Annotated in this window: 48 protein-coding genes and 2 pseudogenes (1 of these 50 running past the window's edge); 22 read left to right on the forward strand and 28 right to left on the reverse strand. The window is 49.9% G+C overall.

The annotated features are described in order from the left end of the window. The coding region (locus ACO0LC_RS25165) for a hypothetical protein (RefSeq protein WP_423008350.1) at nucleotides 1-348 on the forward strand (348 nt) is incomplete at its 5' end. 40 nt (nucleotides 349-388) lie between these two features. Beyond that, on the forward strand, nucleotides 389-1996 hold the full coding sequence (locus tag ACO0LC_RS25170; protein ID WP_423008352.1) for an NAD(P)/FAD-dependent oxidoreductase: 1608 nt from the start codon (nucleotides 389-391) through the stop codon (nucleotides 1994-1996). A 67-nt stretch (nucleotides 1997-2063) separates the two neighbouring features. Here the strand turns inward: ACO0LC_RS25170 and ACO0LC_RS25175 are convergent, their stop codons facing one another. Then, complete coding sequence (locus ACO0LC_RS25175; protein WP_423008354.1) at nucleotides 2064-2891, reverse strand: HDOD domain-containing protein; 828 nt, start codon at nucleotides 2889-2891, stop codon at nucleotides 2064-2066. Between the two features lie 386 nt (nucleotides 2892-3277). On the opposite strand from ACO0LC_RS25175, the gene ACO0LC_RS25180 reads away from it, so the two are divergent. From ACO0LC_RS25180 to ACO0LC_RS25195, 4 genes are all read left to right on the forward strand, one after another. After that, nucleotides 3278-3763 (forward strand): CinA family protein, encoded by a 486-nt coding sequence (locus ACO0LC_RS25180; protein WP_423008356.1) that lies wholly within the window; start codon nucleotides 3278-3280, stop codon nucleotides 3761-3763. Between the two features lie 36 nt (nucleotides 3764-3799). Then, on the forward strand, nucleotides 3800-4549 hold the full coding sequence (locus tag ACO0LC_RS25185) for a response regulator (protein ID WP_423008358.1): 750 nt from the start codon (nucleotides 3800-3802) through the stop codon (nucleotides 4547-4549). Continuing rightward, nucleotides 4546-5571 carry an ATP-binding protein gene (locus ACO0LC_RS25190; protein ID WP_423008360.1) on the forward strand — a complete coding sequence of 342 codons (1026 nt, stop codon included), beginning with the start codon at nucleotides 4546-4548 and terminating at the stop codon, nucleotides 5569-5571. The genes ACO0LC_RS25185 and ACO0LC_RS25190 overlap by 4 nt, the downstream gene beginning before the upstream one ends. Nucleotides 5572-5673: 102 nt before the next feature. Further along, entirely contained in the window at nucleotides 5674-6507 is an 834-nt protein-coding gene (locus tag ACO0LC_RS25195; protein WP_423008362.1) for an EF-hand domain-containing protein, read from the forward strand. A 68-nt stretch (nucleotides 6508-6575) separates the two neighbouring features. On the opposite strand, the gene ACO0LC_RS25200 is transcribed toward ACO0LC_RS25195, so the two are convergent. Then, on the reverse strand, nucleotides 6576-7202 hold the full coding sequence (locus ACO0LC_RS25200; RefSeq protein WP_423008364.1) for a flagellar basal body-associated FliL family protein: 627 nt from the start codon (nucleotides 7200-7202) through the stop codon (nucleotides 6576-6578). Nucleotides 7203-7529: 327 nt separating this feature from the next. On the opposite strand from ACO0LC_RS25200, the gene ACO0LC_RS25205 reads away from it, so the two are divergent. Then, nucleotides 7530-8603, forward strand: coding sequence for an acyltransferase family protein (locus ACO0LC_RS25205; RefSeq protein ID WP_423008366.1), 1074 nt, complete (start codon nucleotides 7530-7532; stop codon nucleotides 8601-8603). Between the two features lie 27 nt (nucleotides 8604-8630). Here the strand turns inward: ACO0LC_RS25205 and ACO0LC_RS25210 are convergent, their stop codons facing one another. The 10 genes from ACO0LC_RS25210 to ACO0LC_RS25255 all read right to left on the reverse strand — a co-directional run bounded on the left by ACO0LC_RS25210 (nucleotide 8631) and on the right by ACO0LC_RS25255 (nucleotide 18266). Further along, the gene (locus ACO0LC_RS25210; protein ID WP_423008368.1) at nucleotides 8631-9239 is read right to left on the reverse strand and encodes a lysophospholipid acyltransferase family protein; all 609 of its coding nucleotides are present in this window, start codon (nucleotides 9237-9239) and stop codon (nucleotides 8631-8633) included. A gap of 137 nt (nucleotides 9240-9376) precedes the next feature. Next, on the reverse strand, nucleotides 9377-9991 hold the full coding sequence (locus tag ACO0LC_RS25215) for a ParA family protein (protein WP_423008370.1): 615 nt from the start codon (nucleotides 9989-9991) through the stop codon (nucleotides 9377-9379). A gap of 127 nt (nucleotides 9992-10118) precedes the next feature. Further along, complete coding sequence (locus tag ACO0LC_RS25220; RefSeq protein WP_423008372.1) at nucleotides 10119-10835, reverse strand: pseudouridine synthase; 717 nt, start codon at nucleotides 10833-10835, stop codon at nucleotides 10119-10121. 53 nt (nucleotides 10836-10888) lie between these two features. Beyond that, entirely contained in the window at nucleotides 10889-12883 is a 1995-nt protein-coding gene (locus ACO0LC_RS25225; protein WP_423008374.1) for an ATP-binding protein, read from the reverse strand. Nucleotides 12884-12907: 24 nt separating this feature from the next. Next, a complete protein-coding gene (locus ACO0LC_RS25230) occupies nucleotides 12908-13744 on the reverse strand; it encodes a substrate-binding periplasmic protein (RefSeq protein ID WP_423008376.1) in 837 nt (278 codons plus the stop codon). Between the two features lie 220 nt (nucleotides 13745-13964). Next, nucleotides 13965-14576 carry a glycine zipper 2TM domain-containing protein gene (locus ACO0LC_RS25235; protein ID WP_423008378.1) on the reverse strand — a complete coding sequence of 204 codons (612 nt, stop codon included), beginning with the start codon at nucleotides 14574-14576 and terminating at the stop codon, nucleotides 13965-13967. Nucleotides 14577-14766: 190 nt separating this feature from the next. Beyond that, nucleotides 14767-15960: a PLP-dependent aminotransferase family protein gene (locus ACO0LC_RS25240; protein WP_423008380.1), complete on the reverse strand. Its 1194-nt coding sequence runs from the start codon at nucleotides 15958-15960 to the stop codon at nucleotides 14767-14769. 62 nt (nucleotides 15961-16022) lie between these two features. Continuing rightward, nucleotides 16023-16481 carry a RidA family protein gene (locus ACO0LC_RS25245; protein WP_423008382.1) on the reverse strand — a complete coding sequence of 153 codons (459 nt, stop codon included), beginning with the start codon at nucleotides 16479-16481 and terminating at the stop codon, nucleotides 16023-16025. 254 nt (nucleotides 16482-16735) lie between these two features. Further along, nucleotides 16736-17608, reverse strand: a complete 873-nt coding sequence (locus ACO0LC_RS25250; protein ID WP_423008384.1) for a DMT family transporter — start codon at nucleotides 17606-17608, stop codon at nucleotides 16736-16738. A 34-nt stretch (nucleotides 17609-17642) separates the two neighbouring features. Beyond that, the gene (locus ACO0LC_RS25255) at nucleotides 17643-18266 is read right to left on the reverse strand and encodes a LysE family translocator (RefSeq protein WP_423008386.1); all 624 of its coding nucleotides are present in this window, start codon (nucleotides 18264-18266) and stop codon (nucleotides 17643-17645) included. 181 nt (nucleotides 18267-18447) lie between these two features. On the opposite strand from ACO0LC_RS25255, the gene ACO0LC_RS25260 reads away from it, so the two are divergent. Continuing rightward, the gene (locus ACO0LC_RS25260; RefSeq protein ID WP_423008388.1) at nucleotides 18448-19869 is read left to right on the forward strand and encodes a PLP-dependent aminotransferase family protein; all 1422 of its coding nucleotides are present in this window, start codon (nucleotides 18448-18450) and stop codon (nucleotides 19867-19869) included. 22 nt (nucleotides 19870-19891) lie between these two features. Here ACO0LC_RS25260 and leuE read toward each other — a convergent pair whose 3' ends face one another. Both leuE and ACO0LC_RS25270 read right to left on the reverse strand, forming a co-directional pair. Then, a complete protein-coding gene (leuE, locus tag ACO0LC_RS25265; protein WP_423008390.1) occupies nucleotides 19892-20548 on the reverse strand; it encodes a leucine efflux protein LeuE in 657 nt (218 codons plus the stop codon). 59 nt (nucleotides 20549-20607) lie between these two features. Further along, entirely contained in the window at nucleotides 20608-21699 is a 1092-nt protein-coding gene (locus ACO0LC_RS25270) for a GGDEF domain-containing protein (protein ID WP_423008392.1), read from the reverse strand. A gap of 397 nt (nucleotides 21700-22096) precedes the next feature. Between ACO0LC_RS25270 and cysS the strand changes: the two genes are divergently transcribed. Both cysS and ACO0LC_RS25280 read left to right on the forward strand, forming a co-directional pair. Next, nucleotides 22097-23470: a cysteine--tRNA ligase gene (gene cysS / locus ACO0LC_RS25275; protein WP_423008394.1), complete on the forward strand. Its 1374-nt coding sequence runs from the start codon at nucleotides 22097-22099 to the stop codon at nucleotides 23468-23470. A gap of 76 nt (nucleotides 23471-23546) precedes the next feature. Further along, a complete protein-coding gene (locus tag ACO0LC_RS25280) occupies nucleotides 23547-24173 on the forward strand; it encodes a hypothetical protein (protein WP_423008396.1) in 627 nt (208 codons plus the stop codon). A 34-nt stretch (nucleotides 24174-24207) separates the two neighbouring features. Here the strand turns inward: ACO0LC_RS25280 and ACO0LC_RS25285 are convergent, their stop codons facing one another. Further along, the gene (locus ACO0LC_RS25285; protein WP_423008398.1) at nucleotides 24208-26421 is read right to left on the reverse strand and encodes a TonB-dependent receptor plug domain-containing protein; all 2214 of its coding nucleotides are present in this window, start codon (nucleotides 26419-26421) and stop codon (nucleotides 24208-24210) included. Nucleotides 26422-26596: 175 nt separating this feature from the next. Then, nucleotides 26597-27358: a substrate-binding periplasmic protein gene (locus ACO0LC_RS25290; protein ID WP_423008400.1), complete on the reverse strand. Its 762-nt coding sequence runs from the start codon at nucleotides 27356-27358 to the stop codon at nucleotides 26597-26599. Between the two features lie 252 nt (nucleotides 27359-27610). On the opposite strand from ACO0LC_RS25290, the gene htpG reads away from it, so the two are divergent. Continuing rightward, nucleotides 27611-29518: a molecular chaperone HtpG gene (gene htpG / locus ACO0LC_RS25295; protein ID WP_423008402.1), complete on the forward strand. Its 1908-nt coding sequence runs from the start codon at nucleotides 27611-27613 to the stop codon at nucleotides 29516-29518. Between the two features lie 76 nt (nucleotides 29519-29594). Here the strand turns inward: htpG and ACO0LC_RS25300 are convergent, their stop codons facing one another. Both ACO0LC_RS25300 and ACO0LC_RS25305 read right to left on the reverse strand, forming a co-directional pair. Next, a complete protein-coding gene (locus tag ACO0LC_RS25300; RefSeq protein ID WP_423008404.1) occupies nucleotides 29595-30101 on the reverse strand; it encodes a DUF3016 domain-containing protein in 507 nt (168 codons plus the stop codon). Between the two features lie 206 nt (nucleotides 30102-30307). Then, entirely contained in the window at nucleotides 30308-30760 is a 453-nt protein-coding gene (locus ACO0LC_RS25305; protein ID WP_423008406.1) for a glycine zipper 2TM domain-containing protein, read from the reverse strand. A 138-nt stretch (nucleotides 30761-30898) separates the two neighbouring features. On the opposite strand from ACO0LC_RS25305, the gene ACO0LC_RS25310 reads away from it, so the two are divergent. Further along, complete coding sequence (locus tag ACO0LC_RS25310) at nucleotides 30899-31405, forward strand: DNA-deoxyinosine glycosylase (protein ID WP_423008408.1); 507 nt, start codon at nucleotides 30899-30901, stop codon at nucleotides 31403-31405. 41 nt (nucleotides 31406-31446) lie between these two features. Here ACO0LC_RS25310 and ACO0LC_RS25315 read toward each other — a convergent pair whose 3' ends face one another. Further along, entirely contained in the window at nucleotides 31447-32382 is a 936-nt protein-coding gene (locus ACO0LC_RS25315; RefSeq protein ID WP_423008410.1) for a hypothetical protein, read from the reverse strand. A 244-nt stretch (nucleotides 32383-32626) separates the two neighbouring features. Between ACO0LC_RS25315 and ACO0LC_RS25320 the strand changes: the two genes are divergently transcribed. From ACO0LC_RS25320 to ACO0LC_RS25340, 5 genes and pseudogenes are all read left to right on the forward strand, one after another. Further along, entirely contained in the window at nucleotides 32627-33445 is an 819-nt protein-coding gene (locus ACO0LC_RS25320) for a spermidine synthase (protein ID WP_423008412.1), read from the forward strand. A 22-nt stretch (nucleotides 33446-33467) separates the two neighbouring features. Continuing rightward, on the forward strand, nucleotides 33468-35249 hold the full coding sequence (locus ACO0LC_RS25325; RefSeq protein WP_423008414.1) for a GspE/PulE family protein: 1782 nt from the start codon (nucleotides 33468-33470) through the stop codon (nucleotides 35247-35249). 68 nt (nucleotides 35250-35317) lie between these two features. Beyond that, nucleotides 35318-36610 (forward strand): annotated as a pseudogene (locus ACO0LC_RS25330) (CHASE domain-containing protein); the annotation flags it as partial. Between the two features lie 168 nt (nucleotides 36611-36778). After that, nucleotides 36779-37468 (forward strand): annotated as a pseudogene (locus tag ACO0LC_RS25335) (PAS domain S-box protein); the annotation flags it as partial. Nucleotides 37469-37483: 15 nt separating this feature from the next. Continuing rightward, nucleotides 37484-37987 (forward strand): sensor histidine kinase, encoded by a 504-nt coding sequence (locus ACO0LC_RS25340; protein ID WP_423008475.1) that lies wholly within the window; start codon nucleotides 37484-37486, stop codon nucleotides 37985-37987. Here the strand turns inward: ACO0LC_RS25340 and ACO0LC_RS25345 are convergent. After that, a complete protein-coding gene (locus tag ACO0LC_RS25345) occupies nucleotides 37933-38829 on the reverse strand; it encodes an SDR family oxidoreductase (protein ID WP_423008416.1) in 897 nt (298 codons plus the stop codon). The genes ACO0LC_RS25340 and ACO0LC_RS25345 overlap by 55 nt on opposite strands. A gap of 12 nt (nucleotides 38830-38841) precedes the next feature. On the opposite strand from ACO0LC_RS25345, the gene ACO0LC_RS25350 reads away from it, so the two are divergent. The 3 genes from ACO0LC_RS25350 to ACO0LC_RS25360 all read left to right on the forward strand — a co-directional run bounded on the left by ACO0LC_RS25350 (nucleotide 38842) and on the right by ACO0LC_RS25360 (nucleotide 43610). Then, nucleotides 38842-39867: a CDP-6-deoxy-delta-3,4-glucoseen reductase gene (locus ACO0LC_RS25350; RefSeq protein WP_423008418.1), complete on the forward strand. Its 1026-nt coding sequence runs from the start codon at nucleotides 38842-38844 to the stop codon at nucleotides 39865-39867. A 378-nt stretch (nucleotides 39868-40245) separates the two neighbouring features. Next, nucleotides 40246-41436, forward strand: a complete 1191-nt coding sequence (locus ACO0LC_RS25355; protein WP_423008420.1) for an acetylornithine transaminase — start codon at nucleotides 40246-40248, stop codon at nucleotides 41434-41436. Between the two features lie 143 nt (nucleotides 41437-41579). Continuing rightward, nucleotides 41580-43610, forward strand: a complete 2031-nt coding sequence (locus ACO0LC_RS25360) for an alpha/beta hydrolase family protein (protein WP_423008422.1) — start codon at nucleotides 41580-41582, stop codon at nucleotides 43608-43610. Here ACO0LC_RS25360 and ACO0LC_RS25365 read toward each other — a convergent pair. Further along, nucleotides 43593-44486, reverse strand: a complete 894-nt coding sequence (locus ACO0LC_RS25365) for a LysR family transcriptional regulator (protein ID WP_423008423.1) — start codon at nucleotides 44484-44486, stop codon at nucleotides 43593-43595. The two genes, ACO0LC_RS25360 and ACO0LC_RS25365, sit on opposite strands and share 18 nt — an antisense overlap. A 157-nt stretch (nucleotides 44487-44643) precedes the next feature. Here ACO0LC_RS25365 and ACO0LC_RS25370 point away from each other — a divergent pair, with 157 nt between their 5' ends. Beyond that, nucleotides 44644-45657, forward strand: a complete 1014-nt coding sequence (locus ACO0LC_RS25370) for an NADP-dependent oxidoreductase (protein WP_423008425.1) — start codon at nucleotides 44644-44646, stop codon at nucleotides 45655-45657. A gap of 48 nt (nucleotides 45658-45705) precedes the next feature. Here ACO0LC_RS25370 and ACO0LC_RS25375 read toward each other — a convergent pair whose 3' ends face one another. Further along, nucleotides 45706-47487, reverse strand: coding sequence for a glycoside hydrolase family 44 protein (locus tag ACO0LC_RS25375; protein ID WP_423008427.1), 1782 nt, complete (start codon nucleotides 47485-47487; stop codon nucleotides 45706-45708). A gap of 316 nt (nucleotides 47488-47803) precedes the next feature. On the opposite strand from ACO0LC_RS25375, the gene ACO0LC_RS25380 reads away from it, so the two are divergent. After that, the gene (locus ACO0LC_RS25380) at nucleotides 47804-51142 is read left to right on the forward strand and encodes a S41 family peptidase (RefSeq protein ID WP_423008429.1); all 3339 of its coding nucleotides are present in this window, start codon (nucleotides 47804-47806) and stop codon (nucleotides 51140-51142) included. A 686-nt stretch (nucleotides 51143-51828) separates the two neighbouring features. On the opposite strand, the gene ACO0LC_RS25385 is transcribed toward ACO0LC_RS25380, so the two are convergent. The 6 genes from ACO0LC_RS25385 to ACO0LC_RS25410 all read right to left on the reverse strand — a co-directional run. Continuing rightward, nucleotides 51829-53619 (reverse strand): acyl-CoA dehydrogenase, encoded by a 1791-nt coding sequence (locus ACO0LC_RS25385; RefSeq protein ID WP_423008431.1) that lies wholly within the window; start codon nucleotides 53617-53619, stop codon nucleotides 51829-51831. A 103-nt stretch (nucleotides 53620-53722) separates the two neighbouring features. Beyond that, nucleotides 53723-54652, reverse strand: coding sequence for an electron transfer flavoprotein subunit alpha/FixB family protein (locus ACO0LC_RS25390; protein ID WP_423008433.1), 930 nt, complete (start codon nucleotides 54650-54652; stop codon nucleotides 53723-53725). A gap of 88 nt (nucleotides 54653-54740) precedes the next feature. Beyond that, a complete protein-coding gene (locus tag ACO0LC_RS25395) occupies nucleotides 54741-55493 on the reverse strand; it encodes an electron transfer flavoprotein subunit beta/FixA family protein (RefSeq protein WP_423003499.1) in 753 nt (250 codons plus the stop codon). 628 nt (nucleotides 55494-56121) lie between these two features. Then, entirely contained in the window at nucleotides 56122-56349 is a 228-nt protein-coding gene (locus ACO0LC_RS25400) for a sulfurtransferase TusA family protein (RefSeq protein WP_110257077.1), read from the reverse strand. A gap of 337 nt (nucleotides 56350-56686) precedes the next feature. Beyond that, on the reverse strand, nucleotides 56687-57205 hold the full coding sequence (locus ACO0LC_RS25405) for an NUDIX domain-containing protein (protein ID WP_423008435.1): 519 nt from the start codon (nucleotides 57203-57205) through the stop codon (nucleotides 56687-56689). A gap of 7 nt (nucleotides 57206-57212) precedes the next feature. Then, nucleotides 57213-57671 carry the 3' portion of a GNAT family N-acetyltransferase gene (locus ACO0LC_RS25410; RefSeq protein WP_423008437.1) on the reverse strand. It continues 60 nt past the right edge of the window, so the window shows 459 of its 519 coding nt (coding positions 61-519); the start codon falls outside the window, past its right edge; it ends in the stop codon at nucleotides 57213-57215.

The raw sequence follows: 57671 nt of genomic DNA on the forward strand, positions 1-57671 counted from the left end.
TTCATTCTCAACTACTTCAGGCTATTTACAGCTCCAGGTTTCCGCGGCATTGCTGCGCTCAAACCTAAGTATTACTCCCTTCTTCGCCCGCTCTTCAGCGGGAGGCGGACTATAGCAAATTTACGGCTCGCTTTGCAAGTTTTTCGTGAAATTATTTATTGGGTTCTTTTGGGCATATCAGATGCAGGGAACGGTGCGCACGGCGCGTCCTACTGCCCGCTATCAATAACGCAACTGATTTATTTAAGTATCAGCTTTCTATACAAGGAAATCTTTATATCAAAGCACATGCGGTTAAAATACCGGATTCATCAAACCACTAAGTCAAAGACTTGCTTATATAAATAAGTGAGTCATTTTTGCCATTAGTGTCATCCGGACCGAATTTATGTTGCGCATTAACGATTTACAACTCCCACTAGACCATGCTGAAGACGAGCTGAAAGCAGCCGTACTGAGGGAATTGGGTATCACTGAAAAAGAGCTGATCAACTTTACCGTATTCCGTCGCAGCTACGATGCGCGCAAGAAGACGGCGATCATACTGATCTATACGATAGATGTGGAAACCACGAATGAAGCTGCCTTGTTGGCCAGCCACAGGAACCGCACAAAATTATCGGAAACACCGGATACGTCCTATAAGTTTGTTACGCATGCGGACGATAAGTCATTCAAGCGCCCGGTTGTCATAGGCTTTGGGCCTTGTGGTTTGTTTGTGGCATTGCTGCTGGCGGAAATGGGCTTTCGCCCTATCGTGCTGGAGCGCGGCAAGACGGTACGTGAGCGCACCAAGGATACTTGGGGCCTATGGCGCAAGCGTGAGCTGAAACCAGAATCGAATGTGCAGTTTGGCGAAGGTGGTGCCGGTACTTTTTCTGATGGCAAGCTATATAGCCAGATCAAGGACCCCAAGCATTATGGCCGCAAGGTATTGACGGAGTTCGTCAAGGCAGGTGCACCAGAAGAGATTATGTATGTCAGCAAACCCCATATCGGCACCTTCCGTCTGGTGAAGATGATAGAAGAGATGCGCCATAATATAGAAGCGCTGGGTGGTGAAATCCGTTTTGAACAAAGAGTGACCGATATCAATATCGTCGATGGTCAGGTTCAGGGTGTAAAGCTGAATGACAACGAATATATAGAGACAACACATGTGGTGCTGGCGATAGGTCATAGCGCCCGCGATACTTTCAAGATGATTGCTGACCGCGGGGTGTATGTAGAAGCGAAGCCGTTTTCCATAGGTTTCAGGGTAGAGCATCCGCAGTCTGTTATCGACAAGGCGCGTTTTGGCCCGAACGCAGGCAACAAGATACTGGGGGCGGCAGATTACAAGCTGGTGCATCACGCAAGAAATGGCCGTTCCGTATACAGCTTCTGTATGTGCCCAGGTGGCACGGTGGTTGCGGCAACGTCCGAGCCAGGCCGTGTTGTGACGAACGGCATGAGCCAGTATTCACGCAATGAGCGCAACGCTAACTCAGCTATCGTGGTGGGCATTACGCCTGCCGACTACCCCGGCAACCCGCTGGCAGGTATAGATTTGCAAAGGGCACTGGAAGAAAAAGCTTATGAAATTGGCGGTCACAACTACAATGCACCTGGCCAGTTGGTGGGAGACTTTTTAGCCGCACGTCCATCGACGGTCCTGGGAACAGTGGAACCGTCTTATAAACCTGGCATTACTTTATGCGATCTGGCAGAGGTATTGCCAGAATTTGCCATCACGGCCATACGTGAAGCTTTGCCTGAGTTTGATAAAAAAATCAAAGGCTTTGCCATGAAGGATGCGATACTGACTGGAGTAGAAACACGCACATCATCCCCCATACGTATCAAGCGTAACGACGATGACTTGCAAAGCTTGAATACCCGCGGCCTTTTCCCGGCAGGTGAGGGTGCAGGCTATGCAGGCGGCATTTTGTCCGCAGCGGTCGATGGCATCAGGGTAGCCGAGGCGGTCGCCCTGGATATACAGGCCCAGGTATAAACAACCACACCCGGAATAAAAAAAATGGCAAAAACCTGAAACGTTTTTGCCATTTTTTTATCTGCATTTACCCTAACAGATCTTCCAGTCCCGCAGTCAGCTCGCTTAATGGCGGCATTTCTTCCAGTATGAGTTCTGGTTTAATGCCAAGTTTTTTCGCTACATCTATTGGAAATGTTGCTTCACGCTCTTCTTTTGAATAATGACTTTCCTCTCCGCGGGCACACCAGGCCGCCAAATGCACCACCGCGCCTATCTGGTCAAACTCTGAATGCTGTAGTGGCTCGGCACAGGCCTTGATAGCAGTAGAGAAAGTATCTGGGAAACGCCAGCGCTTCGCCAGCTCAGCACCTACATCAAAAAAGTCATAGCCAAACGAAGTATGCTCGACATCTGGTCTGCGTGCATCCAGTGGCCCTGCAGTCTTGTCTACTTGCAGCATTTGCTCAGGCATGCCGGCATGCATGACCAACTGGCCTATGGCATGCATCAAACCTACGGTAAAAGCAAAGTCTGAATTGCAATGGGTTTTTTTTGCCAGCCATTTTGAGACTACGGCAGTATGCAGGCTATAGCGCCAGAATTGCTTCAGGTCGACTCCGGGCATGGCCTTGAAACCGCTCGTCAAACCACTACTGACAACCAGAGTACGCACGGTCATGAAACCCAACATCAGAACTGCATCATCGACTGAACCTACAGTCCTGGAAGCATGATAATAAGAGGAGTTTGCCAGCCGCAGCAATTTTGCACTCAGGACTTGATCTGCAGACAGCTTGCGGGCAATTTCATCTATGGAGACATCGTCATTATTAAAACTGTCTATGACCTCCTGGACGACTTTGGGTATCGATGGCAAAGCATTTTGCTGCTGAAACAGAGTCTCGATTTTCATAGGGCATCTCCTTTGGGGATGTAGATACAAGGGGTCTGAGTCCCTTATTATTTCTGGAAATTGATACACCTTCAGCAAATTTTCCATACTCGCGGAAAGAATGCACATTGCTATCAAAAATCATACTCTGATATTGGTTTTTCAGAAATCCTTTTTTTGCTCCTTGTCTTGCTTTACATAATTTTTCCATTCGGAAGTGAGTATTTCTCAATTCCCTGACATGCAGCTTTTGCATGTGCAGGTGTAATTTGTTACTTTCTCGTCAGCAGGCTTTTTGACTTGTTTCTTTACTTCACTTCAGGGTGGACATGGTGGTAAAGTAGTTTTTAGTATCCATAGTTTTGAACAGGTTCATCAAGTCAGGGCAAGCAGACAGGAGACACATCATGCAAAATGCCATAGAACTCGCAACACAAGTCGGTGAAGAACTCAAATCCAAAAAACTCATCCTCAGCATCGCCGAGTCATGTACAGGCGGTGGCGTAGCGCATGCCATCACGGAAATCGCTGGCTCTTCAGAATGGTTTGATTGCGGCTTTGTCACTTATTCAAACTCTTCCAAGACTGAGTTGCTGGATATACCGGCAGCCTTAATAGCCCAACATGGTGCGGTCAGCGAAGAGATAGCCGCAGCCATGGCACAGGGGGCGCTGGCCAATTCTGAAGCGCATCTGTCCTTATCAACCACAGGTATCGCAGGACCTAGCGGAGCAGTACCCGGCAAACCTGTGGGCACCATTTGCTTTGGCTGGGTGGTTGGCGGCGTGACACATACGGAAAGGCTGGTATTTGCCGGTGACAGAAAAGCTGTGCGCGAGCAAACCGTGGTCCATGCCCTGGATAAATTGCTAAGATATATCAAGGAATTATAAATGCAGGCATCATTGTCCATGCCTGCCCGCAGCTGTATGCAAACATCTGCACAGACATCTGCAAACACAGGCCGCCTGCATGTCTTGCTGGTGGACGATGATACTGAAATTACAGCACTACTCAGTAATTACCTGGAAAAATTTGATATCAGTTGCAGCGCCGTCCATGACGGCACGGCCATGCGCTCAAGCTTACAGACAAGCAAATTTGATGTCATTTTGCTGGATTTGATGCTGCCAGACGAAGACGGATTAAGCCTGCTACGTCAGTTGCGCCGTCATACCAGCACACCTGTCATCATGTTGACTGCCCGGGGAGAATTCAGCGACAAGATACTGGGGCTGGAATCTGGCGCAGATGATTACCTGGTCAAACCCCTTGATACCCGTGAACTGGTGGCGCGCATACAAAGTGTCAACAGGCGGGCGCAGACCTCGGCCCAGCAAATGCAAGAACAAAAAGACAGTCAGCCGACTGAAATACGCTTTGACGCCTGGACACTGAATTTGCCATCGCGGCAACTCTGCAACCCGGAAAAACTGATTATCCCTTTATCAAACGCCGAGTTCCGGCTCTTACTGGCTTTTATCAAAAGGCCGGGGCAAATAATGAGCCGCGATCAATTGATCGATTTTGCACACCATAAATCCACTGAAGTCTTTGACCGAAGCATAGATTTGCTGGTGTCGCGCTTGCGTCAAAAATTAGGGGATGATCCTCGCCACCCCAACCTGTTAAAAACCATACGCGGGGAAGGTTATCTGTTCAATGCAAGCGTGCGATGAAAAAACTGCTACCTGATACTATTTTCAGCCGTCTGTTTGGCATGGCGATGGCGGCGGTGCTGCTGAGTCATATTGCCACTTTTATCCTGCTGTTTGTGTTTCTTGGCGATCATCGCCCACCGCCTCCGCCTGGGCCACCGCCACCACATCATGTCCACAGTCTGTTCAGCGGGCCCTTCCTTGGGTTTTGCCTGAGTATGTTGCTGCAATTATTATTGCTGGCCGTTGCCACCTGGATAGGGTCACGCAACCTGGCCCGCCCTATACAACAACTGGCTGCCGCCGCAAGCACGCTGAGCAACCATGAGCAGCCGAAAGCAATTCCAGAAATAGGCCCGGAAGAAACACGCCAGAGCGCCCAGGTATTCAATCAGATGCAAGAGCGGCTGTTTCAGCAAATGGAAGAGAGGGAACGTTTTCTGACAGCAATATCCCATGACTTGCGCACTCCCCTGACGCGCATGAAGCTGCGGGTAGAACAGATGCATCCAGAAACCATCAACGACAAGCTGCTCGATGATGTGGAAGAAATGCGTCTAATGCTGGACGCTACCCTTGATTATCTGCGCGGTAGTGAAGAGTCGCTGCAAATGCTGGACATCAATTCACTCGTGGCAGCCATCGTTGACAATATGCAGGATGAGGGCAAACCCGTCAGCATGCATGGCACAGCCCTGCCATTGCCAGCCTTGCCCAATGAACTGAGGCGCTGCATTAGCAATTTGCTGGGAAATGCCATTTTTTATGGCGCGGCAGCAAAAATCAGCCTGCATGACTCGCCCAATGAGGTGCTGATCTGCATAGCAGATCAGGGGCCCGGCATACCTGAGACCGCCCTGGAAAAAGTATTTGCCCCGTTTTTTCGTCTTGCAGCCTCCAGGCATAAGCATACTGGTGGAGTTGGACTGGGCTTAAGCATCGCCAGGGAAATTGCCCGGCGCCACCATGGCAGCCTGATATTGAAAAATCGCACTGACCAGCAAGGCCTATTGGCAGAACTGCGCTTGCCACGCCCGTTGTAGATAAACCGGCATTGTGTCAAAACCGATACAAAGCGGACACAAGCTGGCAACATCCTGATGCGATATTCTCAATCAAGACCGATTTGATTGAAGGAGAATACAATGAGCAGCATCACTGGCCTGATTGGCAGCAGCAATAGCTATTCCCAGCAAACTGGCAGCACGCAGCGACGTGAGCGTGACACCAGCAAAATAGCAGACAATGTTTTTTCCAAGCTCGATACCAAGAACCAGGGCTATCTTGAAGTACAAGACCTGGAAACGGCATTCAGTAATATCGCCGGAAATTCCACCAGCAGCACAAACACTGCCACTAGTAGCACGGCCAGTAACAGTCCCGCAAGCACTGATAGCAGCAATAACATTAATAGCAGTATTAATGACTTGTTCAAAAAACTCGATAGCAATGGTGATGGCAAACTGACTAAAAGCGAGTTTAGCGATGGCATTAAAAAACTAAGTGATGCTTTGGAAGGGCAATTTCATGCCCGACGTACCCGTGGCGCAGAGAGTTCGCGCCCGCCACCACCGCCAGAAGGAGGCGGACTAGATAAGGCGCAGTTGACTGATTTATCGGCCAAAGTTGCTCAAAGCAATAGCAGCGCAGGCGCAGCATTGAGCCAGGTAGCGCAAAATTTTGACGCGGCAGATACCAATCAGGATGGCAAGGTCAGCCTACAGGAGACCCTGGCTTACCTTGAAAAAAGCATACAGGCCAGCTCGACAGGCAGCACTTCTGGCGCAGCCAGCAGTTCGGCGGCGGACAGTGGCAATACCGGCACCACCAGCACGACAGGTACATCTGATACCAGCACTGCCTCATCAACAAGTAGCTCAAGTACGGACGCCGCTTTATTCAAAAAAGCCTTGCAATTATTACGCGCCTATCACTCACCTGCTACCGCCAGTGCACCAAGCATTGCCGTCAGCGCCTGACCTGACAAAGACCGGACAAAAAAATGGTCCATGTTTTTATACATGGGCTTTTTTTAGGGAAACTATTGCTACTCGCGGTTTTGCATGAGTAATTCATTAATCAATACGGACTCTATCTTGTCAGTCTGCAGGGCCTGATTAAGGCCGGACTTGAGCTGAGCCCTGACGGTATCGAAACCCTCCTCGCTATGCAAGTCGTCAGGATCTATCTTGGCAAACTCAATTTGAAATAAATTCGTCAACAATTTCTTGTTTTCAAATAACCAGTCACTATCTGCGGTGCGGACTTGTATAGTGACCTGCATGCGTACTACCTGTCCATTCAGGTTCGCTACCTGTTGTGGCAAGACAAAATAGCTAAGGCCGGCAGCATTACTGTTCACACTACGAATGTAAAAGAAAATCGCCAGCAAAATGGAAAAACCAACCAGGACGATCACCGCAGCATAAACACCGAAGCGGTCATTTCCAATATCCTTTTTTTTAACTGCCTTTCTTTCCAGTGCGGGGGTTTTTGGCGTATAGGCAGGTGGTGGATGGCGTACAGGGGTAGCCTTGGGGGCAGATGCTGCTGCCTCTGGCTCATCAGCCTCAAAGTCCAGCTCAGGCACAGGCTTTTGAGGCTCACTGCCATCTATCGCCTCAAAATCCAGTTGTGCACTGAGTATGCTGGCTTTTGACCTATCTTTAGACATGACTACCTCATAAGGCTCGGATATGGCTGCATAGCCACGACCTAGCGATTATATTACCAATGGGAAATTTTTTAAGCCAGGAAAACATCTGCCTTATTTTACTCAATTTCGCAAAACGTCAGCGCACACATATGATTTGAAAAGCTTGGCAATTCAACCCAATATTCTTATTATATTGACCATGATTATTTTATCAATATAAACTGCCTTATCTTGTCACAAGCCAGTGCAACCACCTTGCAGCCAACGCTTCGTTACAAACTAAGGGTGTAAAACAAGCGCCGATTTCGCTATCATGGCGACATTCCCCCGCAAGACATTACACGCATGACCACATCCCCTATTCCAAAAGTCAGAAACCTGAGCATAGATAATATCAAGGCCGTCTTGATATTTCTGGTTGTATTTGGTCATCTGATCGAAATTTATGTCGGGGAAGATCATGTCCTTCGTTCCATCTGGGTGTTTGTATATTCTTTTCACATGCCCATGTTCGCTCTGATGTCAGGCATGTTTTCCAAGGCACAATGGGATGATAAAAATGCTACACAATTAATTTCTACCGTGTTGGTGCCATTGATAGGCTTTGAAATTATTTATGAGGCAACTGAATTTTTCCTGAAGGGCAACGTCAGCGTTTATGCTGGCCTGGTAGCCCCTTACTGGATGCTATGGTATTTGCTGAGCTTGTTGTGCTGGCGTTTATTGCTGCCTCTGTTTTCACGTATGCAATTCGGCGTTATGCTGGCAGTGGCATTATCTTTGGCGGGCAGTTATTCAGAACATGCAGGCTACTTTCTGGGCGTATCGCGCACCCTGATCTTCTTCCCTTATTTTTTACTGGGCTGGAAACTTGGTGCCAATGTATTCAGCGTCAAGAAAAATGAAAGACTGGTGCTCAGTGCCGTCATCGTGGTGGCTGCTCTGATTGGCTCCTTCATGCTGAAGAATGATTTTGACTATCGCTGGCTGTATGGCAGTTATTCCTTGCACCGCCTGGAAATGGCGAATCTGACTGGCAGCATGTATCAGTTATTACAGTATGCGGCGTCGACCGTTATCGGGCTGTCTGTCCTGTACTTACTCGCGCAAAAAGAACTGGGGCTGGCCAACATAGGCAAACGCTCTATCTATGTCCTGGTATGGCACGGCATGGCGCTCATTATTTTGCAGGAGACTGGCGTATTACGCGCCATCTTCAAACATGAAAATACGATAGCCCTGGCGGTCTCAGCCCTGGTTTCCATGGTAATTACCTGGGTGTGCGCCCATGAAAAGACTGAATTGCTGACCAAGCGATTTATTCTCAATCCGCTGAGCTGGTTGTTAATACCCCAGGCAGCCCCTATATCCGCAGCGATTGCAGCTGAACAGGATAAGCCTGTACAACAGGAACCTTAAGAAACTCTTCAGAAAAGCTGGCTGGCTTTATTTCTCAGAGCCAGCTTGTGATTTGCCTTCATCAAACTGCTGCGGATGTTTGCCGGAGATACCGCAATAAAACTCGCGTATCTTGATCATGTCGGCAGCAATATCGCCGCTAACTGTAAACATCTTGCCTATACCACCAGCCTTACGTTTGAAGTCAAGATAACCAAGCGCAATCGGCACTCCAGCGCCCTGGGCAATATAGTAAAAACCTGTCTTCCAGTGCGTGACTTTACCGCGCGTACCTTCTGGTGGCACGATTACGGTCAGCCTCTGATTGGCGTGAAACGCATCTACCGTGCCCTGCACCAGGTTGCCGGACTTGCTTCTATCAACAGGAATGCCTCCCAACCAGCGCATGATATGCCCGAATACAGGGGGGAACAGGCTGGACTTACCCATCCAGTACACACGCAAACGCAGGGCAAAACAAATCATCAGGGTGAACGGAAAATCCCAGTTACTGGTATGCGGTGCAGCGATCAATACATATTTCTGTTCGGCAGGGACGATACCTTCGACTTTCCAACCAGCCAACTTCAGACACAGGATGGAAATCCAGCGCATGAGAGTGTTAATGATGGGAGTTTCAAAAATGGTAAGATGCATGCCGTAAGTCTTTGATAAGAAAAGAGAATTCTGCCTTCTCTTCAAGCAAGCGGCATTATAGTGAGCAGCAGCTAAATGGGAAATAAATATCTGCTTTTTTTAAGTTAATTAACGAAAGCAATATTAAAAACAATTCCTCAAGTCTTCACCCAATGCAGGATGTGATCCCATTGTGGCAAATCTTTTTCCACCCTGGAGGGGGCAACATCCCATAAGGTGGCTCCATGTGCAGCCAGTTGTATATAGTTTTGGGTATCGCGCAAGAAGCCAAGAACAGGCAAACCCAGTTGGCCTACATAATGCTCCAGCTGCTCGGCCGCCTTGCTACGGGTATTTACCCGCATGCCCAGAATTCCTATCTGATAGCCATTTTTTTTATGATGAGACAGGTTCTTCAGAAATTCTTCAGTTGCCAAAATATCAAAGATTGAAGCTTGCAGGGGGACGATGATTTTATCTGCAGATTTCAGCACCGCATCAAGCTTGCTGCCTGTGAGGCCAGCCGGCGTATCCAAAACCACATGAGTAGTGCCCTTGGGTGGTTTTAATACATTGCCATCGGCGATATCCCAGGGCTGGATTTGTGGCAGATTCTCGGGCCGCAGAGTGAGCCAGGTGCGTGAAGATTGCTGCACATCGGTGTCACCCAGCATGACTTTATGCCCACTTGAGGCAAAATAGCCTGCCAGGTTAGTGGCCACTGTGCTTTTTCCTACCCCGCCCTTGGGATTGACGATTGCTATGACTGGCATGTCCACTCCTTGCTAGAGTTCAAGAACTGCTACACCTGCTGTGATTAGGCATTCTAACCACAGCATGTATATATTTCATCCATAAAAACGAAAAACAGCCAAGCGCGCAACGAAAATCCGGAAAAAATCAGGCAGGCACCAATAAAGCCAATTGCTCAGGAGTCAGGTAACACCACTCCCCCTCTTCCAACTCCAGCGATTCCAGTGCCAACTTGCCTATGGCAGTACGTTGCAAGGCAGCACAATGATTGCCAGCCGCCGCCAACATGCGCTTGACCTGATGGTATTTGCCTTGCTCCAGCACGATTTCCAGGAGATTGTCGCCCAGCTTCTGACAATGCACGGCGGCCAGAGGTGCAGGTTCATCATGCAGTTTCACACCTTGCAACAATAAGCTGATCAATTCTTCAGTCACTGGCTCAGCTGTCCTGGCCTGGTACACTTTGGGAACGTGGCGCTTGGGTGAAGACTGTGCGTGGATGAATGGCCCATCATCCGACATCAGCAACATGCCGGTCGTATCATGATCCAGTCGCCCGACAGGCTGTACATCGCGCCAGCTGAATTGTTCAGGTAATAGTGTCAATACGCCAGGGTGATGGCTGGGCTTGCGTGAACACTCAAAGTTCGCCGGTTTATTGAGGACGATATACACACGTTCGCGATATTCCCAGTCTTCATCAAAGATATGAAACTGCAAACCCTCGGTTTCCAGGCTAGTCTTGACGTTGCGTATTATTTCACCATTGATGCTGACTTCGCCATCTTCTACCAGATCGCGGCAATATTTTCGGGTACCAAATCCTTGCGACTGCAAGATTTTATCTAAGCTTAATTTTGTCATGACGCGACTTTATCAGATGTGCACCTGTCAAGGCTAGTCGCTCCTGCCAGCTTTCACTCCAATACAGCAGTTTCATCCTCTGTCAACTTGGGTTCCAGGGGTAAATTAATTTTAAAGCAAGTTCCTTTGCCTAACTCGCTATCAACCACGATATTTCCCCCCAGTACACCGGTCACCAGGTTGTAGACGATATTCAAGCCCAGGCCACTGCCGCCTTGCCCAAGACGGGTAGTGAAAAAGGGATCGAAAATCCGGCTAAGGTTCATGTCTGGTATGCCCTTGCCATTGTCACGCACAGTGATTTCAACAAATTCCGCATCCATAATCCGGGCGACGATCGTGACCGTACCACGATAATCGCCCTCAAAAGCGTGGATAAATGCATTATTAATCAAGTTGGTCATGACTTGACCCAAAGGCCCTGGATAACTATCCATCATCAGCTTGGGCGGTACATGATAGACGATATCGTGGCGCGTCTTGCGTATGGTCGGCCCCATCGTGACGATGAGTTCAGACAGCATTTCATCGAGAGCGAATACCCGGCGATTGGCACTGGTCCTGTCCACTGCGACTTGCTTGAAGCTAATTACCAGTTCAGAAGCCTTGCTCAGATTGCGCAAGAGTAAATCAGCACCCGTCTTGGCATTTGTTAAATACTCTTCAAGTACAGAACGACGCAAGCCTTTTTTAAATTCGAGCAATACATCATTGGTATGCTGGGACAAGGTGCTGGCGACAGTAACGCTGGTGCCTATGGGTGTGTTGAGCTCATGCGCCACTCCCGCCACCAAAGAACCAAGGGCGGCCATTTTTTCTGTCCTGAGCAATTCCCGCTGCGCCCTCTGGAGGTTTTCCAGGACGACAGTCAATTCGCTATTGGCAGCTTCCAGTGCCTGGGTACGCTCCGACACCCGTCTTTCCAGTGTGGTGTTCATATTGCGGATTTCTTGCTCATTCTGGCGTTTTTCAGTAATGTCCTCTTGCACCAGAATAATCAGGGGTTCATTGCCAAGACGTATCATGCGTCCAGATACCTGACAGAGAATGATTTTCTCTTGCTGCCCACAAGTCAGCCAGGCTTCGTAGTCGTGAATTTCACCATCACGTTCGACGATGCGCAGGATTTCAAGAAAATCTTCCTCATTGCGCCAGAGCGCCTGCTGGGTTTCCTTATCACCGAGGATTTCGTCATGTGACCAATAGAATTGCCTGACCCAGGCATCATTCACATCGATCATGCTGTAATGCTGAGCTTTACGCAACACCGTCATGGCGACCGGAGATGCCTGGAAAATGCCAGTAAATTTTTCTTCAGTTACTTTCAAGGCCTGCTCTGCACGCAGGCGCTCATTGAGTTCTTGCTGCAAATTAATGTTTTGCGCTTCTCTTTCGGTAATCAGTCGCCCCAGATTCAGGCGCATTTTATCCAGACCCTGAGCCAGGTTACCGATTTCATCCTGGCGCCCCCATTCCAGCGTCTGGTCCAGCTTGCCACGTGCCAGCCTGGCTGTGGCCGATTGCAATTCCATGATGGGCCTGACGATGCGACGTTCAAACAAGAGCCAGATCAGAATAAAAGAAAACACCACTTGTACCAGCAAAGCCAAACCCAGTTTGAGAAAATCGGCCCACAATTCTTTTTCTATGTGTTCGGTGGTCAATTCCAGCATGACACTACCTATCACCTTGCTTTCCAACAAAATAGGGCGCTCTTCACGCAAGACTTTGGCGTCGGCTTTCTTGAATTTACTGCTATAGGCAAACACAGACTTGGATTCATCCAGCACTTCCACGCTGACCACTTCCGGGTTGCGCATGACAGCTTGTATGAATTGATTGGCGACCGCCTTATCGAGAGTCCAGACTGGAACGGCCATACCACGTGAGAGCATGTCAGCATATTGCGACATGGGATTGCGTACGCGTAGCTGCAGTTCCCGTTCGTATCTGTCCTGTACCAGGAAGCGCCCCAGAACTATCGCAGGCAATACGATGCCAACCACAACGCCGATAATAAGAATTTGTCGGAGAGAGAGTGTACGCAATGGATTACCTGTTGTTTGCAGCGACTACTTCGATTGTTGTTTACGCCACAATTGTATATTTGCTGTGATTAATTTGCTCATCACGTTTTGTTTGTCCAGTTTATAGACAGCTTTGGCAATACGCCCGCGCATTTCCGGTGTGTTGCACGCTGATTTATGAGACAAGGTCAAATATAAATTTTCGTTCGTAATCGGTGGCGTGACGGTTTTCAAGCCTGAAATATTGAGTTTGGCGACATAGGCCAAGCCCGGGTCTTCTTCATAAATCAAATAATCAGCACGCGATAAGCTTAGCATCTTCAAAGCCTGTTCCAGGCTCGGGACCATGGATATCTTCAATGATTCCTTGGCATAACGGTCAAACTCTTCACCAAAACTATTATTGATGACGGTTACACCTTGTTTGCCCGTCAGGTCAGACCACTTTTTATAAGGCAGGTTGAAGTTACTACGGGTCCAGATGACAGTGCGTGTCTCACGAAAAGCAGGATAGAAATAATCCATATACTCCAGCCGTGGTTGCGTGAAAAAAGCACCCGCCAGCAAATCTACCCGCCCCAGCTTTGCTTCTTCTTGCACCCGCCCCCAGGGGCCTACATATTTAATGTCTATCGGTATGCCAATTTCTTTGGATAATAACTGTATCCATTCTGCATTTGCCCCTATCAGGCGGTTTTCATCTTCAGGGTCACGCCAGAGATAAGGAGGATATTCAGGATTGCCGGTCGCCAGCAAAGTCTTGCATGTTTCATTGGCATACGCAGTTGAACTAAATGCGATCCCAAACAACAAGGCCGCCCCATACAGCAGCTGTAGCAAGGCAGAGTTTGAATGAATGGCTTTGTAGGATACCAGCTTCATAGCACAACCTTCTCAGCATTAAAGAGGGGGAATGGACACTTAAGTCTAACTGCTGGAATTAGGCTTGGCAAGGAAGTAGTTGTGAAGGAGGAACGCTTTCCAAAAAGAAAATAATTCCTTCAAATACTGACCATTAACGCAAGATTTTTATCACCTGACAATCAGCGGGAAAGACCGGATATTGCCCGGTCTTTCCCATTTTTTGTATATTCAAATACGATTAACGACGTACGATAGAATTACCATTGGCCCGGACAGCATCACCAGACATCAAGACCGGATCATGTTCAAAAACAAAGGTTTGCCTGTTGCCATTATCAAAGGCAACAGTCACATTCCACACCTTGGTCGATTTAACTTTTTGTTCTATCTTGTGTCCCGCCAGTGCTCCACCTGCGGCACCAGCGATGGTTGCCAGGTCACGTCCCGTGCCACCACCGACCTGATTACCCAACAGGGCACCTGCAACACCACCGGCAATCACGCCTAGTGCACCGCCCTCGCCTTCCTTGTCCTTGACTTCAATAGCAACGACTTTACCGCAATCGGGACAAGCAGGCTCCCCCCGGGCACTGACTGGTGCTGCCACGGGTTTGTTCATGGCTTGCCTGGCCACGGCGAGTGAATTATTGTATTCAGTCTTGGCATCACGCAAGCATTGCATTCTGGCCGCAGAACTCCCAGCATCTGCGCACAGTTTTTTATCCTCGTTGTAACGTTGCGTAGCGCGCTTGTTATCTGCTGCATATTGTTGTTTGGCAGTCATATTTTGCGCAAATGCACCAGTCACCGCAGATAACATCAGGCTGGCCAGCAGGATTTTTTTATTCATGTGAAACTCCTCAAATAATGGAAATATAGTATCGCCAGGCGAAACATATAGCAGTTAACGGCCATACATAAAAATTGATGACGTAAATCACAATAGTTGACAGTTACACATGCACTTAAGCAAGCGATGTCTGCGCGCATAAAAAAACCCGTCGCATGACGGGTTTTTTTATGCGCGCGCTACATGGCGATCAGATTTTTGCCTTAATCAGTTTACCCAGTTTTTCTATGCCTTCATTGATACGTTCAGGCGACACCGTCACAAAAGACAGGCGCAGGGTATTTTTTTCAGGATTGTTGGCGTAGAAAGGACCACCAGGAACAAAGGCCACATTTTGTTGTATCGCCTCATCCAGCAATTGCTTGCTATCCATATGCTCAGGCAGGGTCACCCAGATGAACATGCCGCCCTCAGGCTTGGTCCAGCGCACGCCCTCAGGGAAATGCCTGCTCATTGCTTCCAGCATGGCATTGCATTGTTTGGCATACAGAGTACGGATGGTAGGGATATGCTCACTCAGGAAACCATCCTTGATGACTTCATACACCACCATTTGTGTCAGTTGTGCTGTGTGCAAATCAGCAGCCTGCTTGGCTTGCTCGAGTTTGCGTATCAGCGGTGTTGGTCCAACGACATAACCCAGGCGTATACCTGGCGTCAGCACCTTGGAGAAAGAGCCCATGTAGATCACGCCACCCGGGTTCATATTCAACATTTTAGGCAAAGGCTCACCGCTATAGCACAGATCGCCATAGGGGTTATCTTCTACCAGCGGAATACCCATACGGGCACAAGTTTCCACCAGCTCGTAGCGACGCTCTACCGATAGGGTGCGCCCGGTTGGGTTCTGGAAATTAGGCAATGCATACATCAAGCGTGCGCCTGCGCCTTTGGCGGCGACTGAAGCTGGCACCAGACCATGCTCATCAGTATCCACCGATTCAAATGCTGGGCGATAAACGGAAAATGCCTGCAATGCACCCAGGTAACTAGGCGTTTCCACCAGGACCTTGCTGCCTTCATCGACCAGAACTTTACCGAGCAAGTCCAGACCCTGCTGGGAGCCAGACACCATCATGATTTGTTCAGGCAGGATTTTTGAATCACTGGTAGACAAAGAGTCTGCCAAAAATTCACGCAAAGGCGCATAACCGTCGGTAGGGCCATATTGCAACGCTGACTTGCCTTGTTGCGTCAGGACTTTATCAAAGGCGGCGCGCATGCGCTCTACCGGAAAAGTTTCTGGAGATGGCAAACCGCCAGCGAAAGAAATCACCTCAGGACGCATGGTCACTTTTAGAATTTCCCTGATGGCAGAGCTTTGCAACTGCTCGGCGCGGTCAGAAAATTTCCACTCTATGGGGCTGGGATTCTCAAGTTTCATGCTGGTCTCACTATCTCTCGTTTAGGATTGCCATCTCGGGCAAGTTTATTGTTTTATAAAAATCAGGCGATCTCGACGATCATTTCAATTTCTACGCAAGCACCCATAGGGATCTGGGCAACGCCAAAGGCTGAACGTGCATGCTTGCCTTGCTCACCAAAGATTTCACCGATGAGCTCAGAGGCACCATTCGTCACCAGATGTTGCTCGGTAAAATCAGGCGTGGAATTAACCAGGCTCATGAGCTTGACGATGCGTTTGACACGATTCAAATCACCGCCACAGGCTGCCTGCAAGGTAGCCATCAAATCAACCGCGACTGCACGTGCTGCCAGCTTGCCTTCTTCAGTAGAGATATTCTTACCCAATTGACCTACCCATGGCTTGCCCTCTTTTTTGGCAATATGGCCGGACAGGAATACGGTATTTCCGGTTTGTGCATACATGACGTAGGCAGCAGCAGGTGCTGCCACGGCAGGTAATTCGATATTTAATGCTTCAAGCTTTTCGTAAAATGACATGTCTATTTTCCAGAAAAAAGCGCAGCAGCCCTCACTGACGCACTAGGGGTAATTAAATTTTTATTATTATTTCCTGCAAACTTTAAGCGTTTGCAGAAGTCCAAATTTTATTCCGGCAAATGTTCTCTTGATACACAAGCAATTCAAGCACAAATACCAGTCCTCTATTGTAAGCCCGCACCCTGCCGATTAACACCCCCTAGTGTATGACTAATGGCAGATTAAATTTGGTCAGCAAGCGCTTTCCATGAAATTCACCGTTGAATATTCATGCGCCGTCCTAAGGCAACGACAATAATGACCGCCAGCGCAAAAAAAATTTCACGGCCAGTCAAGACTTCCCCCAATATCATGGCTGCGCCCAGCAAACTCATAAATGGTTGCAGCAATTGAATCTGACCGACTCGGGCAATACCACCGATAGCCAAAGCCTTGTACCAAAAGAAAAAGCCGATGAACATGGAAAATACCGAAACATAGGCAAATCCGGCCCAGGCGCGACCAGAAGCCTGCACACCATAATGCCAACCCAGCCAGGTCGTCACGGGGAGTATAACTGGCAAAGCCAACAGCAAAGCCCAGGAAATCACTTGCTGTCCGCCCATGCTTTGTGACAATCGCCCACCTTCGGCATAACCCATGGCAGCAGCGATCACGGCGACAAACAAGGCCAGGTCGGCAAGCTGAAATGAACCGCCGCCCTGCATCAGGGCAAACACGATCACCAGACCACTACCCAGTACCGCCATCACCCAAAAGCCAGTAGATGGCTTTTCATTAAAACGCAATGCTGCAAACAAGGCCGTGGCCAAGGGCAAGATACCCAGCACAATAGCGCCGTGTGTAGCAGGTACATAAGCCATGGCGACAGAACTGAACAAGGGAAAACCAACCACCACTCCCAGAGAGGTAATCAGCAGTGGTTTCATTTGTGCGCGCTGCGGCAATTTTGCTCCCTGCATCCACAACAGCAGACCAGAACAGCAGGCCGCCACCACCGCCCGCCCCAATGCGACAAAAACGGGATTAAGTTCTGCCACTGCCATACGGGTAAATGGCAGGGTCAGGCTGAAAATCATGACACCAGCCAGGCCCAGGGCCATGCCCTTGTTTTCTTGTATCAGCATGATGGACCTGCCGGCATATTCAGAGTACTAGTTATCATTGCGAACTCACTAACATAGGGTATAGCGACAAAACCAGTAGCAAGGCCATGCCATAATTGAAGATGCGCAGATTGCGCTCCTCCTTCAGCAAATGTCTGACCTTGGCGCCAAACAAGGCCCACATCCCTACACTGGGTAAATTGATGACAGCAAAAATGCCTGCAGCCAGAATGACGACGAGGAATCCACCTGTGGCCGGGATATAGGTACTGAAAGCCCCCAGTGCCATAACCCAGGCCTTGGGATTAACCCATTGAAAAGCAGCCGCACTCATGAAACTCATGGGACGAGCCTGCTCAGCTTTTTCAGCCTTGCCTGCAGCCTTGTCTTCCAAGGGCCCGGCATTGGCTATATTCCAGGCCAGGTAAAGCAAATACGCAGCGCCTGCCCATCTGAGCACTACGTATAACCATGGGAAAGTCGTCAACAATCCTGCCAGGCCAGTTCCGACTGCCAAAACCAGTATCATGAAACCTATACTGATCCCCAGCATGTGAGGCAAGGTGGCACGAAAACCAAAGTTCACACCAGAAGCCAACAGCATGAGGTTATTCGGCCCTGGGGTGATGGATGACACCAGGGCAAACAAGGCAAATGCCATCAATGTATCAATGGGCATCTTGTACCCCTTGCCTATAGAATTTACTTCGCTGTCTATGCATATGAATCTCCGGTTTTTGATGTAGTGTTTGTGCTATCCTAAACGCAAAAACCAATACAGTACCAATACACTACAAGCGATAATATTTATACTGTCATGGCCAACCTTCCATTACAGAAGATCAGTCTGGAGACTTGCAATGCTGACACCCACTTTTTTTATTTCACGCGACTCTGGCGGTTCTCTGGTTGAACAAATCGTCAATGCTGTGGCCAACCGCATCGACGACAAATTGCTACGCACCGGCGCGCGCATGCCCTCGATACGCCAGTTTGCCGATGAACAAGCAGTGTCGCGCTTTACTGTGGTGGAAGCCTATGACAGGCTGGTTGCCAAGGGCTATCTGGAGTCGCGCCGGGGAGCAGGCTTTTTTGTGCGTGAACGCGCTTCGATGTTGAACAATGTGTCGAGTACTGCACAAATCGCCCCAGTCACCCAAAATCTGGATGTGGTGTGGTTGGTACGTAATATGTTCCGCCAATTGCCGCCACAAAAAATGCCGGGCTCCGGTGTATTACCGCATGACTGGCTCGATGGTGAACTGGTGGCAAATGGCTTGCGCTCCATCAGCAGGCTGAACCAGAACCTCTTGCTGCATTACGGTACCCAGCAAGGTTTTTTGCCTTTGCGCCAGCAATTGCAATTGAAGATGGCTGAACTGGAAATCGCCGCCTCGCCCGAGCAAATCGTCATGACCAGTGGCGTCACTCAGGCACTGGATCTGGTGGCGCGTGAATTTACCCAGCCCGGCGACACCATCTTTGTCGATGACCCGGCCTGGTTCCTGATGTTTGGTTCTTTCGCCATCCTGGGCACCAAGGTGATAGGCATACCGCGCCTGCATGATGGGCCGGACGTGGCCAAGCTGGCAGAACTGGCCGCCCTGCACAAGCCCAAGCTGTATATCATCAACTCGGTCTTGCACAATCCAACTTCCACCTCGCTGTCAGCCGCCAAGGCTTTTCAGGTCTTGAAGGCAGCTGAAGAGCATGATTTCATGATCGTTGAAGATGATGTGTATTGCGACATGCATCCCGGCCCTGCGGTGCAGGCTGCCACCCGCATTGCTGCGCTGGATCAGTTGAACCGGGTAATTTACCTTGGTGGATTTTCCAAGTCGCTGGCCGCTAATCTGCGGGTAGGGTTTATTGCCACCTCACCTGAGTTGGCGATACGCCTGGCCGATCGCAAAATGCTATCTACCCTGACAACCACAGAAATTGGCGAGCGCGTCGTGTATAAAATTTTGTCAGAGGGACATTATCGCAAACATGTGGATCGCATACGCGTCAAGCTCGATGGCGTACGCGATGACATCACCAAACGTCTGGAACAGCAAGGCATGAAGGTCGATTACCGCACACCCGCTGGCATGTTCCTGTGGACCGAGACGGGCTGCGACACCAATAAGCTGACCGAGAAAGCCATGGAACAGGGTTATCTGCTGGCCCCCGGCAGTTTGTTCTCACCCAGCCAACTCCCTTCCACCAAGATGCGCATCAATATTGCAGCGATGTCTGATCCTGGTGTCTGGGAGTTTCTGAAGCGTGAGATTAACTAAAGAATTAAGGAAGTATTGTATATCAGTGCAGGCTGGCATTGGCCAGCTTGACACCGAACCAGAGAAACAGACTACCCACACCACTGGACAAGCTGGCCGACAAACGACGGCGCTGGCTAAAGTTGCGTGCCAGACGAGCGCCCAGGAAGATCAATACCGATAGATAAATGCTGCTGAATACCATGACTACGGCGCTCAGTATCAAAAAAGGAATCGCCGGTGTCGGATAAGTGGGATCAATGAATTGCACAAAGAAAGACAACAAAAACAAAATTGCCTTAGGATTCAAGAGACTGATCACCAGGGCGCGCTTGAAAGGGTTTTGCATATTGACAGCCGTCGCCTGTGTTTCTGCCATAGTTGCAGTTTTGTTACGCCATTTTTGTATCGCAGCCCAGATCAGATTTACTCCCACCCAGGCCAGATAGGCAGCACCCGCATATTTGACCACCATGAACAAAGCCGGATAAGTACGCAAGATGCCTGCTGCGCCCAGGGCCGTCAGCATGAGCAAAATACTATCACCAACAAAAATCCCTAATGCCCCCTTATACCCTTCACGTACGCCACGGGCAGTAGCGACCGCCAATACATACAGGGAATTAGGTCCTGGCAACAAGATAATGCCCAAGGCACCCAATACATAAGTCCACAAATCGGTCACGCCATAAAAATTCATTTCACTGCCCTCACATCTTGCTGATTAATCTATGCTGAGCCGGCGACATTTTTAACAAACTACACAGGCATGGGCATGAGATTAACATCTTGCTGCATTTCTTGCTGATGCCCACCCGAACCTTCTCCAGCCCTGCGTAACAGGCTCAATGCTGTATCACCTTCGCGCAAGGTCGCAGTACGTACGCTGGCACTCACCTTCATCTCCGTACCTGAGACAGAAATTGGCATGGCGACCACGGTAGCGCGGGTGCGATCAGCAATTTTTGTGGCATCTTCGGCCGATGCCTCGGGCAAGAGCACGCAAAATTCTTCGCCGCTATATCGGGCTATGCAGTCATAAGAACGCATGGCACGTTTCACACGACGACTGACTTCGACCAGGATAACATCACCCACTTGTGGCCCATGCAGGTCATTCAGATGTTTGAAATCATCCAGATCCAGCACCAGCATGGACAATTGTTTGCCCAGACGCAGATGGCGTTGCAACTCGCCGTCAGAAATGCGCATGAATTCTTTCCAGTTGGCGACACCCGTAACAGGGTCGATATTTGCCTGTCTTTCCAGCTCCTGCTCAGCACTCAAAAGCTTGCGCCTATACCTGTGTACATAGGCAGCGATGGCATGACCAGTGATGGCAACTGCGGGCAAAATCAGCAAGACACTGGCAGCCTGGGAAAAAGTACCCGATTGCTTGTACAAGAGCAGCAGACAAGATGCCGCAGTAAATAAATACAAAGGAATGCGCAACACGTTCAAGGCCAGTGGCAAGGAAATGAAAGCCATTAACACCAGCCAGGCATCGACCATATAGTGTCCCAGATAATCACGTGGCAAACAGGCATTGCTGATGAACTGCGTCGACAAGACCACGACTATCCAATACATGGCATAGCGATCCAGCTTGGGGACATTTTCTTCGGTCGCATATAGCCTTACCAGCCATAATGAATAAGCGAAGGCCGCCAGGCGTATCAACAACAAGAGCGCCAGGGGAAGGGCAAATTCATGGAATAGCACATCCACCAATGCCAAAGGTAAAAACGCCCACAACATGATGCGCACCACCCTGCGGACTTGTGCCCTGTCTTGTTTGGTGTATTGAGAGCGATAATTCTCTTCACTGACATCTTTATAATTCGTTTGCATTTTTGCACCGTTTTATTTTTCAGCTGCTCTTGGCCTGCTTACATCTATTCACGCCTGTCGACGATCAATGTGCTCAACTTTGGTCAAGAGCGCATATCTATGCTACATTCTCACTCTGAGCTTCTGGGTTTCAGATATAACGGATTTAGTCATCGAATTATTCATCATAATTATATGCCTCACTTGGACCACCAACATGTTAAAGATTGCATAGGCGACACGCCTGTAGCAGGCATGTCTGCGTCCGCGCAAACACAAGTTGCGAATACGACCTGTTGTTGTTGAGCCTGCAAATCCGTACGCAGCATGGCCTTAGCTTGCCAGCCTGTCTTGAGTAATACCCTAAGCACCCTCCTTCAATTTAGACCACATTCACACTTAGCTATTTTCACAACAAATGGACATACTTCTCTACGATAATTGGGAACGCCGCTTGCGCCCCTTCAGCCCTTTGAACAAAGACTGGGTGGGCCTGTATTGCTGCGGACCTACCGTGTATGACTATGCCCATATAGGCAACCTGCGCACTTATCTGTTTGAAGACTTGCTGCGCCGCGCCCTGGAATGGAATGGCTACACCGTACGCCATGTCATCAACATCACCGACGTCGGCCATCTGGTGTCCGATGGTGATGACGGAGAAGACAAGATGGAAAAAGGCAGCCGCAAAGCCGGTGAATCTGCCTGGCAGATTGCCGACCGTTTTACGGCTGCCTTCAAAGATGATTTGCAAAAACTGCATATCCTGGAACCAGCGATCTGGTGCAAGGCCACCGACCATATCGCTGAGCAAATCGACTTCATCGCTGCCATAGAAAAAAATGGCTATACCTATCGCACCAGCGATGGCATTTATTTTGACACCAGCAAGCAGGATGACTATGGCTTCCTGGCACGTATCAAACGCGATGCCATCAAGGCTGGCAGCCGTGTTGAACTTGGTGAAAAACTGCATGCGACCGACTTCGCCTTATGGAAATTCAGCCCAGCGGATGAACACCGTCAAATGGAATGGGATAGCCCCTGGGGTCGTGGCTTCCCTGGCTGGCATATAGAATGCTCTGCCATGTCGGCCAAATACCTGACACCCTGGTTTGATATCCATTGCGGTGGCGAAGACCATATCGCCATCCACCACAGCAATGAGATAGCACAAAACCAGGCTTGCCATGGCACCCGCCTGGCCAACTTCTGGATGCATGGTTATTTCCTGCAAATCGATTCTGGCAAGATGTCCAAGTCAACTGGTGAGTTCCTGCGCCTGCAAACCCTGCTCGATCAGAATATCGATCCGCTGGCCTATCGCTACCTGTGCCTGACGGCACATTATCGCAGCCAGATGCAGTTCAGTTTTGAAGCCCTGTTGTCAGCGCAAACTGCCCTGCAACGCCTGCGCGAGACTTACCATGCATGGCCACAGGGTGGCAGTGTCAGCGCAGAATACCGTGAGAAATTCACCGTCTTCATCAATGAAGACTTGAATGTGCCGCGTGCTCTGGCACTGGTCTGGGAAATGCTGAAAGCCGACTTGTCCGATGTCGATAAAAAAGCCACGCTGACAGAGTTCGACAAGGTATTTGGCCTGGGCCTGGCGCAATGGCAGCCTGCTGTACTGGCTATTTCGGCAGAAGTGCAAAGCCTGGCAGAGCAACGTCAGACAGCACGCAAAGCCAAGAACTGGGCAGAGGCAGACCGCCTGCGTGGTGAGCTACACGCACTGGGTTATGAAGTTGAAGATAAAGCCGATGGCATGCAAATCAAGGCACTATAATATGACGCTGTGAAGTATAAGACAGGGGAAACTATCGTTTCCCCTGTTTTTTTGGGTGAACGCTAAGGAAAGCAATATGTTTGAAAAATTTAATTTAATGCCCAGCAAATTTGCCGTCATTTTTAGTCTTGTGCTGGTCCCAGCAATCAGCATGGCGACAGATTATATAGAAGGCAAAGACATACCAGCAGAGTTACGCCCCTTCATCTTGCCCAACACTAAGTTGCTGTCTTATGAAGTGGCAGACTTGAATGGCGATGACAAGCCTGATTATGTTTTCATTCTGGAAAAACAAAAGAAACATCCTGATGATGATCCCATAGATCACGGACAACGGCCTTTGAATATCGCCATACGTCAGGCTGACGGTAAATTAAAGCTGGTCAAGACCAATGACAAAGTCGTTTTTTGCTCCGGCTGTGGCGGTGTATTTGGCGATCCGTTTTCTGATTTAACAGCAGGAAAAAAGACCTTTTCAGTCTCGCACTACGGTGGCAGCAACTGGCGCTGGGCCAATACCTATCAATTCAATTACTCGAAGAAAGACGATACCTGGCAATTGGTCAAAGTATCCGAATCGTCCTTTATGGCATTTGAACCAGACAAGGTGAAAGAAAAGATTTTCACCCCGCCTAAGCATTTCGGAAAAATTGATATCGCCGATTTTGATCCCGAGAAATTCAAAGGAGTGGGGGCCAGGTGAAGTGCAAGAAAATTGGGAGATGCCTCCCGATTTTTTACAGACTCTTTTCAAACTGCAAGCGTATCGTCGCACTTGCCGGTGTCACCATGCGACGCACGGTGCGCCCTGCAGGATCACTATATTCTGAAGCCTGCAACATATCCTGATGCAAGAGATTACTCATTGACAGGCGCAATTGCATTTTATTTTCAAGTTTCCACAAACCATACACGTCAAGATTACGACTAATGCCCGTATAGGTGCGCAAGCCAGATGTGGCCTGCACATGACCACCTGTCTGCAAATTGAAATTGAAGCCAAATGATTGCAGTTCACTGCGCTTGTAATCCATGCCCAGATTGACAGTCAAGGGCACCTGGTCGGTCAGGCGATTATCTGGCCCTGATATGGCATCCAGTGTCGACCAGTTACGTGCTGCATTCAGCCGTACTTCCAGCGGAGGTGCTGCAGCCAGAAAATTCTGTAGAGCGAACTTTGCATCCGCCTCTATCCCCATCACTTTGGCCGTGCCATGGTTATAGGGTGAAGTAATCCAGACCTTATTTTGCTCATAGAGATTTTGCATAGTCACATCCTGTACCCGCTTGGCATAGGCCGACAGACTCAACATACTATTCTTGTCGAAATAAGATTCATACGCCAGATCAGCGCCCCAGGCCAGTTCTGGCAAGAGTTGTGGGTTGCCCTGGTAATCTGGATTCGTCGGGCCATTGTCATTATTTGCCGTGTAACGCCGTGGCACCAGGCTGCGTGGCGTGGGTGCCTTATAAGTGCGGGACAAGGCAAAACGCAACTGATCTTTCTCTTGCTCAGGCAGTTTCCATAGAATTTGCATGACAGGACTCCAGACGCTGGACCGTGTCTGCACGGGTGCCATTAAACGCCCCGTAGTCTCAGTATTTAAACCTTCCCAGCGCAAACCCAGATAGGCTTGCAGACGGTTCGTCACATCCCATTCATCCTGGGCAAACATGGCTATGCGGCGTACATTGGCTTTGTAGTCTTCCACTAGCGGCTCATTGAGGGTATTTGAATTAGTCGGCCGGTCAAATTGCAAGCGAAGTTCACTGCGTTGTGTCAAAGTACCATCCCATCCAATGGCAAGGCTATGCTCTTCGCGAAAGCGGCTCAGGTATTTGCCGCTACTGCTGACACTGGTTTCTGCCGCATTCGATACGACATGCCGGTTGAAAGGCTGATCCTGAGGCGCAGGATAACCATAAAAATTAAAATCAGTCTCGCGCTTATTGTAATTCAGACCTAGCTTCGCATTCAGCTTGCTGTCCGCATCTATTCTGTGGGACCAGTTCAAATCAGTGCGCAACAAACCAGTATGCGTGGAAGTGCGGTAATTATTGTTAGGGTATTGCGTATCATTATCGCCAACTTCTCTGGTTTCATGGTCATACCCCCAGTTCACTGTGCGATAAAAATCAATCAGGCTTTGCCAGCCCAGTGTGTCGCCATTGTCCAGATTCCAATTCAATCGCGGACTCAGGCCCAGACGCCAACTGTCACCCTGATTCTTTTGCTGCATCAGGCGCAGGGTATTTAGTTTTCCCTCGACACCATAAATACTTTCTGTCACCTGGGGTCTGTTTTCATAGCCGGTTTTTGTCAAGTTACCAGTGACCGAGTAGGCGAAACCAGCGAGTTTGTCTGCCACTTCCAGAGCCAGGCTGGGATTCCAGTTATAGTCTGCATGGGCCAGGCCAAATTTGAATTCTCTCCTGGCCCGGCCCGCCGCTTTTTTCAGGATGATGTTGATGGTACCGGCCACAGCCTGTGCACTGAATTCTGCCGTCGTGGTGCGCAAGATTTCTACCCGCTCTATCAGCTCAGGCGCGATACTATCGATAGAAAATCCTGGCGCCACGGCATCGCCATTCAATAATATCTGGGTATAGCCTGACCCCAGGCCACGCATGCGCAACTCATTGCCGACAACAGAAACACCGGGCTGGCGTTTTAATACGGATGATAATTGTGTGTCGCCATACTGTAGCAACTCTGCCGCATTGATGACTATTTTGGCGGCTGTTTCATTTTTTCTTTGCATGGCGGCACCCGGCCCTGCCACTTCTACCGTTTGCACGACATCGTCTTTTTTTACAGGCACATCAGTTGCATGAAGCTGGCCGCTCCAGAACAAGAGCCAGCCCCCCACTCCAGCTACACCAGTCTTTAAACAGGATAGATATTGCAGCGACGATAAACGAGATTTATTACTTGAAACAAGCTTGGTCATGACAGTGGATAAGTTGAGCAGGAAAATAGCTGAGTACCAGGCGAGGTAGACAGAAGTAAAGGGTGGAGGAATTATGAAGTGGGCAAGACTATAGCAGAATAGCAATGTGATAAAACCCCGAAATCAGGTGACAGGGAATTTATTTCTGGATGTCAGGATAAACTACGGCAGCCTGCTATTTCGTGGTCTGCAAACCGGCCCTGGGGTCTTTCAAAAAATCATCCACTATGCGTGCTATGCTGCCGTCATTTTTCATGGCCAGCAAAGTTGAACTGATGGTTTTTGAAGTCGCACTGGAAGCAAACTCTGGCCTGACGCGCATCACATGCGAACCGTAAGAAATGACCAGGCCAGGGCCCAACAAATTTGCCGACGCATTTTTTTCAGCAGCAGCCAGAAGAGCTGGCTGGCTGCCGACAATGCCAGAAATGCGCCCGGCTTCCAACATGCGCATGCCATTTTCCAGGGTATTGATTTCGACTTTCCTGACGCGTTCATCCTGACCAAAAGAGCCGTAACTCAGCCTGCGCATCATACCTATACCCCGCTCCATAGAGAGGGCAATCAAATCATCATAATTCTTTAGCACGGCACCGCGTGGTGCAAGCACCATGATAGGGAATTGCGTTACTTCAGATAAAAAACTGCCTTCTTGTTCAGTGAAATTCTCAGCCTGAGAAATACTATAGGCTTCTTTATCTGCTGGAAACATCAAGAGATGGCGGGCGCTGGGCACTACCACCAGCTCCAGAGACACGCCTGAGCGCCTGCTCAACTCACGGGCTATGCGTACATTGATACCATCATAGCTACCCTTGCCATCCTTGACGAAAGCAAAGGGAGTCACTTCCGTCAGATAAAGATTGGCCGCCGTGAGTGTGGAAGCATAGCCGCACAACAGGCAAAAGCTGAGCAAACTCCATCCTTTTAGCAACATAAAGTCATTCCCTAAGCCTCAATATCAATTCCAGACACGCTGCCATGTCCTTGAGTCTAGTGATATTTTGCAAAAAACACAAATATCTATGTATCTCTTAGGCTGATCTTAATATCATTTAAGCAAGCATCTTGAAATCTGCCAAAGCGGCCTCACCTTCCCCAAGCTCAAACAATGTTGCTATAAAAAAGCAGCAGGCAAGCAATTGCCACCTATACCAATGAAACTCTATTGAAATCTTTGAGGGAAACCATGTCAGAAAAACAAACCCTGGGCTTTCAGGCCGAAGTCAAACAACTCTTGCAGTTGATGATCCACTCCTTGTATTCAAACAAGGAAATCTTTTTGCGCGAACTGATCTCGAATGCGTCTGATGCATCCGATAAACTACGCTTTGAAGCGATCAATGACGCCAGCCTGTTTGAAAACGATCCTGAACTGCAAATCCAGGTCAGTTTCAATAAAGAAGCACGTACCATTACCATCGCCGACAATGGCATAGGAATGAGCAAGGCTGATGCCATTGAGCATCTGGGTACGATCGCCAAATCCGGGACTAAAGAATTTTTCGGCAAATTGTCGGGCGACCAGCAAAAAGACGCCGCCATGATAGGTCAGTTTGGCGTTGGTTTTTACTCCGGCTTTATCGTTGCCGACCGCATCACTGTAGAAACCCGTCGCGCCGGCCTGCCAGCAGACCAGGCTGTACGCTGGGAATCTGAAGGCGCAGGTGACTTTAGCGTAGAAGATATCGTCAAAGAAGGCCGTGGCACCAGCATCACCCTGCATTTGCGTGAAGGTGAAGACGAGTTCTTGTCAGCATGGAAGCTCAAATCCGTCATCCGTACTTATTCCGACCATATCTCCCTGCCTATCAAGATGCAGAAAGAAGAATGGGATGAAGAGAAAAAAGAACAAGTCTTGAAAGATGAGCTGGAAACCATCAACCAGGCCAGTGCCTTGTGGGCACGCAGCAAGTCTGAGGTCACGCCTGAGCAATATGATGAGTTCTACAAGCATGTCTCGCATGATTACACTGCACCGCTGACGCATACCCATAACCGTGTAGAAGGTCGCAGCGAATATACCCAATTGCTGTATATCCCGGCACGCGCACCATTTGATATGTGGGACCGCAATAAACGTGGTGGCATCAAACTGTACGTCAAACGCGTATTCATCATGGATGATGCAGAACAACTGATGCCAGTCTATCTGCGCTTCGTCAAGGGTGTCATAGACTCCAATGACCTGCCTTTGAATGTCTCACGCGAAATCCTGCAGGAAAGCCGCGACATCAAAGCTATCCGCGAAGGCTCGACCAAGCGTGTACTGGGCATGCTGGAAGACCTGGCCAATGCCGATGGCGACGAAGCACAAGCCAAGAAAGACAAGTACGCAACTTTCTGGAAAGAATTTGGCCAGGTCCTGAAAGAAGGCGTGGGCGAAGACAGCGCCAACAAAGACCGCATTGCCAAGCTGCTGCGTTTTGCCTCTACCCACAATGACAGCGATGCACAAAATGTCTCGCTGGCAGATTACCTGAGCCGCGCCAAAGAAGGCCAGGACAAGATTTACTATGTAACAGCAGAAAGCTATGCAACTGCCAAGAACAGCCCACACCTGGAAATTTTCCGCAAGAAAGGTGTAGAAGTCCTGCTGCTGACTGACCGCGTCGATGAATGGATGTTGTCCTTCCTGAATGATTTCGAAGGCAAGGAACTGGCCTCCGTCGCCAAAGGTGGCCTGGACCTGGGCCAACTGGAAGATGAAGCAGAAAAGAAACAGCATGAAGAGACCCAGACCGAGTTCAAAGACCTGGTCGAGAAAATGAAAACCGCCCTGGCCGATAAAGCCAAGGATGTACGCGTGACTTTCCGCCTGACTGATTCACCAGCTTGTCTGGTCGCAGATGAGCATGATTTGTCAGGCAACCTGGCACGCATGCTCAAAGCGGCAGGCCAGGCGGCACCAGAATCCAAGCCTATACTGGAAGTTAATCCTGAGCATCCTTTGGTACAGAAACTCAAGTATGAAGTCAATAAGTTCGACGACTGGTCACACCTGCTGTTTGATCAAGCCTTGCTGGCTGAAGGTGGTAATTTGAGTGACCCTAGTGCTTTTGTAAAACGTCTCAATGAGATGTTGCTGAGCAAGTAAATTCAGCCTAATTTATACCTGATGAAAGAAAAAACGGACTCAGCAATGAGTCCGTTTTTTTCATGTCCGGGTCAATTCAGCGTGTAGGGAAAACCTTGTCCCTCTGCTGTTTTTTAAACCAGTCATACAGCATCTGTTCTTCATATTGAAAATTGGTGTGACCACTGGCAATACCCAGGCGCATAAGAAACCCCATATCCTTGATGTCTTCTTTACCCGAAGCTACGCTTTTCCCCTCCGCATCCTTTAAATCAAAATTAAAACTCATGCGTGGCCAGTACAAATCCTTGATGACACGGACATCATTCATCGTATGGTGAAAGAAAGGACGCACGTCACCAGCCAGATCGATATCTGTGACCGTCACATCCCATTGATAACCATCTGGCAGTTTTTTCGCCAGATCAGCAAACATCTGATCAAACTCCTTGATCACGCGCGCCTGGAAATCAGGTTTGGATTCATTGCTGGGACGGATATCCGTAAATTTTTCCGGTTCTTGCCAGGCGACTTTCACTTCACCGGCGTGTGCCAGGGGTGACATGGCAGCGGCCAGCAATACTAAGCTACAAATCTTTTTCATTGGGGCCTCCTGAGGCAAACAACAAAGCTGGATGAAGGAATAGATAAAAGAAGCCTCCCTTCTCACCCTAAACTGCGTAGCAGATACACACAGACCAGAGCATACTGATGTCATTAAAGAATAGTGCATATACGCAAAAACGACCAGACAAGCTGGTCGTTTTTGCTGCTGATTTTTGTCACATAGTTTATCAGACTTCATCCAACTTAATGCGTCACCCTGGTGGTCCTGCCATTTGACAGCAAACGTACCCGCTCCCCCAGTTGAAAAGCTTCATCAGCTTCCTGAGTGATGGCACGCAACTCACCATTATCAAGCCTGACGGTAATTTCCAATCCGCGCACATGGGTCGCATCTCTTTCTATGCTCTGACCGATGATACCACCCGCAACAGCACCAACGATGGCTGCAGCAACCGAGCCATTGCCCTTGCCTATGGCAGAGCCGGCTGCCAGGCCACCGAGAGCAGCGCCGGTTGCCGTACCAACGCCACTTTGTCCCCTGTCTATGATGACTTCCCGCACAGACTCAACATAAGCCATGCGCACACTCTGCTCGTTTTGCGCTTGTCTTGCGCTATACACACTGCCAGAATTATGTGAGGTGACTGCGCAGCCACTGAGACTTGCAATAGCAAGTAAAATAAGTAGGCGTTTCAAGATAGGCTCCTGGTCCGGCTCGATACCGGCAAAGATAATGATCCCTGCTTAACGCTTGGTCAGACAAAAGCGTTGACAGATTGCGCAAATTCTTGCCCGCCCGCAAACCGGCCAGACTTGGCATATACAGATTTATTCATGGATCAAACCTCTAATTTACTGCAAGGCTTTCCTCCCGTCATCAATGCCCAGACACATACCCTGATACTGGGTAGTTTCCCTGGCGTGGCCTCACTCGACGCCACGCAATATTATGCATATAAGCAAAACCAGTTCTGGCGCCTGGTTTCTGCCTCGCTGGGCAGCGATCTGGTCAAACTGGAGTATGAACAGCGCCTGCAAGCCCTGCTGGCGCATGGCATAGGTCTATGGGATGTATTCCACTCCTGTGCACGTACAGGTAGCCTGGATTCAGCAATCCGGGATGGTAAGCTGAATGATTTCAGCAGCCTGCAAGCCATGTATCCGAATTTGCGCAAACTTTGTTTCAATGGCCAGACTGCGGGCAAAATGGCCACCTACTTCAAGGAGCGTGGCTATATAACGGCCATACTCCCCTCTTCGTCGCCTGCTTATGCCATGCGCAGTTTTGCAGAAAAACTGCAGGATTGGCAACATGAATTACAAGCGGTAAATTCAGAATAATAATTCCTGCACTTCGGCGTTTGCCACTTTTATTTCTTGCCTTACTTTCTTTGCATATTCGGGATGGATACTGCCAGTTTTTGCGTTTCCCCCGCCTGCCTGACCACCGCCTCTGGCACTGGCCTGGCGGTCTTTTGGCCCTGGTTCTTGCTGGGCTTATACCCACTCGCAGTATGTACAAAATACTCGTCCTGCTTTTTCCCGGCAAGTTTGCCGCTGTCTTCATCAGGCTTATTGCTGGTAGTGCTTAATTTGAGAGTGAAGTATTCGTCTGTGCCATTCTGCAAGAAACTGAGTTTACTGGCACTTTCCCAGCATGCCTGCATCATTCCTTCCTGCTCTTCGACGACATCTGTACAAGTACCGCTATTGCTTTCACCCATGCTCAAGTCCAGCACCTTGAGCAGTTTGACATCACTTAAGGAAATGATAAAGGCATAGTCATTGGTGTAGCCCTGGTGCACATCCCCTCCCTCGAACAGCAGGCCATATTTGTCTTGTCCCAATCGTATCAGGCTGCCACCGGGCGCTTCACCATGTGCACCCGCTGCCGTCACTTCTTTTTTCCCTTTTTCAAATACCCATTGTTTGCCATCATAGGTAAATACATAGACCGAGATCATGGCACTGGTGGCATGGCTCACTTCAACTACACCATCCAGGATTTGCTGGCGCTGTATCACCAGCACTCCCTTGTTTTTGCCCGCTTCAGTATAGGTCGCTACCAGCAAGGGGGTCGCCAGGGTATCTGCCTGCTTGATATCCCATTGCATGGTGTTTTTTTCAGGCAACAGCACACCTTGTTGTTTTTGATTATAAGCACCAAAAATAGCCAGCATCGCTGTATCAGCATTGAAGACTTCAGGTTTGGCTGCATCCGCAGGTGTCCGGTTAAACAGGAAGTAAGCTGAGAATCCCAGCAAAGTCAGAAAAGCCAAGGACAGGCTCATTAAAATGACAGCTTTTTTATATTTCATTGATAGATAAAAAGTAAATAATTTAACAATAATATAATACCCACGGAATTTTACCCCAAGCCCTCCACTTTTACTCTTATGGCAAGCAAATGCTGAGTTTCTCCGACTCAATTCTCCATCAGCCCCGCACATGAAGATGATAAACCCTGTAATTTGTCAAAATTTCCCCAGGAAAACTTATTGCAGTAGTCATGGATGATGTAAATTTGCATGTTACAAGTACAATGAGGGTTAAAATAAGCGCATGCTAATCAAACGAAAATCCATAGAAGCCGAGGCTAACCACCGCTCCGGCCCTAAAGCGGCTGCCAGCAAGTCAGCTAATCGCAAACCCAAGTTCGCTCCTGTCACCCTGTCTGAAATGGATGGTGTGCGCTTTTTGCATTTCGGCACTGAATGGGTACAAGGTGCCATGCGCCTGCGCAAACCCGACGCCATAGAGCTGGAATACGCTCAACAGATGATGGCATGGATGTTGTTCATCGATACACCTGTCCATCTGGTGCAACTGGGCCTGGGCACCGGTGCGTTGAGCAAATTCTGCTATCGCCAGTTTGCCGAGGCGCAAGTGACTGCGGTAGAACTCAATCCCTCGGTCATCGCCATTTGCGAGAGCATGTTTAAACTGCCTGCCAATGATGAGCGTCTACATGTGCTGGAAATGGATGCCATGGATTTCGTCCTCGATACCAATAATCACGGCCATATTGATGCCATGCAGGTGGACTTGTATGATGCAACCGCAAAGGGCCCGGTGCTTGACAGTGCAGAATTTTATCAAGCCTGCGCAAACTGCCTCAAGGACGATGGCATCCTGACGGTCAATCTGTTTGGTGACCATCCCAGCTATGCCCGCAATCTGAAAGCCATGCGCTTTGCCTTTGATACCGTGCTATGCCTGCCCGAAGTCCATGATGGCAATGTGGTCGCGCTGGCTTTCAAGCAAAAACCCGTCTTGGATTTCCCTGCCTTGTATGAAAAAGCAGATCAGATCAAAACAAACACCAAGTTGCCAGCAAAATCCTGGGTCAACGGGCTGAAAGCAGCTTGTGATCCCCAATAAATAATGGAAACGGCCCTAAGACATGAATAAACCCGCACACCGCAGCCTGAACCTGCAACAAATTTTTACCTGGTTGATGGCCGATGGCATTATCCTCAAGGAAGATGCCAAGACCCAGTTCCACGCGACCCAGGGCCTGCTCAAGAACGGCCCGACCAGCATGCACCCACTGACTGCAGTAGCACAAGCCAAATTGCACTCAGCCCTTGCTCCACATATTTCGCTGACGCTGGACTGGCTGACAGAATGGGCCGCTGGCAAAGTCAATATGCCTTTTTATCGCATCGACCCTTTGAAAATCGATTTCACCAGCGTCTCGGATGTCATGTCGGCATCCTATGCAACACGCTTCAATATCCTGCCGGTAGAATCAAGCGGCAATACCGTAGTTGTTGCAACGACTGAGCCCTTCAATACCGAATGGCAAGATGAAATACTAAAATTCAGTCGTAAGGAAATTCGCCTGGTGCTGGCGAACCCGCTGGAAATTTCACAGTACATCGTGCAGTTTTTCTCCCTGGCAAAATCCATCAAGGATGCGCGCAAGGCGAATAAAAACGACGCCAATCTGCGGCAAAACTTTGAACAGCTCATTGAGATAGGCAAGACCAACAAGCAGGTTGATGCCAATGACCAGCACATCGTCAATATTGTTGACTGGCTGTGGCAGTTTGCCTTTGACCAGCGCGCTTCGGACATCCATCTCGAACCCAAGCGCGATATTTCCGTCATCCGTTTCCGTATCGATGGCGTCCTGCATCAAGTGTACCAGGTGCCTGCCACCATCATGATCGCCATGACGGCCCGTATCAAATTACTGGGTCGTATGGACGTCATAGAGAAACGCCGCCCACAAGACGGTCGTATCAAGACCCGCACCAGCGATGGCCAGGAAGTGGAATTGCGTCTGTCTACATTGCCGACCGTGTTCGGCGAAAAAATGGTCATGCGTATTTTTGATCCTGAAGTGGTCGTCAAAACCCTGCCGGAACTGGGTTTCCCCCTCAATGATGCCAAGCGCTGGGATCATCTGACCAGCAAGCCGCATGGCATCATCCTGGTCACCGGGCCTACCGGTTCTGGTAAAACCACGACCCTGTACACCACCCTGAAGGCCCTGGCAACGCCGGACGTGAATGTCTGTACTGTAGAAGACCCTATCGAGATGGTGGAAGGTTCCTTCAACCAGATGCAGGTACAGTCTTCCATAGACCTGAGTTTTGCCGATGGCATACGCGCCCTCATGCGTCAGGATCCTGACATCATCATGGTGGGTGAGATACGCGATTTACCGACCGCCGAAATGGCCATACAAGCCGCGCTGACGGGCCATCTGGTGCTATCCACCCTGCATACCAATGATGCGCCTTCCGCCATCATGCGTCTTCTGGAGCTGGGTGTTCCCTATTATTTACTGGAGGCAACCATCATCGGCATCCTGGCCCAACGCCTGGTCAGGACGCTGTGCATCCATTGCAAATCGCCAGAAGGTGAATTGCAAGATGCCGTATGGGATACGCTGACAGAAGGCTGGGGTATCAGCAAACCCGAGAAAATCTATAAACCTGTAGGCTGCCCAGAATGCCGCCAGACTGGCTTCATGGGACGTACTGGCTTGTATGAATTACTGACAGTCACCCTGCCTTTCAGCAAAATGATTACAGAAAATGCCGATATCCATGCATTGAGAACACAAAGCATCAAGGATGACATGAAACCCTTGCGCATTGCTGGCGCATATAAGATCATCGAAGGTGTTACCACGGCAGATGAGGTATTAAAAGTCACTTCATCACTGATCTAGCAAAGTCTTCAGGGCAGACGAGGATGCATCCAACACGGGAAAGTGATACGCTGCAACTCATATGGCAAATGCTGGTGCTTGCCATTGTGTATGCAGTGCTAGGCCGGCTTTCCCTGTTACTGGCCATACCGCCGGGTTACTCTATCGCGATCTACCCTTCTGCCGGCGTGGCACTGGGCATGGTACTGACTGGCGGCTTGCGTCTTTTGCCCGGCGTTGCCCTGGGTGCCTTTGTCGCCAACCTCTTGATCAACCTGGATATTTTTGGCAGCATCAATACCAGTGCCTTGATTGCCTCGACCATTGTTGCTGCCGGTGCCTCATTACAGGCATTTGCCGGCACCCAGATGATACTGAAAAAATTGCAGGATAATCTGGCGCTGGATTCAGACAAGGCAATTTTCCGGTTTTTTATCTACGGCGGTGTGATTGCCTGTCTGGTTAATGCCAGCATCAGCGTCACTGCCCTGGTCGCGCTGGACATCATTCCCTGGCAGGATTTTTTCAATAACTGGATAGGCTGGTGGATAGGCGACACCTTTGGTGTACTGACTATCGCCCCCATCGTCATGGTGATTTATGGCAAACCACGTGAAATCTGGAATGCCAGGCGCTGGAGTGTCATGGTGCCCCTGCTGATTTGCCTGATGCTGGTAATCACGGCATTTACCTTCACCCGCTACCGCGAAGAACAAAAATTGCAGCTGGAATTTCGCCTGAAGGCAGAACGGGTGGGCCAGAACCTGCAAAACAAACTTGATAGTCATTCGGAAATCATGCACAACATCGAGCGCTTTTACGCCAGCTCTGTGCAAGTCAGTCGCAGTGATTTTGCCACGTTCATCAGTCATACCCTGCAACAGCAAAAAGCGATTTCTTTTTTATCCTGGGTGCCCAGGATAGACCATCAACAGCGTGCAAGTTTCGAGATTTCTGTGCTGCGTGAAGGCTTTGCCAATTTCCAGATACAGGAAATGAATGAACTACATCATCTTGCCGAGGTCCGTACCAGGGACGATTATTATCCTGTGCGCTATATCGAGCCTTTTTTTGATAATCACCAGATGTTTGGTTTTGACATGGGCTCGACAACGGCACGCAGGATAGCCATAGAAGATGCACGTGACAGTGGCAACCTCACCGTGACTGACCCGCTGATTTCCAATGACACCGATGGCCGGGAGCAGTTACATGTATTGCTGTTCGCTCCCGTCTACGAAAACGGCAAACCGCAAGAAAATATGGCGCAAAGGAAGGCTGCTTTTTCCGGCGTCGCGGTGAGCATGATCAGGATAGCCGATCTGGTCAGAGGCGTGCTCTCCAACGAAGACATGCGTAGTGTGCGCATCAAGTTCTATGATTTATCTTATCCTGGAAAAAAGGGGATATTCATCGATGAAATCAATGGCTTGAATCCTGGCCATCTGTTCCAGTCCACCATCAATTTTGGTGGCAGACAGTATGCCCTGCAAGCACAACCATCTTCAGAATACTGGCGTAGCCATATTGCCTGGATCACCTGGATCACCATGATAGGTGGTCTGCTGTTCACAGGCTTACTGGGTGCCTACCTGCTGGTTGCAACAGCCCATACCTTTGGCATAGAAAGCCTGGTAGCGCAAAGAACAGCCGAATTGCACAATAGCGAAGAGCGCCTGCGCACTATACTCGACAATGCGGCTGAAGGCATACTCACCACCGATGAAAACGGCATCATAGAATCTGCCAATCGTTCGGCCGAGGTATTGCTGAAATATGAACATGGCCGCCTGCGTGGCCGGGATATGCTCAGCCTGTTTCCTGACCAGGTATCGCGACAATTTTTATCTCGGCATTTACATAACAGCCAGCATGAGACCCAGTACGAAGTGGCAGGTAAAAGCGAGCGTCAAGAGTTAGTGGCAAAGCAAAGAGACGGGCATGAGGTGCCGGTAGAACTGGCGATCACCCGCGTGCGCATGGGCATACAAGTCTTGCATGTCATCATTTTGCATGATTTATCCGAGAAAAAACGGGTAGAAAAGCTCAAGACCGAATTTGTCTCTGCCGTTTCACATGAATTGCGCACCCCGCTGACGTCGATACGCGGCGTACTAGGTTTACTGGTGGGTGGTGTGGCAGGTGAGATACCAGAAAAAGCCCATTCCATGCTGGTCATGGCGAATGACAACGCCAGGCGCCTGACCACACTGATCAATGATTTGCTGGACTTTGAAAAACTCGAATATGGCAGCATGCAATTTCATTTCGATACCTTGCCACTGGCATATCTGATAGACAGCACCTTACAGTCGAACGAAGGATATGCACAAAGTTTTGACATAGAAATCTGCTATGAATCGCCCGTGGACAATACCATCCAGGTCAGGGTGGATGCCCAGCGCTTTGTACAAGTCTTATCCAACCTGTTATCAAATGCCATCAAGTTCTCGCGCCCCCATGGTCAGGTCGATGTGCGTGTCAGCATGATTGATGAACAGGTCAGAGTGGAAGTGCAAGACTATGGCATAGGCATTTCAGAAGAATTCAAGAGCAGCATCTTCCAGAAATTCACCCAGGAAGATGCCAAGGCTGCCCGCAAATACGCAGGCACCGGGCTGGGCCTGAGCCTGAGTAAAACCATGATAGAAAAAATGGGCGGGCAAATCGGTTTTATCAGCACAGAAAACCTGGGATCTTGCTTCTATATCACCTTGCCCGTCGCCGCTACCCTCAGCCCGTCACTGACGGCGGCATAGCGCAGCCGCATCCCCAGCTCCAGTTTGATGCGCTGGTTTTGCATGCGCCTGGATTCTGACATGAAAGATAGCAAGACCGGGCTGACCTGCTGCGCCAGTTCAGCACGCGGCAAGCGTGGGGGCCGGGGCAAGGAAAAAGCATCGGCCACCAGATCAAAATAAGCCGCCATCTTCATATCACTGTCATCGACAGCGTGATACACCCGGTTGGGCAAGGCCCGGAACAAGGCCAGTTTGATCAATTGCGCCAGATCATCTGCATGGATGTGATTGGTGTACACATCATCCGCCTCCGTCAGTGCTGGTGTGCCCTTGTGCAAGCGTTCCAGCGGCAGGCGGTCAGCGGCGTAAATACCCGGCACACGCAAGATGGACAGGCGAGAATGGCTGCGCCTGGCCCAGCTACGCAGGCAGCTTTCTGCTGCCACGCGGCGCTGGGCACGGGCGTTTTGTGGCCTGACTGTCCTGGTCTCATCAAAAGAAACCCCGGCACAGTCGCCATAGACACCAGTAGTACTGACATAAACAAGACGGCTCTTGTCAGGTAAAATGGCGGTCAAATTTTGTGTGCGCCTGTCGCACTTGCCTTCTGAAGGCGGTGGTGCCAGATGGACAACCCGGTCTGCCAGACCTTTGAGGCGGGCCAGGGTATCGGGCTGATCCAGGTTTCCCAGCAAGGGCGTGGCACCAGCTGCACGCAGTTCTGCGCAGCGGCCAGTCTGGCTGGTCAGAGCGAAGATGCGGAAATGCGGGCGCAACAAAGGAAGCAGGCGCATGCCTACGTCGCCACAACCTATGATAAGCAAGCGTGGCTTGCCAATTTGTTTAAACTGTTTATTCATGTTCAGGATAGTATGACTTTTCAAGTAAGCGTCACCCCCAGTGGCCGTCAATTTAGCTGTGAAGAAGATGAAACCGTATTGTCGGCGGCTTTACGCGCAGGCGTCATCTTGCCATACGGATGCAAAAATGGTGCATGTGGTTCTTGCAAGGGCAAGATAGCCAGTGGATCCGTGCAGCATGGCCCACACCAGCAACGCGCCCTGACTGAGCTGGAAGAAACCCAGGGCATGTCCCTGTTCTGCTGTGCCAAGCCACAGTCAGACCTGACTATAGAAGCCCGTGAAATCGTCGCCGATGGTGATTACCCAGTCAAGAAAATGCCTAGCCGCATTGCAAAACTGGAAAAACTCTCACACGATGTCATGCTCATCGCCCTGCAATTGCCTGCCAATGAGCGTCTGCAATACCGCGCTGGCCAATACATAGAATTCCTGCTCAGGGATGGCAAGCGCCGCAGCTATAGCATGGCAAATGCCCCTCATCTGGACGAGCATATCACTTTGCATGTACGCCATATGCCGGGCGGTGTGTTCACTGACCAGGTATTTTCTACCCTGAAAGAACGTGACATCCTGCGCTTTGAAGGTCCGCAAGGCACTTTCTTCCTGCGTGAAGGTAGTGAAAAGCCAATTATCCTGCTGGCTTCAGGTACTGGCTTTGCCCCTGTCAAGGCACTGGTAGAACATCTGATACACATTGAGTCCAAGCGACCAGTCAGCCTGTACTGGGGCGGCCGCCGCCCTGCTGACCTGTATATGCATTCCTTGTGCAAGGAATGGGAAAAACAAATACCAGGTTTTAACTATATCCCTGTCGTTTCTGACGCCTTGCCTGAAGATGGCTGGACTGGCCGCAGTGGTTTTGTACACCAGGCAGTCTTAGCGGACTATGCCGACTTGTCGGGCCATCAAGTGTATGCCTGCGGAGCCCCTATCGTCGTCGATTCAGCCAGGCGCGACTTTACGGCACAGTGCCAGTTGCCTGTAGACGAGTTCTATGCAGATTCGTTTACTTCTGAGGCTGACCTGGCAAATTAATAGCGATAAACTTTTTGCGCCAGCGCCAAAATTTATTTTGACGCAGTGCGCAAAAAGTCCTACTATCCGTTTTATGAAAATTTTTACAGACATGTCCTCACCAAATATTGCACGACGTCGCAACTCGCTTAGCGAGCCTGGGCCGATGTAGGAGTGAGCGTGCGCGTAAAAGCTGCACCACGAATATCCAGCCACAGGTTCCGCCCTGTGGCTTTTTTTATTAGGACTTACGCAAAACCGCCCCAGCTGCGTTGCAGCTCCTCGCCGTACTAAAGTACTGTCGTCGTCGCTGGCGCCTTGCTGGGGCAATTTTGCGTAAGCCCTATTTACTTGAATTTTTGTCTACCCACCCACTGTAACGACCTTAGGAGTCTTGAAATGGAATTCAGTCAGTACAACGTAAATTCCCTGATGTACATCACCCCACGCCCCGAACTTGTGTTCGTTGAAGGCAAGGGCATGTACTTGACTGATCACAAAGGCAAGCGATATCTGGACTATCTGCAAGGCTGGGCAGTTAATTGCCTGGGTCATTGCCCGGACGTGATTCATGAAGCCCTGGTCAGCCAATCGAAAAAATTGCTAAACCCTTCCCCGGCTTTCTACAATGCTCCTATGGTGGAGTTTGCCGATCTGCTGACCAAGAACTCTTGCTTTGACCGCGTGTTTTTCACCAATAGCGGCGCAGAAGCCAACGAAGGCGCAGTCAAGCTGGCACGCAAATGGGGTCAGTTGAACAAGAATGGCGCCTTTGAAATCATTACCTTTGACCATGGTTTCCATGGCCGCACGCTGGCGATGATGTCAGCCTCCGGCAAACCAGGCTGGGATACGATATTCGCGCCGCAAGTCAGCGGATTCCCCAAGGCAGATTTGAACGATATCGCTTCAGTAGAAAAACTGATCACCGACAAAACTGTCGGCGTCATGCTGGAACCGGTACAAGGCGAAGGCGGCGTCATCCCTGCCAGCCCTGAATTCATGCAAGCCCTGCGTGAGTTGACCAAGAAACATGGCCTGCTACTCATCGTTGATGAAGTGCAGACAGGCATGGGCCGTACTGGTGAATTGTTTGGCTATCAATTGTCGAACATAGAACCAGACATCATGACCCTGGCCAAGGGTATAGGCGGTGGCGTACCGCTGGGTGCCTTGCTATGTCGTGAAGAAGTAGCCTGCTTTGTTCCTGGTGACCAGGGTGGTACTTACAATGGTGCGCCTTTGATGGCTGCTGTTGGTATCGCCGTATTCAAGGAATTGACCAAACCAGGCTTCCTGGCATCGGTTCAGGAAAAGGCAGAATACCTGAGCCAGCAACTGGAACAACTATCAGAAGAATTTGGCATGCAAGGCGAGCGTGGCTTTGGCCTGCTGCGCGCACTGAAGCTCGGTGAGAATATCGGTGGCAAGCTGGTGGAAGTTGCCCGTGATATGGAGCCAGTGGGTCTGCTGATAAACTCCCCTCGCCCTGACTTGCTGCGCTTTATGCCGGCACTGAATGTGACCAAGGAAGAAATTGATCAATTGATCAGCATGTTGCGTACTGTCATACAGCAAGTAAAGAACTAAGTTCCATCCTCTACAATCTAAAAAAGCCTGCATGGTGCGCGTCATGCAGGCTTTTTTTCGACAAAAATATTGTCCATAGAGCATGTTTAACATTTTTTAATATGTATATAATCCACAATTCCATTCCAGCAATGAAAGCGTGTATGAACAACTTTTACAAGCCTCTCGCCTGCAAGTTTGCCTTCGGTGTTTTCAGCAGCATGTTTTTGCTTCATGCCCCCGCTTCGCATGCGGCAGTTGAACCTATCCCAATTGCCAGTTTTTTCAAGGAATCCCAGTTTAGCGATGCCCGTCTTTCGCCTGATGGCAAAAATATTGCCATGATCATCAAGGGAGCCAATGGCCGCATGGTCTTGGCAGTGCTGGAAGTGGGCAAGCTACGTCCTGAAATTATTGCCAATTATGAAGACAAAGATGTCAGGACTTTCCACTGGATTAATAATGAACGTCTGGTATATGACTTAACAGATATGCAGTACAAGGAAGTTCAGCATTTTTTTGGCCATGGCTTGTACGCAGTCAACAAAGACCGTAGCAAGCGCATACGTCTCGTCACGCATCAATTTACCGGTACGGGTACCAAGGTGGAGGGCAATGAATTACCCTGGTATACCCATTATCTGGACATTGCTCATGGTTCCAGCTCACCCGACATCTATGTCACGCAAGCTGTAGAAGCAGGTTCCAATGTACATGATTTGTATAGACTCAATACCTTGACTGGCAATACAGAACTGATTCCACGCCCTGGCAAGGTCGAATCATGGCTGATAGACAAAGCTGGCGTTGCCCGTATCGCAGTTACGATAGAAGAAGACAAATCTGTCATCAACTATAAAGACCCCAAGACAAATGTCTGGCGCAAACTGGCCACATCCAACTGGACATCTGACGACAGGATCGCGCCTGTGTTTTTCAGCCCAGAAGGTGATTTATATGTGCGCGCCAACAATGGCAAGGACCTGAGTTCTTTGTATCGCTTTGATCTGGAAAAGAATCAGCTTGATCCAGACCCTGTCATTTCATTGAAAGGCTATGATTTTTCCGGCCAGTTGATCTATAACGGCCCACAGAAGAAAGTATTGGGCCTGCGTTACGAGATGAGCAGACCAGCGACCCTATGGTTTGACGAATCCATGGCTGAGAAACAAAAGCAGATTGATGCGCTTTTGCCAGACACTCACAACTCCCTGCATTTTCCTTCAGACCTGAAAACCAATATCGCCCTGATTCACTCGTATTCAGATATTGCACCAGGCATATGGCAGCTGTTTGATTTCAATACAAAAAAACTGGTGCGCCTGGGCGTCAGCAAGCCTGAGATCAAACCTGAGCAAATGGCTGAAAAACAAATGCTGAGCTACACAGCTCGCGATGGCCTGCCGATACCGGTGAACCTGACGCTGCCACCAAACAGCACCGGCAAGAACTTGCCGGCCGTGGTGCTGGTGCATGGCGGCCCTTACCTGCGCGGCAATCACTGGAGCTGGAATTCGCAAGCACAATTCCTGGCCTCACGCGGTTATGCCGTCATAGAACCAGATTATCGTGGCAGCACGGGGTATGGTGCAAAACACTTCCGTGCCGGTATCAAGCAATGGGGCCTGGCCATGCAGGACGATGTTGCCGATGCTGCCAAATGGGCAATCACCCAAGGTTATGTTGATCCCAAGCGTGTCTGTATTGCTGGTGCCAGCTATGGTGGTTATGCCACCTTGATGGGCCTGATCAAAGATCCGGATATCTTCCGCTGTGGCATAGAATGGGTGGGCGTGACCGACATCAACCTCCTGTACGACATACACTGGAGTGATTTTTCAGACGAATGGAAATGGTATGGCATGCCAGTGTTAATTGGTGACCAGGTCAAGGATGCTGCTCAGTTAAACGCCACCTCGCCTTTGCAAAATACCGATAAGCTGACACGTCCTTTATTGATGGCTTATGGCAAGCGTGATCATCGCGTCCCTATCGATCATGGCACCAAGTTCTATAAAGCCATCAAAGAAAAAAATGCCCATGTTGAATGGGTAGAATATCCAGAAGAAGGCCATGGTTTCTACCTGCTCAAAAACAATATCGATTTTTGGGGTCGGGTAGAGAAATTCCTTGAGAAAAATATAGGCAAAGGCGAATCGCTGGCAACATCAGCAACATCAAGCACCAGTAAATAATCTCTCCTGCAAAAAGGCCACGAAAGTGGCCGTCTTCAATGCCAGCCAGTCACGTGCTGGATACACTGCATAGACTGGCGAGCCGCTGGGCAATTGGTAATTGTCCAGCACAGCAACCAACTCCCCACTTTGCAAGTGCTTGCTGACGATCAGTTTATCGATCAGTAAAATACCTGCGCCTGAGCAAGCGGCAGCCACCAGGGCAAGGCCATTATTTGACTGAAAGTGGCTGCTCACTCTGACTTTTTTCACTTCGCCATCCTGTAGCAAAGTCCACTCATCATTGGCGCGGCCTGCGTAGATGTACAGCAGGCAGGCATGTTGTGCCATATCCTCTGCCACGACAGGATGTCCGGCTCTGGCCAGATAGGCAGGTGATGCGCACAGTATGCGCTGACTATCTACCAATTTGCGGGCGATGAGGTTGGAGTCATCCAGGTGGGCGACACGGATGGCGACATCAATCTGCTCGGCGATCAAATCCACCAGGCGGTCTTCGACTTGTAGGGCAAAATCAATTTGTGGATAACGCTGACAAAACTCCGTCATGACAGGCACCAGCCTGGAGACGGCGGGCATGGGGCAGGTGACGCGCAAGCGCCCTTTGACTTCTTGCTGGTGCTGGCCCGCCATTTGTTCTATATTGGCCAATGCCGTATCAATGCGCTGAGCCTCATGCAAGACTTGTTCACCTATCTCGGTCAGGGTCAGCTTGCGGGTAGAACGCTGTATCAGGCGAGCCCCCAGGTCTTCCTCTAGTTTCGCCAATTGCCGCGATAATAAAGACTTGCCACACCCCAGCTGTATGGCTGCCTTGCTGATACTGCCAGCGCGGATGATGGTGGCAAATACGGCCAGGTGTTGTGGATTCAGCATAAGATATTACTCCCTCATTGTCGCGTTTTAAGCAACAATATTATGCAATATACCCAGCTTATCAAGCAACAATATCCTGCCTATACTGCTCTTCATGGTCAGCGCTTCGCTGCCTCACAAAGTAAAAAAAATCCACCTAAGCCGACAAGGAAAAACCATGAACACCACCAACTATCAATTCAAACTTGCAGCCCGCCCACAAGGCAGCGTCAAGGCCAGCGACTTCAATCACGTTAGCGAGCAATTGCGTGATTTGCAAACCGGCGAAGTCTTGATCAAGAACTTGTTTATTTCCCTGGACCCTGCCATGCGTGGCTGGATGAATGACAACAAAAATTCCTACATGCCCCCAGTAGCAATAGGTGAAGTCATGCGTGCCCTGGCCGTTGGTGAGATAGTTGAATCAAATAATCCCAAGTTTGCAGTCGGCGACCATGTCAGCGGCATGCTGGGCGTGCAGGAATATGCCTACTCTGATGGCAATGGCATCAACAAGGTTGACCCTAAACTGGCCCCTTTGCCGATGTACCTGAGCACTCTGGGCATGCCAGGCATGACCGCCTATTTTGGTTTGCTGGAAGTCGGCCAACCCAAGGAAGGTGATACGGTCGTGATATCCGGCGCAGCGGGTGCTGTTGGCACAATAGTCGGCCAGATTGCCAAGATCAAGGGTGCACGTGTTGTCGGTATTGCCGGTGGTGCAGACAAAGTCCGCTACCTGACAGAAGAACTGGGCTTTGATGCAGCCATCGACTACAAGAGCGAAGATGTCAGCGCCGCCCTGAAACAGCATTGCCCCAAAGGTATCGATGTGTATTTCGACAATGTCGGTGGTGACATACTGGATGCAGCCCTGGCGCAACTGGCTTTTGGTGCCCGCGTAGTCATCTGCGGCGCAATCTCTCAGTACAACAACACTATGCCTATCAAAGGCCCATCGAATTACCTGAACCTGATGGTCAAGCGCGCGACGATGAAGGGTGTCATGGTGTCTGACTTTTACCCACGCGCCATGGAAGCTGCCATGGTCATGGGTGGTTGGATCATGTCTGGTAAATTGAAAAGCCGCGAAGATATCGTCGAAGGTCTGGAAAATTTCCCTGATACTTTCCAAAAACTGTTCACAGGTGAAAACAATGGCAAGCTCATCCTGAAAGTCACCAAGGCTTGAGTTTGGCAAGAAATAGCCACCGGTCTGCTGGTGGCTATATTTTTCATTTCAAGGTTTCAAGACGAAATGAAGGACAGAACGCGCAGGCAAGGTATAGCTGAACTTGTTTTGCGTAATACTGCTCAAGCCTGTCCTGGCCGTAATAGCCGTATTGCTGCCGCTGACTCCCCAGACCTGGGCATATTTGAGATTCACAGGGTGGCTGATCTGGAAACTGCTCGTCACATTGCTGGCCTGGCGGTTAATGGCAATCACATGGACGACATTAGCGTCACTGGTATCAATCGCTGCATACACGGCAGCATTGCCATTATTGCTGGCGACAGCCTTGACTGAAGTCGCCGGAAACATGGATTTGTTGCCGTCATAATTGGTGTAAATTTTAAAACCAGATGTAATGAATTGTTCTGCATCACCAAAATACGTCGCCAGATAAACGCCTTGCTTGCCAAAAACCCCGAGGGCATCGGCCTGGGCAATGGCACCGGTAATATCGCTCTTGCCACCAAAATCATATTCCGTCACCGCCAGCTTGGTGCCGGGGTAAAAATCATTGACGGATTGCTGCAGTTTGGGCAGCATTTGCAAGCCACGGCCATCGGTAAAACCATTGCCATTCTGGGTAATCCAGCTAGGCTCTACATAGCTGGCATCCCACAGACTGCGGGCAGCCTGTACCCGGTCAGTGGCATTGTAAGAAGCTTGCGGATAGTAATGGAAAGAAAACACATCCAGCAAACGGCGGCCAGCACTTTGCGAAGCCTGCTTCATTTTTGCCAGATAGGCATTTGCCATGGCCATGCCGTTGTAACGATAACGGTCACCGGTATTATTGCTGTAATAGGGCTCAACATTGTATTGCCCCCAGTCTGCCGGCTGATGCGAGGCTGAACCATCCCACACTGCCCACAAGCTGAACAAGCCCAGATAACCACTAATGGCAGGACCAAAGGTCTCGGCACTGGCGTCCATGCGCTTGATGGTCTTGGCCAAACCTATATTCTTTTGTATGACATCGGTGACCGTAGTCAGCACTGGATACAAATTGGCATGGGTACCACTTTCGCCACTGGGCGTAGTCCAGTGATGCCAGAGGTCAGGTTCATTATCAAGTTCATAGCCTTTGACACCGCGGGCAGACGAAGCTGCACCATATTTCTGGACCAGGAAATTAATTTCCTCATCGATATACACAACGCCATCATTCAAGCCTGGGGCCAGGCTCAATGCACCAGCAGTTGCCGGCTTGTCATTGACGATATTCACCCAGCGCGCCGTATCTACATTGGATGGCCCGGCGGTGCTTTGCCATAACTGTGAACCCATGCAGGTCGAGGGTGGGTTCAGATTGACGATGTCTTTCGGTAATTTACCCGCAGCAGGTAATTGCAGCAAAGAATAGACGCCCAGGGCCAGCGATTGATCCTGAAAACTTTGCAGGGCAGCACCAGGCGCATAGTAGGCCAGGCCATTGCTGGAATTGGGGTTGCCCGCACCGGCGGTCGCACTGACACCGGCATTGGAAGAATTGCACCAGTCATTCCCCGAATTGCTGACGCCGTTTTCCCAGTTATAACTGGTCATATTATTGCCGCCCAAACGGCGCGAGCGCAAATTCAGGCTTTGCAAAGCGGCCTGCCCACCCTGATTGGCCCACCCGGCACGATTAGTGCCATCGGCGTAGGCGTTATAACCATAAATCAAGGGGCTGATAGGCTTGCGCTCTGCCTGGGTATCTATAGAAAAAGTGACGTTCTGGGCTGAAGTTGTCGAAATTTCCGCAGAAATCCCCAGAATTAAAAGAACTTTGCACAAGCTGACTTGTCTCATGATGCACTCCTGGTCTGCTCGAAAGTCATTAATTTCCACGCGGAAATACAGAGCCAAGATTACTTCATATTTTTTAACAATTCAAGGAAGCTATAAGTAGCAAATGTAACCGTAAAACATCAGATGCAAGCAATTCCCCTGCACAAATGAAAAGCCACTTACAGAATGTTGCAAATGCAGGTATAAAGCTTATTTTTCAGACAATGCTTATCTGGCTTTGGCTTGATAGTCATCGTTTGCTAGCCAATGCAGTAAGCTTTTAATTTTGAATAAGTAATTAATAAAAACACTCCAATCCCAACTTCCGAGACTAACAATGAGACTTTCCAAACTTGCCCTGGCATTGAGCCTGACCAGTCTGATGACTTCAGCATTTGCAACACCTGCTTATTATCGCTTCCCCAGCATACGTGGTGATGCGGTGGTGTTCACTGCCGAAGGCGACTTATGGAAGGTAGCAAGCAGTGGTGGTCAGGCACAAAGACTGACCAGCCACCCGGCGGCAGAAGTCTTGCCCGCCATCTCTCAGGACGGCAAATGGCTGGCGTTTTCCGCCGCCTATGAAGGAGCAACGGAAGCCTATGTCATGCCCATGACAGGCGGTGTACCCAAGCGTATCAGTTTTGAAAATGACCAGGTGGGCGTGCTGGGCTGGACTGCCAGCGGCGAAGTATTGGTCACTACCCTCAATAGCACCGGCCCGGCATCGCACCGTATTGTCGCTGCCATCCATCCGCAAACCCTGATGCGCCGGGTGTTCCCGGTAGCAGACGCGAATGAGGCTGTGCTTGATGATAGTGGTAAATATTTGTATTTCACCCGCTTTGGCTTGCACATGACCAATGACAATGCCAAGCAGTATCGCGGTGGCACCACGGCACAAGTCTGGCGCTACGATGTGCAGGCAAAAACTGAAGCCACACAATTATTTGCCGACGACAAAAGCAATAACCGCCGCCCCATGCTGTGGAAGGGTAAGCTCTATTTCGTCAGTGACCGCAATGGTGCCTTCAATATCTGGAGCGCCAATCTCGACGGCAGCGATGCCCGCGTCCTGACCCAGCACAAGGAATGGGAAGTACGCAATGCCAGCCTGGGCGATGGCAAAATAGCCTACCAATTAGGAGCAGACTTGCATGTACTGGATATCGCCAATGCCAAAGACCAGGCCCTGAGCATAGATCTGGTATCTGATTTTGACCAGCAGCGCAAACGCCTGATCAAAACCCCGCTGGACTATCTGAGCAATGTAGAAATCGCTGGCAAAGAAGAACGCCTGTTGTTCACTGCCCGTGGTCGCCTGACGATTGCCAGCACTGGTCCGCAAAGACGCATAGATTTGCCCGTGCCTGAAAATGCCCGCGCCCGCGAAGCGGTGTTCTCGCATGATGACAAATCCGTGTATGCCATCGTCGATACCACAGGTGAAAATGAAATCTGGAAATTCCCGGCCAATGGCGTCGGCAAACCAGAAGTATTGACCAGTAATGGCGACGTGCATCGCTTCCACATCTACCCTTCCCCAGATGGCCATTGGCTGGCGCATACCGACAAGCGCGGCAGACTGTGGTTGCTGGATCTGGCGACCAAAACCAATCAGCTCATCGACGATGCAGGCAAGATAGGCGCCGAAAAACAGGACGAAGTTATCTGGTCACCTGATAGCAAGACCATTGCCATCGTCAGGGCCAACACCAAAGTACAAAGACCGCAAATAGGTTTGTATGCCCTCGACAGCAAGCAATTGCATTTCGTCACCAGCGACCGCTACAACTCCCATGCACCCGTGTTTTCACCGGATGGACACTGGCTATATTTCTACTCTGAACGCAATTTCCAGGTCAGCAATCGTGGTCCCTGGGGTGACCGCAATATGGGTCCGCATTTTGAAAAGCGTAGCGGCGTGTATGCACTGGCCCTGCAAGCCGGAAATCGCTTTCCATTCAAGCCGGATGATGAGTTGAGCAAATCAACGGATAAATCTGCAGATAAGTCTACTGATAAACCTGCTGACAAAGCAACCGATAAGCCAGCCGACAAAGCAACGGATAAAACTGCAGAAAAAACTGAAGAAGTCAAAAAACCAGTCAAGCCTGGTCTGCCTGCGATACAGTATGCGGGCCTGGAAGAGCGCCTGTATCAAGTGCCACTGGCTTATGGCAATTATCGTGATCTCGCCATTGACGACAAGCGCCTGTATTTCACTGAGTTAGAAGGTACGGATGGCAAAGTTACACTGAAGACTCTGGCCGTCAGCAAGACCTCCCCGCAGCCAGAAATCTTTGCTGGCAATATACGCCAGTTTGATTTGTCAGCCAACAAGAAGCATGTGTTTTACAGCCAGCAAATTGGCATGGGACCTAGTGAATTCTTTGTTGTCGAAGCCGGTGCCAAGCAGCCAGGCGACGTCAGCAAGGCCAAGGTCAATATCAATGACTGGAGTTTCTCCCTCAGCCCCAAACTCGAATGGCAGCAAATGTATGCTGATGCCTGGCGCATGCACAGGGATTATCTGTTCGATGAAAAAATGCGCGGCGTGGACTGGAACAAGGTGCGCAGCAAATATGCCCCTTTGGTCGACCGCATCACTGACAGGGCTGAATTAAATGATGTCTTGGGCTTGATGGCCAGTGAAGTCAGCACCCTGCATTCACAAACCCGCCCAGGCGATATACGCCGCGCCCCACCGGAAGGTCAGGCTGCCTCTCTGGGTGCAGTATTGAGCCGCACTGCAGCGGGCTATCGCATCGATCACATTTATCATACCGAAGCAGAACTACCTTCCGAGCGCACACCACTGTCGCAGCCTGACCTGGATATCAGGGAAGGTGACATTATCACCGCTATCAATGGGCAGGCCGTATTGGAAGCACGTGATATTTCCGACTTGCTGAGCAATCAGGCCGACAAGCAGGTGTTAATGCATGTCAAGCGTGGTGAGCAGCCTGCCCGCGCCGTCATCGTCACGCCTGTCAATATGATGAAGCATGCCAATTTGCGTTATAGCGACTGGGAGCAAAGCCGTAGCGAACAAGTCAGCAAGCAAACGCAAGGCCGTATAGGTTATCTGCATTTGCGCGCCATGGGCAGCCAGGACATCAATAGTTTTGCACGCGACTTTTATAGCAATATAGAACGCGATGGTTTGATCATAGACGTACGTCGAAATCGCGGTGGCAATATCGATAGCTGGATCATAGAAAAACTCTTGCGCAAAGCCTGGGCATTCTGGTCTTCACCTGGCGCTACGCCCGCCACCAATATGCAGCAAACTTTCCGTGGTCACCTGGTGGTCCTGGTTGATGAATTGACTTACTCCGATGGTGAAACCTTTGCTGCCGGTATCAAGGCACTGAAACTGGGGCCACTGGTGGGCAAACGTACTGCCGGTGCCGGTGTCTGGCTGTCAGACAATAATTCCCTGTCAGATAATGGCATGGTCAGAGCAGCCGAAAATGCACAATTCGGCATGGATGGCCGCTGGCTGGTAGAAGGCGTGGGCGTTGTACCCGACGTCGAAGTCGACAATCTGCCGCATGCGACTTTCAATGGCAAAGACCAGCAACTGGAAGCCGCCATACAATTGCTGGAGAAAAAACTCAGAGAGCAACCTGTAAAACCCTTGGTACCGCAAGTCATTCCGCCACTGAAATAATTTGTTCTCAGGTTCGCGAAAATCCCCATAGCCATGCACTGTGGGGATTTTTTTATCACAGTCCATCTTGGACTTCGTCGGCAATCCAGCGCGCACGGGCTGAACATTCAGGCTTACAGAAAGCAGCTTAGCCATGATTATCCCCTCTATCAGCGTAGCGACAACTGCGCGGGCGAATATCTCCCCTGACTTCTGCCGTCGCGACTACCTATCGCCTGCGTGACGGCCTACCACAAACACTCACAGAAAAGCCACGGCAAGCACAGGCTGAGCTGAACTACCAGCAGGCAGCAGACCTGGCGCGAAACAACAAAAATGCAGGGACAGCCAACAATCCAAATGCTGCTGCCCATGTCTGAGCGAGCCACACACAACACCAAGGATTAAATTGAAATTTAAAAATCTCAACTTAAGTCAGCGCAGCATAACAAATAGAACTTAATGAGAGCATAGCGAATTTGGCAAGAGCGGCTTCAGCCGCGAATATCCTGCTCAACAGAAAATAACCGATACGGCAAGGTGTTCGCAGCTAAAACCGCTCCTACATCGACAAGATATAGCACTGCTCTTTAAGGTTTACCTGAAATATGCCTGGAATATGCCTAGAATCAGGGCATCCTCAAAATAAAAAACCTCCCGCAACATGCGGGAGGTTTTCAGACGAAGCCGAGTTCAAGCAGAAATAATCAGAACTGATCTTCCGTCAAAGCCATGACACCCGCACTGCCATCCACAATCGCTGAACGCAAGCCTTGTGCTGCAGACAGGATGTGGTCAGCAAAATAACGAGCAGTCGCAATCTTGGCTTTCATGAAGGCTGCATCGCCCTCGCCTGTATCCAGCTTTTGCTGGGCTACGATGGCGGCACGCGCCATTTGCCAGCCACCAAAAACGATACCTGCCAATTTAAGATACAAAACGCTGCCAGCGAACACGCCCTTGATGTCTTGCTTGAAGTTGGTGACAACATAATCAACCACGTCTTCCAGCGCCGCAGTACCTGCTGCCAGTTGGCGCTGTATCGCCAGCATATCGACAGAACCGATAGCCGTCAATTGTGCTTCTGTCGCACGCATGTCTGCGATAAAGGCTTTTGCAGTAGCGCCGCCATCGCGTGAAGTCTTGCGGCCTACCAGGTCATTCGCCTGTATGGCTGTAGTGCCTTCATAGATCGTCAAAATCTTGGCATCGCGGTAGTGTTGTGCCGCACCGGTCTCTTCGATGAAGCCCATGCCGCCGTGAACCTGTACGCCAGTCGATGTGACATCCAGCGACATTTCTGTCGACCAGCCTTTGACGATAGGCACCAGGTATTCATATTTGGCCTGGTTGGCCTTGCGCACCGCTGCATCTGCATGATGATGGGCAAAGTCGCTGATACCGGCAGCCACATAGGCCAGCGCACGCGCTCCCTCAGTCTGGGCGCGCATGGACATCAGCATGCGGCGCACATCCGGGTGATTGATGATGGACACCGGACCGGCAGAACCCGCCAGGTCACGTGACTGCACGCGGTCTTTGGCATATTGCACGGCCTTTTGGTAAGCGCGTTCTGCCACGCCTATGCCCTGCATGCCAACGCCAAAGCGGGCTGCATTCATCATGATGAACATGTATTCGAGGCCACGATTTTCTTCACCAACCAGTGTGCCTATCGCGCCACCGTTGTCACCAAATTGCAATACCGCAGTCGGGCTGGCCTTGATGCCCAGCTTATGTTCTATCGATACGCAGTGTGCGTCATTGCGTGCCCCCAGGCTGCCATCAGCATTGACCAAAAACTTGGGCACGATGAACAGAGAAATACCTTTGACGCCTTCCGGCGCATCAGGTGTACGTGCCAGCACCAGGTGGACGATATTTTCTGCCATATCGTGTTCACCATAGGTAATGAAAATCTTGGTGCCGTACACTCTGTAAGTACCGTCACCTTGTGGCACAGCACGGCTGCGCACCATCGCCAGATCAGAACCGGCCTGCGGCTCGGTCAAATTCATGGTGCCTGTCCACTTGCCGGAAATCAGGTTTTCCAGGTAGATGGCTTTTTGTTCGTCGCTGCCTGCGGTCAGCAGGGCTTCAATCGCGCCATCAGTCAGCAATGGGCACAGGGCAAACGAGATGCTTGCTGCATTGAGCATTTCTATGCATGGCGTTGCCACCAGCTTGGGCAAGCCCTGGCCACCAAATTCTTGCGGATGCTGCACACCCTGCCAGCCAGCTTCACCAAACATCTTGAAGGCATCTTTAAAGCCCTTGCTGGTGAAAACTTCGCCGTCTTTCCAATAGCTCGGTGCCTGGTCACCAGGGAAGTTCAAAGGGGCCACCACTTCACCGGCAAACTTGGCGTTTTCTTCCAGCACGGCTTCTACCGTTTCTGCCGTTGCATCTTCACAACCAGGCAAGGCATTGACTTCCGTCAGACCGGCCAGTTCGTTGATGAGGAACAACATGTCCTTGACAGGGGCAACATAGCTCATTTTTGTATCCCAAAAAAAGAAAAAGGGGCAGGTCAGGAAGATCGCTTGAATGATGCGATAAACCGCTTACCTGCCCCGTCAGGCCGCCGCAGCGGCCAAGAAATTAACCTAATTCAGCTACAAGCTGTGGAACGATTTCAAACAGATCGCCAACGATGCCGTAGTCAGCTACCGAGAAGATCGGTGCTTCTGGATCTTTGTTGATAGCAACGATAGTTTTGGAATCTTTCATACCGGCCAGATGCTGGATCGCGCCTGAGATACCGACGGCAATATACAGGGTAGGAGCAACGATCTTGCCGGTCTGGCCAACTTGCCAGTCATTCGGCACGAACCCTGCATCCACCGCAGCACGGGATGCACCCATGGCAGCACCCAGCTTATCAGCCAATGGTTCCAGAATCTTGAAGTTGTCGCCAGAACCCATGCCGCGGCCACCAGAAACGATGACTTTCGCAGCTGTCAGCTCAGGACGGTCAGACTTGGCCACTTCGCGAGACACGAAAGCAGATTTGCCAGAATCAGCAACTGCAGCAACAGTTTCGACAGCAGCAGAGCCACCAGTAGCCGCAGCATCAAAGCCTGTCGTACGTACAGTGATGACCTTGATGGCGTCTGTCGATTGCACAGTCGCGATGGCGTTACCAGCGTAGATAGGACGCTCGAACGTGTCAGGGCTGTCTACTTTGGTGATTTCAGAGATTTGCGAGACGTCGAGCTTGGCAGCAACGCGTGGCAAAATGTTTTTGCCATAGGCAGTTGCTGGTGCCAGGATGTGGCTGTAGCCAGAAGCGATTGCCAATACTTGCTCGGCAATGTTTTCTGCCAGGCCATCAGCAAAGTGCGCTGCATCTGCATGCAATACTTTGGCAACGCCAGCGATTTGTGCAGCAGCTTGTGCAACTGCGCCAGCATTGTGGCCGGCAACCAGTACGTGTACATCTGCGCCGCATTGAGCAGCAGCAGTGACGGTATTCAATGTGCTGCCCTTGAGGCCAGCGTTGTCGTGTTCAGCGATGACGAGTGTAGTCATGATGTCTTCCACTTGATGCGTTGTCAGGATCAATATCCGGGCAACAAAAATTATTCTTAAATTCTGTCTTTATGAAAGCTGGAAACTATCAGCCAATAACCTTGGCTTCGTTACGCAGCTTGGCCACCAGGGTCGCTACGTCAGGCACTTTGATACCAGCGCTGCGTTTTGGTGGTTCTACCACTTTCAAGGTCTTGACGCGGGAAGCAACGTCCACGCCCAGGTCTGCTGGTTTGACATTGTCCAGTTGCTTTTTCTTGGCCTTCATGATGTTAGGCAAAGTCACATAACGTGGCTCATTCAAACGCAAGTCTGTAGTGATGATGGCTGGCAGTGTCAAGGACAATGTTTCCAGGCCACCATCTACTTCGCGTGTCACTGTAGCCTTGCCATCAGCAACGGTGACTTTGGAAGCAAATGTCGCTTGTGGCCAACCCAGCAGGGCTGCCAGCATTTGGCCAGTCTGGTTACTGTCATCATCAATAGCCTGTTTGCCGAGGATGATCAGTTGTGGTTGTTCTTTGTCAGCCAGTGCCTTGAGCAATTTAGCCACAGCCAGCGGTTGCAGTTCTGCATCGCTTTCGACCAGGATGCCACGGTCAGCACCAATTGCCATGGCAGTACGCAGGGTTTCCTGGCATTGCGCCACGCCGCAAGAAACAGCGATCACCTCTGTCACCACGCCCGCCTCTTTCAGGCGGGTCGCTTCTTCAACAGCGATTTCATCAAATGGGTTCATGGACATTTTGACGTTGGCGATATCAACGCCAGAGCCATCAGATTTGACACGTACTTTGACGTTGTAATCGACGACGCGTTTGACTGGTACCAGGACTTTCATAGTTCTGCCTTTATGAGCTAATTGGGAAATACCGAATTTAATACCGATTTATACGAAACTTGATACGAATTTTAAAGCTTGATACTGAAAATTTGCTGCCTGACGTTTCGCCATTTTGCTTGCAAGACTGATAAAACGCAGGACTCTTCAATGAATCCCTCATATTACTGCGCTTTCACATCGGCAAATTGACGTATACGTAAATTCTATTGATTATAAAACGAAAACATCAAGATTTTGCACAATTTAGCACGAGCGTTCTTTTTAATCCACTTTGGCACTAGAGCAGAATGCCTAATCCATTAAGGATTTCGCAAGATTAGCAGGCAGTGATGCGGCCAAGACTTTGCCCTAAAGCACTGTTTTTGTTACTGAAGGCGCAGTCGGAGTTTGAGGCAATATACTACCTATCGATGCAAGAAGATTCTGCGGCATGCAGGGTTTCACTCAGCCTTAACCAGGCCGGACAATTTTGTACGCCCCAACATAATTGCGATATAGTGCGGGGCGAATCAAGCCCAAAAAAAATGCCTGGTTAAAAATGAAAAAACCCGCAACAAGATTGCGGGTTTTTTCATCTGCTGCTTTGCCGACGGGTAATCGCAGACTGATGATACTTTGACGATGCTTATTTGCGTTTGATGAAATACTCAAACTCTTTGCTGTTTTCCTGATGCGACAACAGCTCATTGCCAGTTTGCTTGGAAAAGGCCTTGAAGTCCCTGACCGAACCAGGATCAGTCGCCAGCACATGCAGCACTTCACCAGTGAGCATTTCGGCCAGCGCCTTTTTGGTTTTTAAAATTGGAAGGGGACAGTTCAGTCCGCGTGCATCCAGTTCTTTATTGAATTGCATGATTTTCCCAGAAATACAAATTGAGTAAGCACATACGCACTACAATTGATGCACCAATTCTACCGGAATTTTCATTTGTATGGTGCATCGCAGCAGACTAACAACAAAAGACCAAATATTTTAAAAAGTTTCCGCACGAAAATGGTGCAAAACCGAAGATTCTTCGCTCAAAGTCCATATCCTCATCTTAGTCATTAAACTTACTGCTGACTTACTAAATACAGATATTTCATCAAAACAATTGTAAAATTGCCTTTTTATTGGCAATAACATATCAAATTACATCTACAGACATGCACAATATACCCGCTCTGTTTTGCGCTGCAAAAGATGGAAACTACTTACCTTCCCACTCTCTATAGACTGGCTCCAGACCGCGTGTACGCATCCAGTCTGCCATGGCATGGCCGGTGCCAGCATTCCAGGGCCGGAGTTTTTCGGGTTCTATGAGGCGGTATTCCAGCAATTCTGGTGACAGGCTGACTATGCCCGATGCCTTGACGTGATAGGCGATGATGAGTTCATTTTTACGGATGAATTCATAGACACCAATCAGGCTGATTTCATCAGCATCGAGATTGGTTTCCTCCTTGAGTTCACGGGCCACGCCCTGCTCCGGGGTTTCACCACGCTCCATGAAGCCGGTGATGAGGGCAAAGGTATTTTCTGGCCAGGCAGCATTGCGTGCCAGCAGTATCTTGTCATCAAATTCTACCAGAGCAGCCAATACTGGCAGGGGATTATCCCAATGGGTCCAGTGGCCCTCGGGGCAAGCCAGCCTCAGCTTAGCCACTTCTTGTTCATCTGCACGTTCTATCAGTGATGTTGCACAAACCGGGCAAAACTTTATTTCCATGCTGACCTCAGGTTTCCCTCAGCGGTATCATCGCTTGCTTGGGATGTAAACGCGCCATGGCATAACTATCGACATACTGACCATTACGAAAAGCATGCGCGCGCATCATGCCTTCTTTTTCGAAACCAAATTTTTTATACAGATGGATGGCGGCAGTGTTGTCACAAAACACGGTCAACTCCAGACGCAGGATATTGAGCCAGTTATCTGACAAATTCAGCAGCTCGGTCAACAGGGCCGTGCCTATCCCACGGCCGGTAAAGGAATCGGCTACCCCCATACCCAGGTGAGCGACATGTTGCCGCCTTTGCGCCTTTTCCAGATGCAGGCTGGCTGAACCAACCACCACACCATCATAGATGGCGACCAGCCTGGTGTCCTTGGGATCGGTCTTTTCCAGCCGCTCCTGCCACATTTCCAATGAGGGATGTGGCAGTTGCAAAGTACCTGCATAGGTGCCGCCACT

The sequence above is a fragment of the Undibacterium sp. JH2W genome (assembly GCF_049340425.1).
GTDB lineage: Bacteria > Pseudomonadota > Gammaproteobacteria > Burkholderiales > Burkholderiaceae_D > Undibacterium.

Bases quoted from the DNA above. Each gene is read 5' to 3' on its own strand.
- ACO0LC_RS25170 (WP_423008352.1), top strand. From the start codon at position 389: ATGTTGCGCATTAACGATTTACAACTCCCACTAGACCATGCTGAAGAC.
- ACO0LC_RS25175 (WP_423008354.1), bottom strand. From the start codon at position 2,891: ATGAAAATCGAGACTCTGTTTCAGCAGCAAAATGCTTTGCCATCGATA.
- ACO0LC_RS25180 (WP_423008356.1), top strand. From the start codon at position 3,278: ATGCAAAATGCCATAGAACTCGCAACACAAGTCGGTGAAGAACTCAAA.
- ACO0LC_RS25185 (WP_423008358.1), top strand. From the start codon at position 3,800: ATGCAAACATCTGCACAGACATCTGCAAACACAGGCCGCCTGCATGTC.
- ACO0LC_RS25190 (WP_423008360.1), top strand. From the start codon at position 4,546: ATGAAAAAACTGCTACCTGATACTATTTTCAGCCGTCTGTTTGGCATG.
- ACO0LC_RS25195 (WP_423008362.1), top strand. From the start codon at position 5,674: ATGAGCAGCATCACTGGCCTGATTGGCAGCAGCAATAGCTATTCCCAG.
- ACO0LC_RS25200 (WP_423008364.1), bottom strand. From the start codon at position 7,202: ATGTCTAAAGATAGGTCAAAAGCCAGCATACTCAGTGCACAACTGGAT.
- ACO0LC_RS25205 (WP_423008366.1), top strand. From the start codon at position 7,530: ATGACCACATCCCCTATTCCAAAAGTCAGAAACCTGAGCATAGATAAT.
- ACO0LC_RS25210 (WP_423008368.1), bottom strand. From the start codon at position 9,239: ATGCATCTTACCATTTTTGAAACTCCCATCATTAACACTCTCATGCGC.
- ACO0LC_RS25215 (WP_423008370.1), bottom strand. From the start codon at position 9,991: ATGCCAGTCATAGCAATCGTCAATCCCAAGGGCGGGGTAGGAAAAAGC.
- ACO0LC_RS25220 (WP_423008372.1), bottom strand. From the start codon at position 10,835: ATGACAAAATTAAGCTTAGATAAAATCTTGCAGTCGCAAGGATTTGGT.
- ACO0LC_RS25230 (WP_423008376.1), bottom strand. From the start codon at position 13,744: ATGAAGCTGGTATCCTACAAAGCCATTCATTCAAACTCTGCCTTGCTA.
- ACO0LC_RS25235 (WP_423008378.1), bottom strand. From the start codon at position 14,576: ATGAATAAAAAAATCCTGCTGGCCAGCCTGATGTTATCTGCGGTGACT.
- ACO0LC_RS25240 (WP_423008380.1), bottom strand. From the start codon at position 15,960: ATGAAACTTGAGAATCCCAGCCCCATAGAGTGGAAATTTTCTGACCGC.
- ACO0LC_RS25245 (WP_423008382.1), bottom strand. From the start codon at position 16,481: ATGTCATTTTACGAAAAGCTTGAAGCATTAAATATCGAATTACCTGCC.
- ACO0LC_RS25250 (WP_423008384.1), bottom strand. From the start codon at position 17,608: ATGCTGATACAAGAAAACAAGGGCATGGCCCTGGGCCTGGCTGGTGTC.
- ACO0LC_RS25255 (WP_423008386.1), bottom strand. From the start codon at position 18,266: ATGCCCATTGATACATTGATGGCATTTGCCTTGTTTGCCCTGGTGTCA.
- ACO0LC_RS25260 (WP_423008388.1), top strand. From the start codon at position 18,448: ATGCTGACACCCACTTTTTTTATTTCACGCGACTCTGGCGGTTCTCTG.
- leuE (WP_423008390.1), bottom strand. From the start codon at position 20,548: ATGAATTTTTATGGCGTGACCGATTTGTGGACTTATGTATTGGGTGCC.
- ACO0LC_RS25270 (WP_423008392.1), bottom strand. From the start codon at position 21,699: ATGCAAACGAATTATAAAGATGTCAGTGAAGAGAATTATCGCTCTCAA.
- cysS (WP_423008394.1), top strand. From the start codon at position 22,097: ATGGACATACTTCTCTACGATAATTGGGAACGCCGCTTGCGCCCCTTC.
- ACO0LC_RS25280 (WP_423008396.1), top strand. From the start codon at position 23,547: ATGTTTGAAAAATTTAATTTAATGCCCAGCAAATTTGCCGTCATTTTT.
- ACO0LC_RS25285 (WP_423008398.1), bottom strand. From the start codon at position 26,421: ATGACCAAGCTTGTTTCAAGTAATAAATCTCGTTTATCGTCGCTGCAA.
- ACO0LC_RS25290 (WP_423008400.1), bottom strand. From the start codon at position 27,358: ATGTTGCTAAAAGGATGGAGTTTGCTCAGCTTTTGCCTGTTGTGCGGC.
- htpG (WP_423008402.1), top strand. From the start codon at position 27,611: ATGTCAGAAAAACAAACCCTGGGCTTTCAGGCCGAAGTCAAACAACTC.
- ACO0LC_RS25300 (WP_423008404.1), bottom strand. From the start codon at position 30,101: ATGAAAAAGATTTGTAGCTTAGTATTGCTGGCCGCTGCCATGTCACCC.
- ACO0LC_RS25310 (WP_423008408.1), top strand. From the start codon at position 30,899: ATGGATCAAACCTCTAATTTACTGCAAGGCTTTCCTCCCGTCATCAAT.
- ACO0LC_RS25315 (WP_423008410.1), bottom strand. From the start codon at position 32,382: ATGAAATATAAAAAAGCTGTCATTTTAATGAGCCTGTCCTTGGCTTTT.
- ACO0LC_RS25320 (WP_423008412.1), top strand. From the start codon at position 32,627: ATGCTAATCAAACGAAAATCCATAGAAGCCGAGGCTAACCACCGCTCC.
- ACO0LC_RS25325 (WP_423008414.1), top strand. From the start codon at position 33,468: ATGAATAAACCCGCACACCGCAGCCTGAACCTGCAACAAATTTTTACC.
- ACO0LC_RS25340 (WP_423008475.1), top strand. From the start codon at position 37,484: ATGCAATTTCATTTCGATACCTTGCCACTGGCATATCTGATAGACAGC.
- ACO0LC_RS25345 (WP_423008416.1), bottom strand. From the start codon at position 38,829: ATGAATAAACAGTTTAAACAAATTGGCAAGCCACGCTTGCTTATCATA.
- ACO0LC_RS25350 (WP_423008418.1), top strand. From the start codon at position 38,842: ATGACTTTTCAAGTAAGCGTCACCCCCAGTGGCCGTCAATTTAGCTGT.
- ACO0LC_RS25355 (WP_423008420.1), top strand. From the start codon at position 40,246: ATGGAATTCAGTCAGTACAACGTAAATTCCCTGATGTACATCACCCCA.
- ACO0LC_RS25360 (WP_423008422.1), top strand. From the start codon at position 41,580: ATGAACAACTTTTACAAGCCTCTCGCCTGCAAGTTTGCCTTCGGTGTT.
- ACO0LC_RS25365 (WP_423008423.1), bottom strand. From the start codon at position 44,486: ATGCTGAATCCACAACACCTGGCCGTATTTGCCACCATCATCCGCGCT.
- ACO0LC_RS25370 (WP_423008425.1), top strand. From the start codon at position 44,644: ATGAACACCACCAACTATCAATTCAAACTTGCAGCCCGCCCACAAGGC.
- ACO0LC_RS25375 (WP_423008427.1), bottom strand. From the start codon at position 47,487: ATGAGACAAGTCAGCTTGTGCAAAGTTCTTTTAATTCTGGGGATTTCT.
- ACO0LC_RS25380 (WP_423008429.1), top strand. From the start codon at position 47,804: ATGAGACTTTCCAAACTTGCCCTGGCATTGAGCCTGACCAGTCTGATG.
- ACO0LC_RS25385 (WP_423008431.1), bottom strand. From the start codon at position 53,619: ATGAGCTATGTTGCCCCTGTCAAGGACATGTTGTTCCTCATCAACGAA.
- ACO0LC_RS25390 (WP_423008433.1), bottom strand. From the start codon at position 54,652: ATGACTACACTCGTCATCGCTGAACACGACAACGCTGGCCTCAAGGGC.
- ACO0LC_RS25395 (WP_423003499.1), bottom strand. From the start codon at position 55,493: ATGAAAGTCCTGGTACCAGTCAAACGCGTCGTCGATTACAACGTCAAA.
- ACO0LC_RS25400 (WP_110257077.1), bottom strand. From the start codon at position 56,349: ATGCAATTCAATAAAGAACTGGATGCACGCGGACTGAACTGTCCCCTT.
- ACO0LC_RS25405 (WP_423008435.1), bottom strand. From the start codon at position 57,205: ATGGAAATAAAGTTTTGCCCGGTTTGTGCAACATCACTGATAGAACGT.